The sequence below is a fragment of the Chitinophagales bacterium genome, from assembly GCA_040877935.1.
In the GTDB taxonomy this organism is placed as follows: domain Bacteria; phylum Bacteroidota; class Bacteroidia; order Chitinophagales; family CAIOSU01; genus JBBDNB01.
In genome coordinates this window covers 1-43348 of record JBBDNB010000004.1, presented here as the reverse complement: position 1 = coordinate 43348, position 43348 = coordinate 1, and the positions used below count along the sequence as shown (strand labels likewise).

At 38.9% G+C, this 43348-nt stretch carries 34 protein-coding genes and 1 tRNA gene; 13 read left to right on the top strand and 22 right to left on the bottom strand.

From position 1 onward, the window contains the following. The first annotated feature begins 91 nt into the window (after positions 1 to 91). Positions 92 to 217, top strand: a complete 126-nt coding sequence (locus WD048_01330) for a hypothetical protein (protein ID MEX0810825.1) — start codon at positions 92 to 94, stop codon at positions 215 to 217. A gap of 170 nt (positions 218 to 387) precedes the next feature. Here the strand turns inward: WD048_01330 and WD048_01325 are convergent, their stop codons facing one another. The 4 genes from WD048_01325 to WD048_01310 all read right to left on the bottom strand — a co-directional run bounded on the left by WD048_01325 (position 388) and on the right by WD048_01310 (position 8383). Then, entirely contained in the window at positions 388 to 1587 is a 1200-nt protein-coding gene (locus tag WD048_01325; GenBank protein ID MEX0810824.1) for an amino acid deaminase/aldolase, read from the bottom strand. Continuing rightward, entirely contained in the window at positions 1584 to 3320 is a 1737-nt protein-coding gene (locus tag WD048_01320) for a neutral/alkaline non-lysosomal ceramidase N-terminal domain-containing protein (protein ID MEX0810823.1), read from the bottom strand. The genes WD048_01325 and WD048_01320 overlap by 4 nt, the downstream gene beginning before the upstream one ends. 3 nt (positions 3321 to 3323) lie before the next feature. Next, positions 3324 to 5654 carry a TonB-dependent receptor gene (locus tag WD048_01315; protein ID MEX0810822.1) on the bottom strand — a complete coding sequence of 777 codons (2331 nt, stop codon included), beginning with the start codon at positions 5652 to 5654 and terminating at the stop codon, positions 3324 to 3326. A 170-nt stretch (positions 5655 to 5824) separates the two neighbouring features. Continuing rightward, positions 5825 to 8383 carry a TonB-dependent receptor gene (locus WD048_01310; protein MEX0810821.1) on the bottom strand — a complete coding sequence of 853 codons (2559 nt, stop codon included), beginning with the start codon at positions 8381 to 8383 and terminating at the stop codon, positions 5825 to 5827. Between the two features lie 499 nt (positions 8384 to 8882). Here WD048_01310 and WD048_01305 point away from each other — a divergent pair, with 499 nt between their 5' ends. Together WD048_01305 and WD048_01300 are read left to right on the top strand one after the other, a co-directional pair. Beyond that, positions 8883 to 10295: a hypothetical protein gene (locus WD048_01305; GenBank protein ID MEX0810820.1), complete on the top strand. Its 1413-nt coding sequence runs from the start codon at positions 8883 to 8885 to the stop codon at positions 10293 to 10295. A 166-nt stretch (positions 10296 to 10461) separates the two neighbouring features. Next, positions 10462 to 13272 (top strand): TonB-dependent receptor, encoded by a 2811-nt coding sequence (locus WD048_01300; protein ID MEX0810819.1) that lies wholly within the window; start codon positions 10462 to 10464, stop codon positions 13270 to 13272. 365 nt (positions 13273 to 13637) lie between these two features. On the opposite strand, the gene WD048_01295 is transcribed toward WD048_01300, so the two are convergent. Next, positions 13638 to 14297: a hypothetical protein gene (locus WD048_01295; GenBank protein MEX0810818.1), complete on the bottom strand. Its 660-nt coding sequence runs from the start codon at positions 14295 to 14297 to the stop codon at positions 13638 to 13640. 182 nt (positions 14298 to 14479) lie between these two features. Further along, positions 14480 to 14689 (bottom strand): hypothetical protein, encoded by a 210-nt coding sequence (locus WD048_01290; protein MEX0810817.1) that lies wholly within the window; start codon positions 14687 to 14689, stop codon positions 14480 to 14482. 148 nt (positions 14690 to 14837) lie between these two features. On the opposite strand from WD048_01290, the gene WD048_01285 reads away from it, so the two are divergent. Continuing rightward, complete coding sequence (locus WD048_01285) at positions 14838 to 15191, top strand: hypothetical protein (protein MEX0810816.1); 354 nt, start codon at positions 14838 to 14840, stop codon at positions 15189 to 15191. A gap of 182 nt (positions 15192 to 15373) precedes the next feature. On the opposite strand, the gene WD048_01280 is transcribed toward WD048_01285, so the two are convergent. The 6 genes from WD048_01280 to WD048_01255 all read right to left on the bottom strand — a co-directional run bounded on the left by WD048_01280 (position 15374) and on the right by WD048_01255 (position 22692). Beyond that, positions 15374 to 15595 carry a hypothetical protein gene (locus WD048_01280; GenBank protein ID MEX0810815.1) on the bottom strand — a complete coding sequence of 74 codons (222 nt, stop codon included), beginning with the start codon at positions 15593 to 15595 and terminating at the stop codon, positions 15374 to 15376. A gap of 203 nt (positions 15596 to 15798) precedes the next feature. Then, complete coding sequence (locus tag WD048_01275) at positions 15799 to 17226, bottom strand: alkaline phosphatase (GenBank protein MEX0810814.1); 1428 nt, start codon at positions 17224 to 17226, stop codon at positions 15799 to 15801. 79 nt (positions 17227 to 17305) lie between these two features. Continuing rightward, positions 17306 to 18376, bottom strand: a complete 1071-nt coding sequence (locus tag WD048_01270; protein MEX0810813.1) for a hypothetical protein — start codon at positions 18374 to 18376, stop codon at positions 17306 to 17308. A 6-nt stretch (positions 18377 to 18382) separates the two neighbouring features. Continuing rightward, positions 18383 to 19087, bottom strand: a complete 705-nt coding sequence (locus WD048_01265) for a DUF4412 domain-containing protein (GenBank protein MEX0810812.1) — start codon at positions 19085 to 19087, stop codon at positions 18383 to 18385. 20 nt (positions 19088 to 19107) lie between these two features. Beyond that, positions 19108 to 20640 (bottom strand): hypothetical protein, encoded by a 1533-nt coding sequence (locus WD048_01260; protein MEX0810811.1) that lies wholly within the window; start codon positions 20638 to 20640, stop codon positions 19108 to 19110. Positions 20641 to 20946: 306 nt separating this feature from the next. Further along, a complete protein-coding gene (locus WD048_01255) occupies positions 20947 to 22692 on the bottom strand; it encodes a long-chain fatty acid--CoA ligase (GenBank protein ID MEX0810810.1) in 1746 nt (581 codons plus the stop codon). Between the two features lie 106 nt (positions 22693 to 22798). Here WD048_01255 and WD048_01250 point away from each other — a divergent pair, with 106 nt between their 5' ends. Further along, positions 22799 to 23875 carry a ferredoxin--NADP reductase gene (locus tag WD048_01250; GenBank protein ID MEX0810809.1) on the top strand — a complete coding sequence of 359 codons (1077 nt, stop codon included), beginning with the start codon at positions 22799 to 22801 and terminating at the stop codon, positions 23873 to 23875. A gap of 123 nt (positions 23876 to 23998) precedes the next feature. Here WD048_01250 and WD048_01245 read toward each other — a convergent pair whose 3' ends face one another. Beyond that, a complete protein-coding gene (locus WD048_01245) occupies positions 23999 to 24427 on the bottom strand; it encodes a DoxX family protein (protein ID MEX0810808.1) in 429 nt (142 codons plus the stop codon). A 7-nt stretch (positions 24428 to 24434) separates the two neighbouring features. After that, positions 24435 to 25100: an alpha/beta hydrolase gene (locus tag WD048_01240; GenBank protein ID MEX0810807.1), complete on the bottom strand. Its 666-nt coding sequence runs from the start codon at positions 25098 to 25100 to the stop codon at positions 24435 to 24437. Positions 25101 to 25280: 180 nt separating this feature from the next. Between WD048_01240 and WD048_01235 the strand changes: the two genes are divergently transcribed. The 7 genes from WD048_01235 (at position 25281) to WD048_01205 (ending at position 34666) form a co-directional block, all read left to right on the top strand. Further along, positions 25281 to 26726, top strand: a complete 1446-nt coding sequence (locus WD048_01235; GenBank protein ID MEX0810806.1) for a serine hydrolase — start codon at positions 25281 to 25283, stop codon at positions 26724 to 26726. Further along, complete coding sequence (locus tag WD048_01230) at positions 26723 to 26947, top strand: hypothetical protein (GenBank protein ID MEX0810805.1); 225 nt, start codon at positions 26723 to 26725, stop codon at positions 26945 to 26947. Before WD048_01235 ends, WD048_01230 begins: the two co-directional genes overlap by 4 nt. Then, positions 26944 to 29019 (top strand): penicillin acylase family protein, encoded by a 2076-nt coding sequence (locus tag WD048_01225; GenBank protein ID MEX0810804.1) that lies wholly within the window; start codon positions 26944 to 26946, stop codon positions 29017 to 29019. Before WD048_01230 ends, WD048_01225 begins: the two co-directional genes overlap by 4 nt. Positions 29020 to 29355: 336 nt before the next feature. Beyond that, on the top strand, positions 29356 to 30840 hold the full coding sequence (locus WD048_01220; GenBank protein MEX0810803.1) for a T9SS type A sorting domain-containing protein: 1485 nt from the start codon (positions 29356 to 29358) through the stop codon (positions 30838 to 30840). A 142-nt stretch (positions 30841 to 30982) separates the two neighbouring features. Next, complete coding sequence (locus WD048_01215) at positions 30983 to 33355, top strand: tail fiber domain-containing protein (GenBank protein ID MEX0810802.1); 2373 nt, start codon at positions 30983 to 30985, stop codon at positions 33353 to 33355. Between the two features lie 145 nt (positions 33356 to 33500). Beyond that, positions 33501 to 34061: a chalcone isomerase family protein gene (locus WD048_01210; GenBank protein MEX0810801.1), complete on the top strand. Its 561-nt coding sequence runs from the start codon at positions 33501 to 33503 to the stop codon at positions 34059 to 34061. A gap of 14 nt (positions 34062 to 34075) precedes the next feature. Beyond that, positions 34076 to 34666 (top strand): protein tyrosine phosphatase-like domain-containing protein, encoded by a 591-nt coding sequence (locus tag WD048_01205; GenBank protein MEX0810800.1) that lies wholly within the window; start codon positions 34076 to 34078, stop codon positions 34664 to 34666. A gap of 4 nt (positions 34667 to 34670) precedes the next feature. On the opposite strand, the gene WD048_01200 is transcribed toward WD048_01205, so the two are convergent. The 4 genes from WD048_01200 to era form a co-directional block, all read right to left on the bottom strand. After that, complete coding sequence (locus WD048_01200; protein ID MEX0810799.1) at positions 34671 to 34997, bottom strand: nucleotidyltransferase domain-containing protein; 327 nt, start codon at positions 34995 to 34997, stop codon at positions 34671 to 34673. Beyond that, positions 34997 to 35476, bottom strand: coding sequence for a nucleotidyltransferase substrate binding protein (locus WD048_01195; protein ID MEX0810798.1), 480 nt, complete (start codon positions 35474 to 35476; stop codon positions 34997 to 34999). The genes WD048_01200 and WD048_01195 overlap by 1 nt, the downstream gene beginning before the upstream one ends. A gap of 72 nt (positions 35477 to 35548) precedes the next feature. Further along, a complete protein-coding gene (der, locus tag WD048_01190; protein MEX0810797.1) occupies positions 35549 to 36865 on the bottom strand; it encodes a ribosome biogenesis GTPase Der in 1317 nt (438 codons plus the stop codon). 74 nt (positions 36866 to 36939) lie between these two features. Further along, positions 36940 to 37815 (bottom strand): GTPase Era, encoded by an 876-nt coding sequence (gene era / locus WD048_01185; protein ID MEX0810796.1) that lies wholly within the window; start codon positions 37813 to 37815, stop codon positions 36940 to 36942. A 75-nt stretch (positions 37816 to 37890) separates the two neighbouring features. On the opposite strand from era, the gene WD048_01180 reads away from it, so the two are divergent. Further along, a tRNA-Met gene (locus WD048_01180) sits at positions 37891 to 37963 on the top strand. Between the two features lie 413 nt (positions 37964 to 38376). Here the strand turns inward: WD048_01180 and WD048_01175 are convergent. The 4 genes from WD048_01175 to WD048_01160 all read right to left on the bottom strand — a co-directional run bounded on the left by WD048_01175 (position 38377) and on the right by WD048_01160 (position 43131). Then, on the bottom strand, positions 38377 to 38787 hold the full coding sequence (locus WD048_01175; GenBank protein ID MEX0810795.1) for a hypothetical protein: 411 nt from the start codon (positions 38785 to 38787) through the stop codon (positions 38377 to 38379). A gap of 280 nt (positions 38788 to 39067) precedes the next feature. Beyond that, complete coding sequence (locus tag WD048_01170; protein MEX0810794.1) at positions 39068 to 39352, bottom strand: addiction module antidote protein; 285 nt, start codon at positions 39350 to 39352, stop codon at positions 39068 to 39070. Between the two features lie 261 nt (positions 39353 to 39613). Next, positions 39614 to 40717, bottom strand: coding sequence for a Fic family protein (locus tag WD048_01165; protein ID MEX0810793.1), 1104 nt, complete (start codon positions 40715 to 40717; stop codon positions 39614 to 39616). 197 nt (positions 40718 to 40914) lie between these two features. After that, positions 40915 to 43131 carry a hypothetical protein gene (locus tag WD048_01160; GenBank protein MEX0810792.1) on the bottom strand — a complete coding sequence of 739 codons (2217 nt, stop codon included), beginning with the start codon at positions 43129 to 43131 and terminating at the stop codon, positions 40915 to 40917. Positions 43132 to 43348: the final 217 nt, after the last annotated feature.

Sequence of the window (43348 nt, the reverse complement as noted above, 5' to 3'; positions counted from 1 at the left end):
ATTAGCAGCAGCTTTTGTTTCTCTCATTTTTTAACCCTTGATTCGCATTAATAATAAATTATGTAAATTAACAGTGCAAAATTACATTGATATGCTCATAAGGGAAACAATAAAAGAAAAGATAGACTTACTTTCAGAAGCTGAATTAAAAAAACTGGATAAGTTCTTGAGCTCACTGAAAAAGTTAAACAAAAAAAATCCAAAATCAGATCCTTGAACTTGAAAGGAAAATTAGATGATAAACACGTAAGAAACCAAGCATATGAATAAACTACTGAGAATTGAGATTCTTGAACACTGGGTTGAAAGTAATATAAATAAAGCTTAAAACTTCAAATTATTACCCATGCTGGTACAAGCTTTTAGCTCGTTCCATAGCGAATTCCACTAAACAAAACACTGCCCCTCACCTCTATAACTTAGTATTTTGCCAATAATTTTCCCATCCTTGATCAATGCGACTTCCTTAAATCGCTCGAACAATTCTCCGGCTTTGCTGTGGCGCATAAATACAGGCTGGCCTAATTTGAGCTGTAGGTTTCCCGAATATTTAAAAGGCGTTTGTACCTCTCCGGCTCCTTCCTGTGGAATAAGTGCCGCTTCTTTTGGTAAATAGATTTGCGCTTCCTTGTCCTTGCCAATGGCTCCCGAGGCGGTATATCCTCCACCATGTGCCGTAAAAATATCCTTGCCCGGTTTGCGCACTATTTCCATGGCATAAGCTGCTGCGGGATGGTGCTTGAAATTGCTATAATTGTCAAACAAGGTAGAATTGAAAAGTCCTGAACCAACCGTAATTTCCGTAACAGCATCTTCGGCTCTGGTCCATTCCATGCTGCCCGTTCCGCCTCCATTTACAAAATCCAGTTGGCAACCGAAATCTTTAAGGGCTTTCACACAATTGCCGCGCCTTTCGGCAATTTCTTTTGCAGAGCGGTTTTTTAAAAAGCGTACGATTAAATTTTGCGCCAATTTCCCTTTGAAATTATCGCCCATGCCAGCTATGGCAGCTTCATAACCCATCAGCCCCTTGATGGCTACATTGGGGTTTTTGTCCAACATGCTCAAAAGGTTTTCCACGCCCGATTGATCATTAACAGATGAGCGCCAAACCCCAAAGCGCAGTCCGGGATAAACCGAGCTCATGTCCACATCTATACAAAGCGGAATCTGAACGCCCTCTTCTTTGCCAATTTTATTGAAATATTCAATGTGCTCCGGCAAATCTATCATCAGGTAAATCTTCTTGCCTTTTTTCAATTCACCGCAAACTGCGCGAACATATTCCTCTTGCAAACCGGGATAGCCGACCAGTAAATCGTCCATGCCTTTTTGGCTCAGCCATACGGCCTCGGCATTGGAAAAGCACATAATGCCCTGGTATATGGGATCAAAATCCAGTGCTTTTTTAATGACCTCGAATATGCGTACAGATTTAGAAGCAATGCGAATTTGCTTATTGCCTGCTCTCTTTTTCAAATCTGAAAGATTGGCTTCCAGAAGATCTAAATCAACGAAAGCAAGGGGCAGGGTTTCGCTTTCAAGTATTTTTTGGTAATAATTGTAATCTCTGTTTAAGGAGCTCATGAAATCAGTTTCTTCTCGTAGCTGCGCAGTGCCAATTCTTCGGGAGTGAATTTCACCGGCTTTATTGTGTGTTTGGTTTTTCTAAGTTCAGGTTTTTTAATCATTTCTTTGGCAAGATCCTGGTATTTGCTTTGAAAAGCGGCCAAAGTATATTCTCCAAAAACGGTGTGCCCACCTTCATAGCATTGTTCCTGGTATTCTTCCTGTGTAGTAATATAGCCACAGTAGGAATTGGCGTAGGAATTTAAGATGATTTCCTCAACACCTCTTTGTTTCAGTACATCAAGAATGGTCTTTTCCAGTCGCTGTGCGGCAATGGTAGTAATTTCCCCGGGAATGGAGACCAAGGCAATATTTCCCAGAATAATAATTTGCAAGGGCAGTACCTGTGGAGTCCAGGGTTTTTCTTCCAATGCGCCTTTTCTGTGATGTTCTTTAAAGATTCTTATGCTCGGGTCTGCTATATCGGGAATTACCAGTCTTTTGATATTCCAGGTTCCCAGCATTTTTCTTTCCCCGGATTCTATCATTACTTTTTTAACACCCTGTACTTTGTATTTAAGCCGGATTCTTTCTCGCTCTTTTTCATCTACAAATGCTTGTCGCAGCATTTCATAAACTTTTATGACATCTACAATCCTGTTTGCGGCAAAAGCTAAAGGAACAGGCATTCCGGGACCTTCTGCTGTTCCTTTTAAAAATGCCACGCCATGGCAGGAGGGGCCTGTACGAACATCTGTTTTACCTCCTGTAAATTCGGGGTAGGGATAGACTTCAGCAAAATTGACATAGATCATTGCGCTGTCAATTTCACCCTTGATCAATTTTTCACTTTTTTCAGAACGAATGATTTCCAGCGCTTTGTCAGATTGGAGTTTTCCGCTGTATTGAGCGCTTTTATAATCATCTTCAAAAGAGCCGCGCGTCCAGCCTTTTTTTCTGTCCCAGATATAATTGGGACTTATGTCACCACAATAATTCTGTGCAAAAATGGCATTGTAATCGGGATTGTCTTTGGCAAATGCGTCTTCAGTGTATTGTGCAGCATAGCCTTTATTGTCGCTGCATATTTTTTTGTTATCATTTGAAATACTGGTGCAATGCAGTCCAAACCAGTTGATACTGCCAATGGCTTGGCCTTGCTCGTCTTTAAATTGCAATAAGGTCATTTCCCTGTTTACCGCTTTGTGTGTTTCATGCTTTCCAAGTGGTGTCTTTACTTCAGGATTGCGATTGTAGGCATTGATGGAGCGGTTGAAGGCAATATTTACATCTTCGGCAAAGCTTCCTTTTTTGAGTTTAATTCTAGCGGGTTTCATCTTTTCAGAGGCCTCAACTATGGCTTTTGCTATTCCCTCAACATAGCAATCGTAAACTTCAGGTACGAAACCGGGAATACTCATATTATAAAGTCCATAATGGGAAAATCCGCCCGGAGCACTGTGCGTGTGCTGTGCGGTGAGCAGCACATTTTCATTGGTAAAATTTAATCGCTCGTGCTTGGTATTAAGGATTTTCATCACTCCTCTTTTAATTGAGGTTGTAATAAAAGCAAATTCAGCACATACAAAGGCGAATTTTTTCTTGCTTGTGCTATCTTCTACTACATAAGCCCTTGCAAACAGGGGAGTAGCAGTATCTTCTACAATATTGAACCACATGCCATAGCCCATCATACCCACATCTTTGATATTGGGCGTGATGTTGACTTTAGCTGTGCCTACCTGATACATTTTTTAAAATTGATAAGATACCTGTAATGTATAATTTCTTGGTGCCTCGATATATCCGGGGCGAATGGAATATTGATTGGCAGTTACGTTTTTTGCAATTAATGCCACTTTAGCATCATCGGTAAAATTATAGCCTATGCGGACATCTACTCTGTAAGTAGGGCCTTCATTTTCCCTGCGGAATTTATTAATGTCCTGGGCCAATTGTATCAGCGGGTCTATGTTTTCCATAAAGCTGTTGACATAACCTGTAAAGCCAAGCGTTACTTTTTTGTAAGTGGATTCTATATCTGCTTTGGCAGTATGTCTGAATCTAAAGTTTAGGTCGGCTGAATTGTCTGAAAATACAGAGCCTTCTATCTGATCTCTTTTATCGAGGTTAATAGGTACCATGTAGGTGTAACCTACCAGGAAGTTTGTGGGAATACCAAATATTTTTCCCTGCCCCAATGCGGATAACTCAATACCAGAGATACGAGCATTAGTTACATTATCCGACCAGAAAGCAAAAGCTACTCCGGGATATTCGTCTCTTGGCCAATATTCATTCACTACATCTTGTGGTGCCTGCCTGAATTCCATCATGTTTTTGTACTGTGTTACAAATCCGGCAAAGTCTAAATAGCCAAACCAGTTTGAGATTTTAAAACCTTGTTTTAAGCCCATTTCAAATGACCAACTGCTTTCCGGTAAAAGGTTTTCGTTGGGCACAACATATTGCCCGGCCCGTTGAACTCTTACAAAGCGTTCGGCTATACTTGGGTAGCGGTAACCCATTCCATAGGAGCTTCTTAAATAGGTAGCTTCAGCAATTTGATAGTTCATTCCAAAGCGGCTAATTGGTTTAAACACAAGTTCAAGTGTATCGAGTTTAAAGAGTTCGGTTCTTACCCCGCCTGTAATGGTGAGCTTGTCGAACAGTTTTGTATCTATTTGTAGAAATGCAGCCCCGTTTTTCGATTTCCGTGCACCGAATATTTCACTTTCAATAGTGGAATACGAAGCATTGACTCCGGTAACGAAATCTACTTTGAGTTTGCCAAAAGCATTTAATGTACTGTGGAATGTGTATTCTCCAAAGAGCAGGTGGGCATTGGTTTTTTCTGTTGTGCCGTTTTGTGTATCCTGATAATAATGTCTGCCTTTTAGGCTGTGTTTATTGTCTTTTTTATCGAAATAAGTAATAAATGGATCTATATAGATTGGGATGATATTTTGCCTGGCGGCATTTTGTTCTGGTTGGGTATAGAGCAATGAATCTTTATGGGCAATTTTCACGCGATTTCCTGATGGACCTTTGATCGTATCATAACCGGCCCAAAGGAAAAAGAAATCGCCCCAGCTTCTGGAGATACCCGCATTTAAACCAACAGTTAATCTTTCGATTTTCTTTGGTCTGAATCTTGTTTTGAGGTTGAGACGCATGCGGTTTTTCTCATCTTTGTACAGGTAGCTTTGGTCTTTGTTCATCCCGCCACTCACTGTCAGGTCAAATCTCTTTTTTATTTTTCTTCTGTGCACAAAAGAAAAACCGCCAAAAAAGCGGCTTTTATCTGACCAGTAATATTGTTTATTATCGCCTTTGAATGGATTTTCATAAATTCCACCAAAAGTAGTGATCTCCGTTTCCGGTTCATTGCCCGGGTTTTTGGTAATCACATTTACAATTCCATTGAGGGCAGAAGAACCATAAAGTGCTGAAGATGCTCCTTTGATCACTTCTACTTGTTTGATGTTTTCTATGGGTAGTGAATTGAATTCTACAGAACCATCATGTGGGGTCAGGTAGGGCATCCCGTCAAGCAACATAAGTACGCGACTTCCCGCTCCTGAAGAATAGCCTGCTCCACCCCGGATATTGATGTTTTCGCCCACCATATTTACTCCGGGGACTTTGTCCAATGCTTCATCTAAGGTTACCGAGTTGGTATTTTCTATAAATTGCGGGGTCAATACTTCCATTGAAACAGACTCTTCGCCAAATTTTTTCTCGTATTTACTGCCTGTTACAGTTACAAGTCCCAGATCTTCTGCTTTTACGCTCAATTGAATGTTGATCGATTTGCTTTCACCGGCATCTAAGCTTACTTTTCTTTTTACTGATTCATAACCCAGAAATTTCCAGGTTAAGGTGTAATCTCCGGGTTCCAACTCGAGCTCATAGTTTCCATCCATATCGGTTGTGGTGCCAGTTCCTGTATTGCTAATGATATTTACCCCAAACAACATTTCACTGCTTTCGCGGTCTTTTACAGTGCCTTTTACAACTGCATTTTGGGCAAACAATATATTGCAGGAAAGGATTAAGATTAACAGGATACTCAATATTTTCATAAAAAGCTGTTTTAGATTGCTTATTAAGTATTGTGCTAAGGCAATCTTATTTTAAGGTCAAAATTACCTTATTTTACTGAATCACAAGTTCAAAAAAACTTATTTTTAATAACAAAGGGTGTTGATTACATGCTCAACACCCTTTTTAATCTGATTTTTATTTTCTTGTTTTATTGTAATGTCAATGTGTATTGCAATGCAAAACTTCTCGGTGCATTTATTGAGAGCGGTCTTAGTGCATATTCTCTGTTAAAAGCGTTGTTTACAATAAATGAAACTCTGCTAGCTTCCTTAATAGTATAAGCAACACGGAAATCAAATACATATTCAGGGCCGCGATTAGCTTCTCTGTATCCTCGTGCATCTAAGCCAACAAAATCCTTAAGAATAGGGCGGTAAAAGAATTCATCCACATTTTTCATATAGCTGTAAAACCTGAAACTTCCACCAATTGAAAAAGCATGAATATTGAATTCAATATCAGCTTTTATCAAATGCTCATAGCGATATTTCAAAAGATTGTAATCGCCTCCTCCCGGATTGGTGAAATCATCACTGAATTCATCTAAAGCTTTAAGACTGGTATTGTTGTAGCTAAGATCCTTTCCCTGTCCTTCTCTTTCCTGACCAAATACATAATTTGGTGTGAGGGAGATTGGTCTGGAATAAGTATAACCTGCAAGTATGTTCATACCAAAGTTTTCAGTAAACTCTCCTCCACCAAGTATAGAGAAATCGATACCGCTTACTCGGGCATCACCGGTATTTACGGATTTAAACCCTAATCCCGATGCTTCAATCAAATTGGATTTACTGGGGTCAAAACTTGTCCATTGAGCGGCAATAAACTCTACATAATTATTATACTGAGACAGGAAACCGGCTAAATCAACATACCCCATGAATTTCCCGATTTTTACGCCTTGTTTTACAGCCAGCTCAAAGTTCCAGCTTTTTTCTGCTTCCAGTTCAGGATTTGGAATAATTGGAATACCACCTACAGTTGTGTTGATGTATCGTTCAGCCATAGTTGGGAAACGGAATCCCTGTCCAAAAGAAGTTCTGAAAATAGTAGCTTTTCCAAGTTTGTAATTCATGCCGGCTCGAAATACGGGTTGATTGTCTTCTGTATCTCCAATTTTGAAGTATTCCCAACGAGCTCCTCCCAATAAATTCAATCGACCAAATAATTTCTTCTCAAGCTGTACATAAGCACCTACATTCAGTGAGGTTCTATTGGTGCTTGGATCATCAGTAATACCCCTAAACAGCTCAGATTCACTATAGACATAAGTAGAAACAAGACCAGTAGATATTCTAAAGTCAGGAATGTTTTTAAATCGTTTCATGTAGCGGTACTCACCATATAAAACCGTATTCTTATTCGCCTGATTATTGTCATTATTATTGTCCAGATAATATACACGGGTGTTTAATGTGTGTTTGTTGCCTTTGCTATCGTAATAGTGAATATAGGGGTCAAAGTTGAATTGAGTTTGCACTGTAGTGGTAAAAGCACCGGGAAATGCGCGGTATAAACCTTCTTCATTGTTTAACCACAGCAGTGTGCTGGTAGATTTTGAATATTGTAAGCTACCGTTCATGCCATAGGACAATCCTTTTATTTTCTGATTTTTATAGGTTGTATTGAAATTTACCCTAAATCTTTTTTCATAATTACTAGGGTTCACCTCATTTTTGTCAATACTATCTGTATTCACGACTTCAGTCCCACGGGGCATAAAACCTACCGTATCTCCACTTTCAGTAAAATACATATCTTTTTGTGTAGTAAAGGCAAGGCTGTCTTCATAAAGTTCTGTTGGAGTAGGGCCAATAAAACCATTCTCTCTATAAAGATTACCACTCACAACAAAACTAAAAGCTTTATTTACTTTTCTACTGTGTAAAAAACTAAGGCCTGTATAAAAAGGGGTATTCCCTTCCCACCATTTGGCTTCTTTTTTCTGAGGAGAATCATACATTCCACTGATGAAATTGATACGTGTTTTGGGCTCGTTTTCAGGATAAGCCGTCCGGATGTTGATGGCGCCATTTAATGCCGCAGAACCGTAAAGTACAGAAGAAGCACCTTTAGTCACCTCAATTTGTTCTATGTTTTCAATGGGGATATAACTCCAACTCGGTCTTCCTGCATCTCCTGAAAGCAAAGGCATATCATCCACCAGGATCATTACACGACTACCGGCACCAAAGCTATAGCCACTTCCGCCTCTCAACTGGGCTTCGCCATCTACAATGGTGAGTCCGGGCGCTTGCTCCAGGGCAGAAGTAACATCAGTTGAACCTTTGTTCTCCAATACATTGGGCTTAATTACTTCCAGTGAGGTGATGATGTCTTCAATAGGTTTTTCAAACTTGTCTGTTTTTACGGTAATGGTTTGTACTTCAACATCTTTCTTTCCTATATTGACATTTTCGACAGTGGTTTCACCTGCTTCTACACTTACTGTTCTTTTAATTTTTCCGTATTCCAAAGAAGAATAAACAACCTCATGTGTACCGGCAGGAACGGACAGGGAATATTCTCCGCTGAAATCCGTAGTGGCACCCAAAGTGTTGTCAGATTCTAAATAAACATTTAAAAATGGAATGGGCTCATCTGATGCTGCATCAGTTACAGTTCCCTTAATTGTACCATTTTGTGCGTAGGCACTTAAGATGGAAATGTATAAAACAATTCCAATAAAACTCATCAAGCTTTTCATCTGTCTTGTTTGTGGTGATTAATTTTGATTCAAGAACCTGTTTTCAGGATTCGGCAAAGTTAATTTTTTTTAAAAAACTAACAAGGATATAAAATCGCCTTTAACTTTTGCTCGATAAAATACCTCATAGCTTAGATGATTAAAGGTATTCTGTAGAGCGAAAATGTAGGTGCGCAAGGCCGTGCGCACCTACATTTTCGCTTTAAAATCTGAATTTGCCCCAAGAAACAAAGGTTGCTTTTTGGAAAATCCTCACAATACAAATTCTATGCAATCTAATAGGCGGCATTTTGTAGTTATTTAGTGTCTGTCCGTCTGTTTTTCCATTCTTGACTCTTTAACTTTAGGCACTTTAGCTCACTCCAAACTTAAGGCACTCCAAATTTCAGGCACTTCCAATCCATTTGGTAATACTTTCTTAAAGTGAAATTCACAAGCACTTAATAGCACTTCCGTTGCTTTGCACCATCATTTTAATTCAAAACCAAAATTACACAACATGAAATCATTGTCAATTCAATTTATTTTGGTCTTTTTTGCCATTGCAGCTTTTTTCTCTGCTTGTAAAAAAGACGAAGGTCCGGACTTAACCGAATGCGAAGAAGTTCAAGAGCGTTTGGATCCCGTACTTGCTGAAGGCGAAGCGGATTTTGCCGATTACTTTACTTCTGCTGGAAACAAAGTGGAAGACCCCGGTTTTACCCCTACTTCCATTACACCTAGCCTCTCGGGAGGCAATTTTTCTTCGGGCACGGGCTCTATTGTTAGTACAAACTATTACGGAGCTATTGATCCCAACGGAAGCAAATGGTACGAAGGCTGGTCATTTTTCGAGCAAATTCTTGCCGGAGGTACTACAGATAAAAATCGTTCTGCAATGGTAGATGGAAAACCAGAAATGACTATTTCTAGCAATATTACCAGCAATGATACTTTCACAAATGACAACGTATATATACTGGATGGTAGAATTTACGTAACCAATAATGCTACTTTAACTATTGAGGCAGGTACAGTTGTAAAAGCGAAAAAAGGTCAGGGTTCTAGTGCTACTGCTTTGATTGTATCAAGGAATGGAAAAATCATGGCTGAGGGAACAGCTACTGAGCCTATTATTTTCACTTCAGTAGACGATAATTTAAAAGGATCAGCTACTGCTGATACAAGAGGACTTTGGGGCGGTGTGCTTTTGCTAGGAAAAGCAAGATTGAACTCCGGTGCAGGTGAAACAGCCATTGAAGGTATCCCCACCAATGAAACAGATGCTATTTATGGTGGAAATGACGATGGACACAGCTCTGGAACCATGCGCTATGTCTCTATTCGCCACACGGGTACTGATATTGGTGCAGGAAACGAAATCCAAGGTTTGACCATGGGTGGAGTTGGAAGCGGAACCACCATAGAATATATTGAAAGCTTAGGTAGTAATGATGATGGCTACGAATGGTTTGGTGGTACTGTAAATGCCAAATATTTGATCTCTCTCTACAATGGCGATGATGCCTTGGATTATGACGAAGGTTTTAGAGGTGAAACTCAATTTGTAATCAATTACCAAGATCCATCTGCTGAAAATGCAGATAGAGGTGGTGAACATGATGGTGGTACCGATCCTGAAACAGGAGAACCATATTCTACGCCTAAATTCTACAACGTAACTTCTGTAGGAAACTCTGGATCAAGAACCATTACCTTTAGGGACAATGCAGGGGGTGAATACCACAATTCCATTTTTGTAAACTATGGCAGGGGAATTGATATTGAGTTGAAAGACAGCGATCAAGATTCTTACAAGCAATTTGTAGACGGAAGCTTGAAATTGGAAAACAATGTATTCCACAATATCGGAGCTGGAGATCAACCCGCTGATTTGTTTACCATATCAGTAGATAATGAGTGTTATCAATAAGTAAGTATTAAGTTCAACATGTTTTGGAGGAGCAGTCTGTAAAAGGACTGCTTTTCTTTTTTTTTGTTAATAAAATGTGCACACATCACCCCTTAACACAAGCTTAATATTGGCTTTAAAATACCTTAAGAACTAGAGCGGACTTTTGCAGTAAAATTAATCACTCATGAAAATTCTTCTGTTCGCTTTCGCCATTTTGTACACGCAGTTCGTATTTGCCCAAGGTACTATACGGGGGCGGGTTACCGATGCCGAAACAGGCGAGGAAATGATTGGCACCAATGTGCTGATAAAAGGAACTTCAACGGGTACCACTACCGATTTAGATGGGAATTTTACTATCTCAAATGTAGAGACTGGCACTTATGATTTGGAAGCTTCCTTCATTTCCTATGAGAAAAAAACCATAACAGGAGTAGAGGTAAAAGATGGGGAAGTAACGGTCATTGATTTCAATTTAGGCGAAGCCTCCCTTGAAGTTTCAGAAGTAGTAGTAGAGGCCAAAAAAGTACGCAATACAGAATCTGCCGTAATTACCTTGCAAAGAAAATCCTCTTCTATTTTAGATGGAATATCATCTGCTCAAATTGCCAAAAACGGAGACAGCGATGCAGCAGCAGCCGTAAGTAGAGTTACGGGCGTAAGTGTTGAACAAGGAAAATATGTTTACATACGCGGCTTGGGAGATCGCTATTCAAAAACCCTGCTCAATGGTGCCGAACTGCCCGGCTTGGATCCCAATAGAAATTCGGTACAAATGGATTTGTTTCCATCCAATACGCTGGATAATTTATTGGTGTACAAAACCTTTTCACCCGATTTGCCCGCAAGTTTTACAGGCGGACTCTTGAATGTGGTTACCAAGGATTTTCCCGAAAAATTCAATTTACAATTCAGCACTTCGCTTGGCTACAATACCAATTCCTCTTTTAATAAAAACTTTATGACTTACGAAGGCGGCAGTTTAGATGCCTTGGGAATTGATGATGGCAGCAGGGATGTACCCGAAGCCGCGCTAAACGATTTGCAAGCATATGGTATAGGTATGAGTGAAGAGGAAGCCAACCGATTGAGGGCAGCTACAGAATCCTTTGACAATAATATGGATTTCAGCCGTCAGCGTTCTTTTATGGACCACAGCCATTCCTTAGCCCTGGGAAATCAATCCAGATTGTTCAACCGCCCAATTGGATACAATATTTCCCTTTCCTATAAAAGAAGCTTTGATTACTACGACAATGGCGAATCCGGCAGATATGTATTGATAGATGATTACGACAGAACCCGCAGGTTGAATGCCGATTTAAGTCTTTCGGATGAAGCCTCTACCGAATCCGTTCTGTGGGGCGGAATGTTCAATACCAACTATAAAATCAACTCCAACAATAAAATTGGCGCCACTGTATTATACAATCAAAGTGCCGATAAAACCGCTCGTTTTCAGCAAGGCCGTAAGCTGATTGACGACCCTAGGTTGCGCTACCAAACCCGTTCTTTGACCTTCTTGGAGCGATCCATTTTTGCCGCACAGTTAAAAGGCGAGCATTTGCTCAAAAACCTAAACAATACTACGGTAGATTGGGTATCCTCTTACACCGTTTCCTCACAGGATGAGCCCGATATGCGCTTTTTTACCAGCGGATTTAGGGTAAACAATGGCGATACGCTCCACAGTATAGAGCCTTCCGTTAGTCAATTGCCCACGCGCTATTACAGGGAAATGCAGGAAATGAATGTGGACAATAAGCTCAATATCACAGTGCCTTTCAATCAATGGGGCGGACAAAAATCCAAATTTAAGTTTGGCGGATCATATGTTTATAAAAACAGGGATTTTAGGGAAGACCAATACAGATTTGCTCGTCAAACCAATGCGTATTCAGGAGATCCCGATACCCATTTGGCAGCAGATTCATTGTTTGGCCCAGAAAACGACAAGGGTGTTTATGCACAAACTGCTTTTGAGGCAAAAAACAATTACGATGCCTATGAAAAAACAGCAGGGGCTTATGTAATGGTGGACATGCCCTTGGTTTCTACCCTGAAATTCAGCGGGGGCGTTCGCATGGAACATACCGATATTCTTCTCGAAAGCTTTGATGAGGATGTAGAAAATGGCGAATTGAACAATACCGATTTCTTGCCATCGGCCAATTTCAATTATGGATTGAGCGAGAAAATGAACCTGCGCGCATCCTACAACAGAACTTTGGCCCGACCTACTTTTAGGGAGTTGGCACCATTTGCCTCTTTCTCCTTTATTGGCGATTTCATCTTGCTGGGGAATGCAGATTTGCAGCGTACCTTGATCGACAATGTGGATTTGCGCTGGGAGATGTATCCCAATCCCGGAGAAATATTTTCGGCCTCCGTATTTTACAAGGATTTCAAAAACCCCATTGAGCGCGCCTTTAATCCATTGGCACCCAATTCAGATGAGTTGAACTACAGAAATGTAGATCGTGCGCAGTTGATTGGTGTTGAACTTGAATTTCGCAAAAACCTAAACTTCATTTCCGAGGCACTTCAAGATTTGTCGCTAGGTGGAAACTTCACCTATGTCTATTCCCGTGTTGATATTGCAGAGGACGAGTTGGCCAATATTAGAAACCTAAATCCCGAAGCTGAATCCACTCGCCCCATGTTTGGCCAATCGCCTTATATCATCAATGCATTTATCAATTACGACAATGACAAAACAGGCACCAATGTGAATATGGCATTCAATATTTTCGGTCCGCGCCTGGCAGTTGTTATCCCTAGCGCAACGCCCAATGTGTACGAAAAACCAAGGCCATCGCTTAATTTCAGCATCAGTCAAAATATCGGAAAGCATTTTGCGCTCAGCTTAAATGCCAATAATTTGATCGATCCGGACTATGCACTGGTTTACACTTTCAAAGACACTGAATACGCCTACCAATCCTACAATATTGGCCGTACATTCAGTCTGGGCTTTACTTATTTTATCAAGTAATCATAGCCCTGAAAAGAGCGAATTCCCTCTAAGGAAGAGAGCTGTCATCTTTTTTTTCAAAGATGACAGCTCTTAATTTAAAATCCAATGGGTCATGACCCATTGGAAAAACAGAGTAAAAGTCTGAACTCATGGCCACCGCTCGCGTTCCCGACTTGAAGTGCCTGCCTGTGCCGGTAGGCAGGCGGGACAGGCTCCACGAGTGGGGTATTGGTCAGCCTCTGGATGGTCAGTATATTGGAATATTTTGCGGATTTTACCACAACTATAAAAGGGCGTAATAAGCTTATTTGGTATGGTGCCGAAAAAAGTTGATAAAGCAAATAGATGGCTTTTTTGCGTTTTTGCTTTATATCGGTTGTAATTTAATTTTTCTCTTTCTCCCTAAGGGCAGCTTTCACTTTTTCCCTGCGGGTGTTTAGGTAATCACTGGATTTGCCTTCAAATGAATTGAGGTGATCTCTGATAGCCTTTACTACTTCCAGGTTTTCGCTTCTTACTTTTCCCTGAAATAATTTTGCCAGGAAAGGTGTCATGGGTTCCACAAAGCTATTGTACACCATAAGTGTTTTGCCTTTAAATGGGTGGAATGATATATAGCCATAGGTATCGTTAAAGTGTTCGGCCTCAACAAAATACCAGATCAGGCGGTAGTGGTTTTCATTGGGGTGTTCCAAAATATTCCCAGTGGTGTAATTGCTTTCATTCACCGGCCAGGGTACTTCTGCTTTTATGGAGGCGTAGATTTCCCAGGGCTTTTTGTACTCTTTTACGCCCGATTCCATAACGCGGGGAATATAGTTCTGCTGCGCCTTAAAATCAGAGAAAATGGCCAGACCATCTAGTGGCGAAATTTCCACAAAAGTATAAGAAGTGGTTTTCGGCCAGGGCATGCCCTCTATTTTTTCTTCACGAACTACCACTTCACCATTATGCAATTGTTCTTTTTCAGCAGACGTGAAGTTATACTGCTGATCTTGAGGAGTGGAAAAGAGAAGAAGGATAGAAAGAATAAGAATGCCCATGCCTGTAAAGTTGCTGATTTTTTAGAGGGTTTTCAAAGTGCGTTGGAGCGTTTTGCCTTAATAACTTGAGTTCGATAATTATTTAAAAGCTGAGCACTAAAGAATTCCCGAACTCAGGTTAATATATTAGAAAGGCAAGTATTCAGGCAATTAAATTTATGGGGATGAGAAAATCATTTTCTCTATTTGAAGGATGTGGTTTGATTATTCATTCTTTTTGTCTTTTGTTCTGAATCTATCAAATCTTTAGGGAGTTTCCTGTTTACTTGAAGGTTTTTATATGTGACACTTGTTCGATCTATTTCGCTCCTTAGTCTTTCAAGCTGATCTGGGGGGAGTGCGGTTACAATTCTTAGCAATTGTCCAAAGCCGATATTTGCTTTCACCTTCATGCTACCTAATTTACAAATTATTTTGATAAAACAACTAAATACTTAAAAAATAATGATCAGTTGGTTTTTCAGGATTAAGATTTTAAAAACGCAAAATATATTTCTATATTTAAAAGCATTATTTCATAAAGTATTAAAATCAAAAATCATGAACAAAAGAATTTTTACAGTAAGCGTATTGGTTTCCGTTATTGCAATTGCAAGCTTGTTTTCGGCCTATGTGGCTGCTCCTCAAAGTCAAGAGAAAGATGTTGTAACTATTAGAATAAACGATCACATTATAAAAAAGTCATCAGCTATTTATGTTGTTGAAGGCGGTGAGTCCAGAATTGTCGATTTAGAGAGGTATGATATTAGAGATTCTGAAAATTTCAGGACATTATCGAAAGTTATTGAGGAATACATTAAAAAGGGTTATAGTATAGAAAGCGCAACTTCTGTTAGTTTTAATGGCGGTGGAACTTCCCAAGCTATAGTCCATGATTATGTATTGGTGAAATAGTTTTTTGTGTATTGGCTTTTCCAAAGTTTATTCCGATAGCCATCGGAATTGGAAAAAGTTTATCCTATAATTTAGGCAATTAACGGTCTGACGGCTATTATATGGCTGCATAATGCCGTCTGACCGTTTGTGTTAATCTGTAGAAAGGTTTTTTTTAAGATCGGTTACGACATTTGTATCGATTAAGAATTTCTTTCCCATTCTTTGCGCATTTGATCCAATTCTTGATGCATTAGGTCTGATTCTTCAGTAGTAATACTGCCTTCTAAATCTTTTGAAAGCTTTGTTTTATTTTTTTTGGGGGAATGCTTTATCACCTTAATTAAATTTAGTGCTTCTAATTGCTCTATCAACTTTAAGGCTTTTTCACTATTTACTTGAATGGTTAGTGTTTGATGGCCCATGATTATTAGCGTTTTCTAAAGAGATTAAACATTGTCTAATTTACGGATAAATCAAAGCGTAACAATAAAATAACGGATTTGAATAGGGATAATTCACTGAGCGCTTATATATTTTGAACAAAATTTACGTTTGCCAAGACTTCCAAAGTCTCAAAGACTTGGGAAGTCTGATAGCATAGGAAACCAAAAGCAACTTTAGGCACTTAAGAAACCTTCACCTTCTCCCCAACGCCACAAGCTTCCAACATCAAATTGTGCAGTTCGGTGTTCAATACAAAAGGATTGAGCAATTCGCTGCCCGGGCCCAATGCGGAAACTTCCACAAAATCCGAAGTGTGGTGATCTCCTCCAAAATGTACTGAAGTGTGCTCTCTTTGAACCATTGCCAGTTTTTCAAAAGGCAGTTTGTAAGGGTCTTTTTGATCTTTTTTGCTAAGGCTTTGAATGTGTTTTACCAGTTCACCAGCAGCATCTTTTCCGATGGCATAACCATGAGCAAATTCAATCCGCTCGATTAACTGAGCTGCATTTGCAGGTGCATCGTTCTGAACCAAAATCCATTCATTGCTGTGCTTGAATTTCTGGATATTGTCAAAATTATCATTGGCTTTGCTGCCATAATACAATCCTGGGTTGGCATTGCCGTGATCTGTTGTGATAATTACCAAGGTTTCTTTGTCTTTTTCCGCAAAATCCAAAGCTACTTTCACCGCATCGTCAAAAGCAATTTGATCGAATATCAATCCACCTACATCATTTCCGTGGGCAGCCCAATCCACTTTGCCGCCCTCTACTTGCATTACAAAGCCATTGGGATTCCGCTTCATTTTGTCAATGGCAAATTGGGTCATTTCGGCCAGCGTTGGCACGGTATTTAGTTTTTCCTTGTCGGAATTGTGATCTACGGTATAGGGCAGGGCATTGTCATCAAAACCCCCCAGTAGCGGAGCATCGGATTGCAGCTCGGCTGTCATGCTTTTTTTATTCAAAGCTACTTTAAAACCATTGTCCCTGAATTTTTGATACAGGTCTAAACCATCCTCTCTTTTTTCAGCATTGAAATATTTATCTCCACCGCCCATCAATACATCAAATTTTAGGGGCAGGTATTTTTCGGCAATCACGTCTTGCTCTTTCCTTGTATGGTGATTTATACAAAACGAAGCGGGCGTGGCATGGGTAATGGGGACTGTTGTCACGCATCCTACCGCTTTGCCTTTTTCCTTGAATTTTTGCAAAATAGGTTTGTATTTTTCGCCATCGGCACTCATGTTTAACATTCCATTCGGAATACGAACACCACCGCCCCAGGCAGCTCCAGCGGCTGCAGAATCAGTTACCAAGGAATCGGAAGAAGCAGTATCCATCAGGCTGCGCTTTACACGACCTTGCTTAATCAAATCAACCCAAACGCTGCCCTTTCCTTTCATTCGCTGAAGCATGTGGTCGGCCATAGTGAGTGTGCCGGTGCTCATTCCATCGCTCACCAGAAAGATGATGTTTTTGGCTTTTTTGCCCGCATCAACGGATTGTTTCTCTTTTGATTCCTCTAAATTGACACATCCTGGCAGAATTAAACCTGCGCCAACGGTGGCCACTGCACCTTGCCTAAAAAAACTTCTTCTTTTCATAATATTGATTTAAATGGGGAATTGGTTAACGCTACTGCGATTTTAAGTAATTCTCAGCGCATTTTTTAATAATTGCGTGTTAATCCTTGGTTAAGCCGTTTACCACATAAGCAGATCCCGGCATGGGCAGCACAAATTCAGGATGTTCTGGGAATTTTTCCTTGATGTAAATCCAGTGCTTCGAAATATTGGATTTGGCTACTGCCCGAACGGGAGCGGTTTTTTCCTGCATGAAATTTTCCCAATGACCAAGAAAAACCAATTGCGGCTCAATATAATTGACCATTTCTTCCAATTCCCTGATCTTTTTACCCTTTAGGGCTATTGACAAAAATGCAATGTCCACGGGATGATTTATCAGCATTTCTTTGGGGAAATATCCAGCAGGTTTTTCACCATTGGAAGTTTGTATAAATATGCGGTACTGTATTTTTCCTTCATCCAAAAAATCTACCAAATAACTCAAAGGCTGTCCCATTTTCCAGCGTTTGGCTTTTACGGGAGCTTCCTCCAATGCCTCGTGATAATGTCCGCTGTAGAGCGTAATGCCCATAAAATGACTGGGGTGTTCTGCCTCAAAAGCCATCAGGCGCATACTGCTATCAATGCTGTAAATCCACTGCCCGGGTTGCTCGATATTGCCCATCAAATCATTCACCTTTTGCACTTTTGCCAATTTCTGATTGTAAGCCGCTACGGTATTTACGGCCGTTTCGCTTCCAGCAAAAACCACTTTATCGGGCTCCACAAAGTTGCTCATGTAGGGCCAATCCATCAGGTGATCGTAATGCGCATGTCCAATGCTGACCATTCTCGTTTTTTTCAAATCAACAGCCGCTATAAACGAATCGACAATACTCGTGTCCGTAGCTATTTTTCCAAAAACAACTTTTTTGCTCACGGGATTGGAAATAAATGGATCGGTCAATAAAGCCTTGCCTTCCAGCTCTATAAAGAAATTGGTTACGCCAAAAAAATGGATGTTTAGAGGAGGTTTGTTTTCCTTTTTTGAAATCCGCAATTCCCCACCTTGGTGTATGATGCTTTTGTCCTGGATTTTTCTGCTGCACTGCGCAAAAATCAATAGTATTGGCAATAAAAAAAGGGCTATTCTAATTTGAGTAGCCCTTTGAACTGAATGTTTTTTCATACTAATTTAGTTGCCTTTTGGATTGCTGTTTTGCATTTGATTGGGATCAGCAGGCTGTACCTGCATATTTTTATTCAAAGGTTGGTACTCAGCAGGTACTTTAAATTTATCATCACTAACGGATTGTTTTTTAATGGAAGTGATTTTTTGCGAGTAAAGCAAGTTACCGCCCGTGTTTGCAGAGTTGATTTCCAGGGGAATTGCATTGATGCCTTTTTCTTTTAAATTTTTCAAAACACTGCTGGAAAGTAAAATAGCTGGCATATCATGCATATTAATAGGTGTTTTATCACTTACCCATACAGTAGAAATTTTATCGGGGGATTCCACTTTCATTTTTATGGCAGAATAACCGGATACCAGTTTGGTATCGTCTGTCTTCTGGATTTCAGAACCATAGCCGGGCTTAATGCTATTTGTTATGGCATCTTGTGGAATTTCATAAACCACTTTCTTTCCATCGGCATCAGATAACATCTGCATCAGGTTGTTGCCCGCAGCTATCAAAAAGATATAGCTGTAGCTTTCTCCGGCTTTAGTTCCTGAGTATTCCAGGCGGTGATTGCCATTTTTGATATACCATTTGATATCGGCTTTTTCCTGAATTTCGTTATTCACAGTAGTCATGTCAATAATGCCCTCAAAAGGTTTTTGAGCAATCGAAATGCCAGCAAAAAACAAGGCGCATAAAATTAATATTGATCGTGTCATTGTGTATTTGTTTTAAATGGTTAATTGCCCACTCTACCCTTCAGGAAAGTAGTATTATACACCTGATCGGTTAGATTAAGCGGGTTTCCGTTTCTTTTAACAGCATATCCACCATCACCTGCAGCGGGAATTGGAAGAGGTATTGGTATGTTAAGATTGGTAACTATCGGAATGGTAATAGGGCCTATAAACGGAATGTTTACAACAATAGATGCTGAAAGTGAAACCTGGAATAGTCCTGCAGTTCCGGGAAATCCATAAGCACCACCATTTCCACCTCTTACATTGGGGTTGATAGTAATGGAAACAGGCCCCTGTTGAATATTAATGGGCAATTGCAAAATACCACCTTGTCCAGGCGTACCAAATATACCATCAGAACCATCCAATCCCTGAGAGTAAAACTGGATACCGACAAGCGTGGGGATATTTCCGCCATCACCGCCACCGGCACCACCACCGCCACCGGAGCCGATCAAAAATCCGAAAAAGATAGGGCCGAGCGGAATGCCAATTTGAAATGCTACGGCACCACCGCCACCGCCACCGCCAAAAATATAGCCATTGTTCAGCACGGATGTATTGGCAGAAATTCGAATGGCATCGCCACCATCAAAGCCTTCTCCTGTATAGCCGAAATTGGGATCAGTAGCTGTTCCTCCATCTCCACCTGCGCCTATAATTTGACCATTGTTTACAATAGCTACACGTGAGCCTGTAGGAATTGGGCCCATAGAATAAGCGGGTATTGGAGGAACAGGAGGGACAAATGGTATGGCAGGAATGCTGGTTCCTTCTAAGGAAACGCCTGCAAGCACTTCATTGACCACACATACCGGGTCATTTGGTGACAAAAGCAATTGCGGATAGGTGGTATACAAGTCCACACTCATTATATAATTTGACTGGTTGTTATTCACATCTAAGTAATAGCAGGGTTCCAAGTATAGCGAGTAAACAATATTATAGATGCTGGAGCCGCAAAGCGCCTGGATAATAATGGCGTGGGAACCATCGGGAGTAAATGGAGTTACTTTAATGGTCAGGTCGCTGGATCCGGTAGAAAAAACCGGGTTTTGGCTAAAATTTGCTGACATGCCCTGCGGCAATACATTTACAATGTTAAGTGCAATATTTTGAGCTGCTCCTGTATTTTGCACAATATCGAGGGTAATAGTAATCGAATCGGTTTGCGTTCGGTCAATGGTATCGGCAATGCTGCTGGGCGTAATAGTGAAAAAACAATCGTCACAGTTTCTTTGGAAGACATTGATCCAGCAAGTGCCATTGTAGTATTGGTGTGTGCTGTCGTCCACATTGAAAATTGCCAGGCCTGTTGCCGGATCATTGATTAAATCTCGCTCAGCCGTACTCATGCGTGGCTGTAAAAAACCTTTTTCGGTCGATTCTAAATCTAAAATTGCTGAAGAATCTGGTGTTAAAGTTCCTATACCTACATTACCTCTGTTAATTTGACTGAATAATTCAGGGGATAAAAGCAGTGTAAATAAAAAGAGCAATCCAACCTTGAGATTGAGGAAGCAATACTTCATTTGACGATGTTTTTTTACGAGCAATATCCTACAAATATAGGTAAAAATGTGTATTGAGTTCAAGCTTTGGTATTGTTAAACCCTGACATTTAAAAATCACCAAAGAGGTTTCCTTTATAACATGATAAGTTGTTGATTTTCAAATCGTCTGACTTGTACTGACCTAAAGTGTCAGTATTATACAATAGGAAAACTATTGCATAATTCTGGTTAAATAGCATTTGAGATTACAAACCTGAGCTCTTAAATAATTATCTGTCAAGACACTTGTCGTCTTGATTGAACTCAGGTTACAAGGTACATCACTTAATTGTACATGCTCTCCAGGAGGCTTTTGTATTTATTGACCACTTTTTTGCTCTTGATTTTCAAAGTTGGGGTAAGCAGGCCGTTCTCCGGTGTGAAATTTTCATCCAATATTTTATAGTACTTGATTTGCATGTATATTGCCAATTGTTCATTGGCTTTATTTACTGCATTATTCACTTCTTTTTCCACTCTGGTTTTGTCCCAGCCTCTGTTTTCTGCCATTAATTTATCTATACAGAGCAGTGCAACGATGTATTTTTTTTGATCTCCGTAAATAAAGGCAGATTCAACAATTCCACCATTCATCAGGAGTTTTTGAATGATTGCCGGAGGAATATTTTTTCCGCCCGAAGTAATAATCAATTGTTTTTTTCGGTCTGTGATTTTCACAAACCCTTCATCATCTATTTCGCCAATATCCCCTGTTTTGAAATAGCCATCATCCGTAAAACTGGCTTTTGTCGCTTCGGGATTATTGTAGTATTCTTTGAATATATTAGGGCCTTTCACCAGAATTTCCCCATCATCGGCTATTTTGATATCCACTTTTGGAATGGCCTGTCCTACAGTGCCAAATTTAAAAGCTTCAGGTTTGTTTACAGTATAGGGAGCAGTTCCTTCTGTTGCTCCATAACCTTCGTAAATACTCAAATTTATAGCGTAAAAAAAATTTGCAATTTCAGGGTTGAGTGGAGCACCTCCGGAAATAAAAAATTTGATGTTCCCGCCAAACATCTCTTTCACTTTGGAATAAATCAATTTATTGGCCAGCGCATGTTGCAGGCTTAATGGAAAAGGGATATTCTGTTTTTTCATGCGATATGGAGCTGTTTTGTGCCCCACCTCAACTGCCCAGTTAAAGAGTTTCTTTTTCAATCCTCCAGCGGTCTCCAGCCCAATTTGAATTTTGGAATAAATCTTTTCGAAAACACGTGGCACGGCAGCAATAAACTCCGGTTTCAGTGCTTTGAAATCTTCCAGCAAGGTCTCGATACCTCCGGCATAGGCAATGGTTTTTCCATTGTATAGCGGTAAATAATAACCGCCAATTCTTTCCAGTGCATGTGCCAATGGCAAAAAGCTGAGGTTGCGCTCCATATTTTCAAAAGCTTCGGGACTGTGTGCTTTCATCTGTTCCAAAGTGGTGAGGTAATTAAAATGGCTCAAAACCACTCCCTTTGGATTTCCGGTAGTTCCGCTGGTATAAATAATAGTGAGTGTGTCATCTCCCTTGGTTGTCTTCACCCTTCTTTTTATTTCTTCTTTATGGTTTTCTATGCCCTGCATTTTATTAAAGGCCTCAAAAAAATCAGGATCTGGATTTTCAAAATCTTCAAATACCCAGGCTTTTTTTACAAAAGGCAAATCAGATTTTCTTGAATGTACTTTATCCACCTGCTCCTGATTCTCCAAAAAAAGAAACTTTGCTTGTAAATCTTTGAGAATGAATACCATTTCATCTGCTACGGTAGTTGGGTAAACGGCCGAAACAATGCCTCCGCTGAGCAAAATGGATAAATCTGAAAAAATCCATTCCTTTCGGGTTTGGCTCATTATTACGGCTCTATCGCCTTTATGAATACCTACCTCTATTAAAGCGCCTGCAAGTTGGAAGGTTTTGTCCTTAAGCTGCTTGTAGGACATTTCTTTAAAACCCGCTTCGTTTTTGTAAACAACTGCCGGATGATTTTTTAATGTTTCAAGATTATTAAGGAGTATTTCACTTAGGTTTTGGTATTGCATTGTTTTTTTGTCAGGAAATTATGAATAAAAATCATGAATTTGAAAACCACATACTTGTTAAGTGGTTTAAGGATAATGTATATTTGCATGCTTAAAAAAAGAATAGATGTCGAGATTACACGAGTTAAAAATCAAGAAAATAAAGTCTGAAACACCTTATGCAAAGGTTGTTACATTTGATATACCAGAGGATTTAAAATCTGATTTCAAGTACATACCTGGTCAATATATTACTGTAGAAGTAGAGGTGGATGGCAAAAAAGAGCGCAGGGCATATTCTCTGTGCAGTAGCCCTGTAATGGATGATGATCTTTCTGTGGGGGTGAAGAAAGTGGAAATGGGTAAGGTTTCGGGCTATATAAATGATGAGGCCAAAGAAGGAGAAAGCATTCGTGTGATGCCACCCATGGGTAATTTCACAGTAAATACTGACTCTACAAGAAAAAAACATTATGTGCTTTTAGGCGGTGGAAGCGGAATTACACCCTTGATGTCTATTATCAGAACAGTTTTAGTGCAAGAGCCCAATAGCAGGGTGACACTTTTTTACGCCAATCGCGATGAGGAATCCATTATGTTCAAAAGTGTATTGGATGAACTGGAAAATAAATATCCCGAGCGGCTGGAAATTTTCCATTCCCTTGACCGAACCACTGTCGACTGGGTAATCAACAAGGGCTACCTGACCCGTGATATTTTGCAGACATTGCTTAAAAACAAATTACCTGCTGCGCCTCAGGATTTTGATTATTATATCTGTGGGCCAACTCCTTTGATGTCAATTATTGATGAAGCGCTAGAAGCTTTACAAATTCCTGAAAAGCAAATACACAAAGAGTTTTTCACCGCTAAATTGAAAACCGAAGAAAAGAAAGAAGAGCGGGAAGTTTCTGACAGCCCTTTGGACAGTGCAGAAATTCACCTTACAGTTGATGGCGAAGATTATGACTTTGAATACAAAGGGGAAGATTCATTGTTAGAAGCAGCATTAGACAATGACATTGACGCGCCCTATGCCTGCCAGGTTGGTGCTTGCTGTACTTGTCGTGCCAAGGTATTTGAGGGGAAAGTGGTAATGGCCGATCGCGAATCGCTGTCAGATGAGGAAATTGATGAGGGCTATGTTTTGACCTGCCAATCAAAGCCGCTTACACCAAAAGTGATTTATACTTATGATGAGTAAGGAGATATTGCCCGAAATATTGAAGGCTTAATTTTTTATGTACAGTCCACCCAGTTCTTTATCAAATTAAAGTTTACAATGCCTAAAACTATTGAGCTAAAACTTTGATCTTCATAACTTGATTCACTGTTTACTTATTTTGTCATAAATAAATTTGTCAAGCGCATACTTGCCCGAACCACTTATGGCAATTACCAGGTAAACAGTGAGATACAATAATGCCATTTCTTTATCTTGAAGTGCATCCTCTGCATGAACTATAAAAGCTGCTACAGCCAAAGTGATTATTAGCGGTATTGAGGCCAACCGTGTAGCTGCCCCAAAGATTAAAAGCATTGAACAAAACACCTCTGCAAAAACTGCTAAAGCCAATGAAGCAAATACGCCTACTCCCAATGGATCGGAAAACTTAATAGGATCATCACCGATTAATTTTAACCATTTTCCCCAGCCGTGAGTGATCATCAAGGCTCCAAAAACCAGGCGAAGAATAAGCAGTGAAAGATCAATATTATTATTGTATGTTCCGGGATTGAATAATTTTTTTAGCATAATTAATTTATTTTTTTTCTGTCAACAATTTGTTAATCAGGTTACTGATTTCTTTACCTCTTGTAAGTGTCATCATATGTGAACCACCCTCAATCAGATAATGGTAATTTACATTTTTCACGGGGATAACATTGTCTTTATTGCCGTGAATATGAATGATTGTGTTTGAATACTCCCTTCTGTCCCAATTGATAATCATATCTAAAGTTCGCTTTAGAAATTTAGGATCTTTTTCACCGAGCATTTTTTCGAATTTTTCTTTTTCTTTTTTTTGATCGGGCTCAACTATCGGGATTATCAGTTTTGAAATAGCTTTAAGAAAGCTTCCTGATAATAATCTATAAAAAGGCAATGCCTTAAACAGCTTATATTTTCCGGGCAATTCTCTATTGCTTTTTGCGCTGGAAATAACAATAAGCATTTCTGGTTTTAGAATTTCCTGAAGCTCAACAGCAATCATTCCTCCAATGGAAGTTCCTATGATCACTTTTCGCGGATGATTGTCAAACTGTTTGCTAAGCTGCATTGCATATTGCTTCATCGAGCAATTTTTTTCAGGAAGTTCAAATTCAATGTGCTTGTGCTCAAATTCAGGATTTAGCTCAAAATTGTCAAACAGCCTTGAGTCGGCACCCTGCCCGGGGATCAAATAAATTTTAAAGTCATTATTCATTGAGTAAATTAAAGAAAAGGAGCATTGAAATAAAATCCTGAAACTCATTTTAACATTAGAGTAAATATAAAGATTTGGATGAAAACATTTTTTCAATAAAATTGACTTTACCTGCAACGATTTGTAGCTTAGATTTGTCTTAGTAGTAGTGTTTCTAATCTCCAAAGTTTCTCTTTACAAATGAAGTATTTTCTTAGTGCGTTTTTCCTGATGTTTTTATTTTCGGGATGCACTACATTAATTAATTTATGGCGCTATAAACTTCCTGATATCGCTGATGTTTATCGCATGCCAAGGCATGAACTCAAAAAATCTACTAATCCCTATGTATTTCCACGAAAAGAAGTAGGAAATATTCCTGACCCTGCCTTGTGGGCAGTTGAAAATATCGGGTATTTTCCAAGAAAACAACCTGTTGTAAAAAGGTGGGATTCTCCTGAAGATTTTCTTGAGCGCTCCAATACAACTGCATTGATTGTCATTCAAAATGATACCATTCGTTATGAGAATTATTTTAATGACTTTGATCAGGACATGCAATCCATTGTTTTTTCAGTGAGTAAAAGTTTTGCTTCGGCACTTGCGGGTATTGCTCTTGAAGAAGGAAAATTTAGCAGCCTGGACCAGCCAATCAGTGATTTTATTCCTGAATTTAAACAGGGCAAAAAAAATGAAATCACGATCAATCATTTGCTGCAAATGACATCAGGGCTTGATTTTTACGATTACAGCACGCTCTACAAATTGATGGAGTTGTATTATTCCAATGACCAGACAACAATGATTGAAAAAGTGCCCATGCGCTATGAGCCGGGTACTGTATTTAAATACAAATCTTATTCTACTTTTTTACTGGGAATATGCATTGAAAAAGCTACGGGAAAACCTTATTACGAATACCTTCAAGAAAAATTGTGGGAACCTCTCGGAATGGAATACGATGGCTATTTTACGGTGGATAAAGAACGCAATCAAAAAGCCTATGGTGGAATAGCTGCCTGTGCCAGGGATTTGGCAAAATTTGGCACTTTGTATGCCAATAAAGGAAAATGGAGAGGAGAACAAATTCTTCCCGAATGGTGGGTGGAGCGTTCTAGTATGCGCGACACTTCAGAGGGCTCTGCATGGCGTTATTCCAATTGCTTCTGGCTGGACACTTATCCACAGGAGAAAGCAATGACCACTAAAAAAGATTTTTTTGCCGGAGGTTACAGAGGACAGGCCATTTATGTCAATCCTGAATTGAATATAGTTATTGTAAGGCAGGGGAAAAGCGAACGGGGTTTCCGCTGGGGCAAAAGCTTATCGAAATTAGCAATGGTTTGGGATGCGCATCAGGAAATAGTAAGCGAAAGTCAATTGCAATTTGTGGAAGGGAATTACCAGGGTAAAAATGGTAAATCACTTTCTGTTAAATTTGAAAACAACAAGCTTAGTATTATTGGCTTTAATGATTGTGATGATGAACAGCTTAAGCTCACCCGAATCTCAGGAGCCAGTTTTTCAGCCAGCTCGGGAAAAGTAAAGGCAACGCTTGATTATCGAAACCAAAATATTTTGGGAATGGCCATAGAAATACCGGGCCAGGAATATTTCTTCGCTAAAAATGACTCGGTAGTCCAATGAAGCAAAGATTTCTCTTTTTTATTGCTGTTGTATCCTTGTACTATATTTTCTTTTTGCCAATGTTGTATGCCGGGGGAAGTTTTTTCCATTCTGAATTCAGACAGTTAATTCCCGGTCTTTTTTTGCCCAAAGCAATTAATATACTGAACGCCAAAACCTGGACTTCAAGCCAAATAGAAAAAATATTTATTTACTCAACTAAACTTACTTTTTATCCATGAAAAAACTGCTTTCATTACTATTCTCATTCCTATTTATTTTTCAATTATCAGCACAGCGCAATTATGCAGAACATGTAACAATCGTAAGAGATAAGTTTGGCGTGCCGCATATTTTTGGTGAAAAAGATGTGGATGTTGCCTATGGTCTGGCCTGGGCCAATGCAGAAGACGACTTTAATACCATGCAGGAAACTATAGCAGCTGCCAAAGGCCTTCAGGCACGTATCCTGGGCAAGGATGGGGCCAATATGGACTACCTGGTGCATGCCTTTAGATCCAGGGAGGTTGTGGAGGAGCAGTATGACAAGCAGTTGACGCCTGAATACAGGGCTTATATAGAAGCTTATGCAAAAGGAGCAAATGACTATGCCGATGCCAATCCAAAAGAGATTTTACACAAAAAAATATTCCCCATTACAGCCCAGGATATTCTTGTTGGTTCTCACCTAATTACCGGGCTCATTTCCTATGCGCATGTGCCTATTCAAAAAATTATGAAAGGGAAATATGACGATGAAAAAATTAAATTCGGCTCCAATGCATTTGCTTTTGCGCCTGATAAAACCGAATCAGGAAATCCCATTCTTTGTGCCAATCCGCATTTGCCATTTGAGGGTTTTATAAGTTGGTATGAAGCACATTTGCAGAGCGAAGAAGGGCTTGATGTATATGGCGCTACATTTCCGGGGGCTTCTTCCATTTTTGTGGGTACCAATCAGTATTTGGGCTGGACACATACTTTCAATAAATTGGATTTGGTGGATGTCTATAAATTGAAAATGCATCCCGATGAAAAGCTCAAATACGAATACGATGGAGAATGGCTTGAGCTGGAAGAACGCAAAGTGAAATTGAAAGTGAAAGTTTCATTTTTACGTATTCCCGTTGGGAAGAAAACCTACTGGAGCAAACTTGGTTTTGTAATCCAGTCCAAACAAGGCGATTTTTATGCCATTCGCTGGGCCAGTAATATGGACATCAATGCATCGCAACAGTGGTACTACATGAATAAAGCCACAAATTTTGATGAGTTTTATGAGACATTTGATATGTTGGCTATTCCCCGTTTCAATACCGTTTATGCCGACAGGGAAGGGAATATTTTATATATCAATTACGGAAAACTGCCCAAAAGAGACAGCGCACGCGACTGGACAAAAGTTCAGCCCGGCCATACCTCAGACTTGGTTTGGGATGAATTCTATACCATAGAGGAATTGCCGCAGATCAAAAATCCCGACTGTGGCTATGTGTTCAATACAAACAATACACCCTACAATGCCACTTGCGAGGAGAAAGATATGCCGTTTAAATGCTTTCCCAGCCATATGGGCTTTAAATCCACCAATAACAATCGCAGTTTGCGTTTTATGGAATTGATTGATTTGTATGATAAAGTCAGTTATGAAGATGTAAAGGATATAAAGTTTGACAACAAATACCCTGAAAGCGGGGTTTTTCTCGATTCGTTAAATATTATTTCCGAAATAGATGCTGCAAAATATCCTGAACTTGAAAAATATATCAAGAAGATGCAAGCCTGGAATAAAGAAGCAAAACCTTACTCCATTGCAGCGACTTATTTTCTCCTTACTTTAGATTATGTATTTCAAAAGAAAAACTATACCGATAAGATTTTTTACCAGGGGTTGGAAATGAACGAGGCTTTGTTTATAGAAGCACTTGGAGCAAGTATAGATCATTTGGAAAAACACTTTAAATCCGATGAAGTGCCTTTGCGCGATATTCATGTTTTAAGAAGGGGCGACAAGGAAGTTTTCCTGCCTGGTTTTCCCGATGTATTGGCGGCCAATTATACCAAAAAAGCCAAAGATGGAAAGTACGTTGCTTATGTTGGTGATTCTTATACGCTTATTGTGGAATATGGCCCCAAAGGGCCGGTTAGAATGGAGTCTCAGGTGGCCTATGGTGCTTCTGCAAAACCCGAAAGTCCGCACTATACAGACCAGATGGATTTGTTCAGCAAACAGATCACCAAGAAAGTGACTATGAACAAAAAACAGATTTTTGAAAATGCCAGGGCTGTTTATAAGCCGGGGGAAGTTCAATAATAATTTTGTGCATTGAGCTTAATTTTCTATGCAATAAAATATTGGAAGAACTGAACCATATTCCATTTTTGTTATAATAAAAAAACACGGAAAGAATAGCAGTTGACGAAAATGGTGATATCGGTTTCGGCACCGATGCTCCGTCCTATACCTTAGATGTAACCGGCACTGTTGCCGCCTCGCAATATCTTGTAAACACCGCCACAGATACCCACGACCTGCTTGCACTCATCCTTCAACTGAAACAAGAAATTGAAATGCTCAAAAAAGAGCTGAACCTGATAGCAGAGAAGTAAGATTTATTCGATATATTTAGAAAACAAAACCCTCTGAATTATGAAATCTTTTCTCTCCATACTGTTGATTTCTTTTTGTTATAGTGTGTTTGCACAATTACCCACATTAGATAAAAAAAGAGCTAATATCTGGTATTTCGGAACTGCCTATACAGGGTATGGCGCACCGGGGCTTGACTTTAGCAGCGGGCAGCCCGTTGTGCTTACCAATGGTGTAAATGTGGGCAGCACTGCCTGCACTATTAGCAATGCTGACGGTAACTTACAGATGTATCCTACTCAGTTTCCGTTTATTGCCAATGCATTGCACGACTCTATGGCAAATAGTAAGGTAATAATGAGCGGCTCATCGCAATATACCAGCCAACCTCAACATTATTTATTTGTCCCTAACCCTTCAAACAATGGTTTGATATATATATTCACTTATGAAAGAGGAGGAAATTATCCTCCCTATTTATATCATATTGTAGATATGAATATGGAAGGGGGCTTAGGCGCGATAATATCTATTAACAATCCATTGTATGCCGACCCGACTGTGAAACAAACTGCCGTGCACCACAGCAATTGCAGAGATGTATGGGTGGTTTCTCACCAGCGAAATTCCAATAATTTTTATGCCTATTTGGTTACAGATACGGGTGTAGTTACCAATCCTGTTATTTCAAGTGCAGGGTATGTAATAAATAATACCAATGGATATTTTGGAGGCATGAAGCTTTCTCCTAACGGTAAGAAAATTGCATATGTGGCAAAATTATTAGGGGTCGTTCAACTATTTGATTTTGATAATTCTAATGGTATAATATCTAATGCTATCACACTTCCAACTGACAGTAGTTTAAACGAAAATAACCTTACTTTTTCACCCGATGGAACTAAATTGTATATATGCTCTGTATCGGGAGGCGGATTGCCTGCCATGATTCACCAGTTTGATGTATCCTCAGGTGATTCAGCAACAATAGTAAACAGCAGAGCATTGATAGGGCAAACTCCATTAATAAATCCCGGGTTTAGTTTACAAGGAATACATTTAGCCCCCAATGGAAAAATATACATAGGAAAACATGCTAACTCCAACCTGATTGATTCATTAGCTGTTATCCATAATCCCAACGCATTGGGATTATCCTGCAATTTTGAACTTCATGCAATCAGGTTATACGGAAGAAGCGGAACCGGACTGAATAATTTAATTCAAAGCTATTTTAATGAAGACCCTGCTGCATACCCCTGCTTTGTCGGTATGGAAAATCAGCATTTAACATTGTTAAATAATGATTCGGTAGCGATATATCCCAATCCTTTTTACGACAAGCTAACAATTGAATTAAATAAGCCGGTAAAAAACTGCCGGATAACTATTCATGATTTACAGGGAAGGGCATATTATATTGATAACAGAAATATACTAATCACTATGGAAATTATGAGAAAGAATATTCCACAGGGAGTATATATTCTGAAAATTCAGGGAGAAAATTTTCTGCACACCGCAAAAATCATAACCATTAATTAAACCTTAAAAACCACTCATTATGAAAACACAAAATCTTATCGGAATCATTGTAATGCTGGTAGCTTGCAATATTCAAACAGCTAAAGCCCAATCTTGGGACTTAGGTGGAAATTCATCTACTGGAGGAAATTTTATTGGAACTGTGGACAATGAAGATTTTCCAATTCACACATCTGGTTTTGAAAGAATAATGATAAAAGCCGGTGGCGATGTAGGCATTGGCACTTCTTCGCCCGCAGAAAAATTTGATGTATTTGGCAATATCAATGTGAGTGGGGATTATAGGATAGGCGGGGTGAGTATATTGAAAAATACCGGCACGGGAAATATGTTTGTGGGCGAGGGAGCGGGGGAGAATAATACAGGTGTGGAGGGAACCTTTTTTGGAGCTGGTGCTGGAACCAATAACAACTCAGGAGATTATAACTCTTTTTTTGGCTACAGCTCTGGAAGCGTTAATACTAGTGGCTCAGCCAACTCCTTTTTCGGAAATATATCAGGAGCAAATAATACAACCGGAGCATGGAACACCTTTATAGGGGCAGCTGCCGGATTGAGCAACACAACAGGTTCAGATAATGTTTTTATGGGAATTTCATCAGGTACGACAAATCAAACAGGTTATCAAAATACATTTGTTGGTGGTTATGCAGGCAACTTAAATTTCGATGGTGATTGTAATTCATTTTTTGGATATCATTCAGGTCTTAAAAACAGTAGTGGTAGAGTAAATGCGTTTTTTGGATATCTTTCTGGGTTAGAAAATACAACTGGTAGTTTTAATGCTTTCCTAGGATCAGGAGCTGGCTCATTTAATACAACAGGTTATGAAAACACCTTTGTTGGACAACAAGCAGGAGAAAGTAATACTACAGGTCATAATAATACATTTTTGGGTGCATATGCAACTCCCGGCTCAAGTAATTTGATAAATGCCACAGCTATAGGAGCATATGCTACTGCTACCGAAAATAACACCTTGATTTTAGGCAGCATTAACGGGCTTAATGGTGCTACGGCATCTGTCAATGTAGGCATAGGAACTACCACACCCGCCAATAAGCTTGAAATAGATCAGGGCACAGCGGACAATAGCGGGCTGAGGTTTACGCAACTAACATCGAGTTCTTCAACACAAGCTGCTAATGGAAAAGTACTTAGTGTAAACCCAGATGGTGATGTCATTTTGGTTGATAATCCGGGCGGAGGAGATGTATTAGCCTGTACCACTTCAACAGCTAATTTTTTGACAAAATGGATCAGTGGAACAAATACCATCTGTGAAAGTATTATCTATGATGATGGCCAAAGAGCTGGTGTAAATGTAATTCCTTCAATAGCAACACTAGAATCAAAAAATGAATTAGACTTGGCTGCAGTATATGGGATTAGCGAAGCAAATAATAATCAAAGTGCAATATACGGTGTTGTAGGTGAAAGTAGGGGTGCTCTAGACGTCAATTTAAGTATTGCAGGCTTTGCTGAAGAATCTACCTCAGCAACAAATTTAGCAGTTGCAGGTCAAGCATCAGGTTCTGAATCTGAAAATAAAGGAGTAAGTGGTATAGCAGAGCATTCAAGTACTACAGCAGTTAATGTAGGAGTACAAGGAAGGGCAGCGGAGTCTAGTCATGAAAATATGGGTGGTCGGTTTAGCGCATATGGCACAACAGGAGTTAACTATGGTATTTTTGCAGAAGCTGCTTATGGACCATTTGGAGCACCTAACCATTATGCTGGTTATTTTGATGGAGATGTACATGTAACCGGGGGGTTAACTTGGGTATCTGATCGCAAGTTTAAGGATAACATAACTAATATTGACCCTAATACTGCATTGCAGAGATTACTCCAATTAGAGCCTAAAAGCTATCATTATATGACTTCAGCTTTTCCTTCTATTAATCTTCCTGTAGGTAATAACCATTTCGGTTTGATTGCACAAGATGTGGAGAATGTTTTCCCAGAGCTTGTGAAAGATATTATCCACCCGGAGCAAAGAGACAATGATGGGAATACGCTGGTGCCTCAAGTGCACTATAAAGGTGTTGACTATAGTGGTTTTATACCACTGCTTATAAGTAGTGTAATTAGGCAACAAAGAGTTATTGATTCATTATCTTCTTCTGTTAATCAGAGACTTACTTCTTTAGAGCAGGGGATGATGGATTGTTGCGGGGCCAATCAACGGAAAACCAATTCAACTTCAGAAAATGAAACTTTTATTAATCAAATTGCAGTAGATTTAAATCCATTGCAGGTGGTATTGGAACAAAATGTCCCCAATCCTTTTGCAGAGCAGACAACAATATCTTATTATATTCCAAATGAAGTGAATTCATCTAGAATAATATTCTATGATGCAATTGGAAGAATTGTAAAGGAAGTAGATGTAGAGAATGGTTACGGGATAGTCACAGTTTTTGCTTCAAATCTTTCAGCGGGGACTTATAGTTATACTTTATTAATAGATGGAGAAGCAATAGAAACCAAGAAGATGCTTAAGTCAAATTAATATATAAAACATATAATAATATAGTAAATAATTTTCGTTTTGAGTTTTTTTACACGATAATTGAGTGTTCGTTTAAATTTAATGGATATGTATTAAATATAAACCATAAATCACTTTCATTTCTTTATATTTGAAACAAAAAAGCATGAACAAATTAATTTTACTACTCCTAATTTTCCCTGTGTTTACTTTAAGCGCACAAACTGAAATCAATAACATCACCTTGCCTGCGGTGTTGGACAAGGAAGGTTCAAAGCTGGTGCTAAACGGTGGCGGCATTCGTAAAAAACTGTTCTTCAAGATTTATGTAGGTGGTTTGTACTTGCCTGAAAAAAGCAAAAATGCAAAGGAAATCATCAATGCAGATAAGCCTATGGCCATTCGCCTGCACATCACATCAAGTATGGTGAGCAGCGACAATATGTCGGAAGCTACCCGCGAAGGATTTATAGCTTCTACCGATGGAAACACCGCGCCAATTCAAGATAAGATCGATGCCTTTATCGCTAATTTTTCAGGTGAAGAAATTACTGAGAATGATATTTTCGACCTCTATTATGTACCCGGAGAAGGAGTGAAGTCCTATAAAAATGGTAAATATATCAGCACTGTAAGTGGTATGGATTTCAAAAAAGCACTCATTGGCATCTGGCTTTCTGATAATCCAGTAGATTCAGGCTTGAAAGAGGCTATGCTAAATCTATAAGTTGCGCTTAAACAATGCTTAAGATTTATCTCCAGTTTTATAATTTTTCCCTATCCCTGCTTTGGGCGATTGTGCTAGTGCTTTTTGTAGCAGATTCCGGCAAGCTCGATTTTGTGAGTCTCACGCTTTTGAATATTGCACAAGGTGCAGCATTGCTCGAAATTCTGCATGCAGCTTTAAAATGGGTAAAATCCCCGGTCTTTACTACAGCCATTCAGGTCAGCTCACGTATTTTTATTCTGATATTGATCAATATATTTCATGGAGGGCCCTGGCCTGAATTTATGGGCATCAGCGGTTTGCAATTGGCTGTATTTGCCTGGTCGCTAACTGAAATTATCCGTTATGCATACTATCTCACACTTTTAAGAAATACTTCTATTGCTGTTTTGACCTGGTGCCGCTATACTTTTTTCATCTTTCTTTATCCCATTGGTGTTACGGGCGAATTGATGATTCTTTATGCCTGGGCCACTCAGCATGGAATAGCAGTTGATCAGTGGCAGGTATGGTTTATGGCTGTTGTTGCGGTATTGTACATCTTGTTCTTTCCGAAAATGTACCTTTATATGTGGAAGCAGCGGAAAGAAAAAATTTTGAATTAAGTTATCAACTACCTGTTCTGGTGCTCAAACTCTTTTCATAAAAGACTTTACCTATCCGGTCAATATGATCCAGCAAATCTTTGTTTTCAATTTTATGTAATAGTGCTATGTCTATTTTATAGGGCAACAGCAGGTCATCCAATTCATTTTCTAATTCTAATTGGATGCTAAGGTTCAGGAATTCACCCAGCAACACCAAGTCAATATCTGAACCAGGTCTGTAATTGCCTTTTGCACGTGACCCGTATATTATGACTTTTTCAATTTGAGGATATCGGGAAAACACGCTATGTATCTTATTTATATCATCACTTTCTAATCCAAAGAGCATTATTCAAAGATTTTACCTTGTTCACCACTTCTTTTATCTTCCATTAATTTTTGAAAATCAAGGAAAGCCTTGTGGTATTTATCAAGTATATTAATAAAAATTTCATTGGCAATTTCTTCATTGTATGTGTGAGAGGTTTTATTTCTGCTTTTGATCATTTCCATCCACACTTTTCCGTTGCTGATCAAGCCCAAAGAAAAAGCTTCTCTTGTGGCATCTTTAGAACCAAAAATCTCTGCATTACCATGATCTTTTATGAAATCTTTCATAACATTCCAGGCTAATTCATGGGTGTACTCAAAGCGCTTAATCAGGCCTTCGCGAATAATATCATCCCCTTCTTCAAAAAGGTCTTCATTAAAAGAACCTTCAGAATAATATTCGGATTTTATATGTGTTACAGCTCTGTCAAGTTTGGACATTGCCTTGTTAAAATTTGAAAATCGTTGCTCCCAACGAATGTCTTTGTGCTTATCCATAAAGATTCAATTTAGAAAACATATTGCTAAACTAAACAATTATCACAGGAAGAATTAAGCTATAATCAGTTTCTACTTATCCCTAAAAACCATCCTTATTGGCACTCCGGTCAATGAGAAGGATTTTCTCAACTGGTTTTCCAGGTAGTTTTTATAGGGCAGGCGAATGTATTTCGGATGATTGCAGAAAAAGGCAAAAGTTGGCGTGTGGGTGGGCAATTGTGTCACGTACTTTATTTTCACATATTTTCCTTTCACAGCAGGCGGACTGAATTTTTCCATACTTTTTTCCAGAAATTTATTTAATGCAGAAGTAGTAATTCGCAACCTTCTATTTTTAGCTACTTCCAGGGCAATATCCAGTACTTTTGAAATGCGTTTTTTCTCCAGGGCAGAAATAAAGACAATAGGTAAATCCCTGAAAGGAGCGAATTTTTCAATCAAAGTTTCCTGAAAAGCTTTTACACTTTCCTGGGATTTGTCTTCAATCAAATCCCATTTGTTCACTGCTATTACAATGCCTTTCTTTTTCTTTTCCGCTTGTCTGAAAATGGCCAGATCCTGCGATTCGATGCCCAATGTAGCGTCAAGTATAAGTACACAAACATCTGCCTGATCGATGGAATTGATGGCGCGGATTACAGAGTAAAACTCCAGGTCTTCCATTACGCTGGATTTCTTACGGATTCCGGCAGTATCAATTAATAGCAGATCTTTATTATAGAGTTTGTAATGGGTATTGATGGCATCGCGTGTAGTACCAGCAATATCAGTCACGATATTCTGCTCTTTGCCTACCCATGCATTCAGTAAAGAGGATTTTCCCACATTGGGTTGACCTACAATAGCAATTTTGGGCAGTTCATCGTCCTGATCTTCCTGAACCACTTCCTCGGGTTTTATATCCTCGCACAGCGCATCGAGCAATTCCCCGGTGCCACTTCCGCTGATGGAGGCAATGGTAAAAAGTTTTTCAAAGCCCAGGCTGTAGAATTCGCTGGCCTGATAAAGGCGGTTGGTGTTATCTACCTTGTTGACTACGAGATATACTTTTTTGGATTCCCTACGCAGCAAGTCGGCCAGTTGCATGTCCAGATCGGTGATACCGGTGCTCACATCCACGACAAACAGAATGGCCGAGGCCTCGGTAATGGCAATTTTCACTTGCTTTTTGATTTCTTTCTCAAAAAGATCGCTGGAATGATCTACAAACCCCCCGGTGTCAATCACATTGAAAGCCTTGCCGTTCCAATTTGAAACACCGTATTGGCGGTCACGGGTCACACCACTTTGGTTGTCGATAATAGCCTGCCGCCCCCCGATCAATCTGTTGAAAAGGGTGGACTTGCCCACATTTGGCCTTCCTACTATGGCTACTGTATATCCCATTCTTATTTGGTTATTTAGCTATTTGGTTATTTACTTATTGACTGTGGCATTATATTTAATGATAACAGCACCTCTTAATATCCGAACTGGCGGAGTTGGTTTGGATTGTCCCGCCATTTCTCTTTGACTTTCACAAATAATTCCAAATAAATCTTCTTTTCAAAAAAGCGTTCCATATCCTTTCGCGCTTCTGTACCAATGCGCTTTATTCCGCTTCCTTTCTTGCCTATTATAATATTTTTTTGCGATTCCCGCTCCGTGTAAATGATGGAGTGGATACGGATGATTTTTTCTTCTTCCTCGAAAGCCTCAGTTACGATTTCACAGGAATAGGGGATTTCCTGTTTGTAATGGATAAATATCTTTTCGCGGATGATTTCAGAAACGAAAAAGCGCTCTGGCCTATCAGTAAGCTGGTCTTTCGGATACCATGCCGGATTTTCGGGCAGGTCTTTCAGAATTTGCCGCAGCAGCTCATCTGTATTTCTTTTTTTCAGTGCGGAAACGGGAAATACATGATCGAAAATCTTCTGATCGTCCCAGTGTTTCAGCAAAGGCAGCAGTTCTTCCTTTTTTAATTTGTCAATTTTATTGAGCACCAAATATTTAGGGATTTCGAGCGATTTGATCTTATTCAGCGCTTCTTCCAGTTGTTGTATCGGTTCGCCCGGCTCGGTGATCAGCATGATGATGTCCCCGTCCTTGAAGGAACTTTCCACAGTTTTCATCATGGCCTCGTGCAATCCTGAAACTGGCTTAATGATAATGCCCGGACTGTCGCTAAACACGATTTGAAAATCTTCCCCATTCAGTATGCCGAAAATACGATGTCTTGTGGTCTGTGCCTTGGGGGTGATGATAGACAGTTTTTCACCCACCAATGCATTCATCAGTGTTGATTTCCCGACATTGGGACGGCCTATGATATTTACAAATCCGGATTGGTGCATGGCTTTTTAAAAGAAGGGCAAAATTACGGTAAATTTTTGCCTTTTGATAAACTAAGCGTATATTTGCACCCACATCGCAGGGTGGAGCAGTTGGTAGCTCGTTGGGCTCATAACCCAAAGGTCACAGGTTCGAGTCCTGTCCCTGCTACTACGACAAGCCTCGGCAGTTTTGCCGGGGCTTTTTTTGTGTTTGGATTGTCCTATTTTTTATAGCCGCTGTTGTGAGCTTGGCTTTTTTCGTTTTGTCGTTGATTTCCTGCTTTTTTTCCTCTTCAACTCTTCAATGAACTCACTTATTTCCCGTCTTTCTTTATCTGAAAGGGGAGGGCTTCTATAATGAAGTCAACGTTTTTTGGTTCTGATATATGTCCTATATTATTTGATTTTAAAATATTTAATTACAAGTTTTTTGGCGGCTTCTGTCTCGATAATCATGCGTTGGTTTTTAAAGTGATATGCTCCTAATGTGTAGCAACAATTTGACCGTCAGCCGTCTCGATTGGGGGCAGGTTACTCCCTCGTGTTTTTCACATTTTTCCACCTTGCTGCTATACAATCCAATTATTTTGTTCCCTGAATTGTAAATGAACACCAACCAGTATAGTTTACTAAAAAACTAATGCTGTTCCCTGTAAAAGTCCCGCTTCCTGTTGCAGGTTCAGCTATACAACCATCATATTCACCGATAGTAAATGTAGTAGATGAATTCATCGTCAAACTGTCCAAACAATAAGTATCACTCCCAAAAGTTCCCTGCATTGTAAGCTGTTTATCACCTGTTCGCGTAAAGGTAAGACTGCCAGATTCAGGCTCCCCTGGACCGCATTCCACTTGGCTTGTTCCGGTATAAGTCCCAGCTACCGCAGCCGCCCAATTGTCGCTATTATTGTTATCGTCATCTTTACTGCATTGAGAAAAGATGATTAAACTAAAAACTGCTGCTCCAATTGAAATTAAAAATCTGTTTTTCATTGTGTTTGTTTTTTATGGTGAATGAAAAATTTTACTTGCCTAACGTATCGGCTATGGTTAGTACGGGAATTAAAAGTAGTGAACTTTCGATTAAGCACTTAGCCAAAACTTTTTATTTTATCTTTTCATTTATAAAGCTAAATCAAAAAGATTTGGCAGTCTTGGTTTAAAGCTCTAAAACTTTTAGTTAAATACCAAAACTCGTATTAACTATAGCCATTGTGCGCCCCACTCGCGCTCGTTTGCCGCATAGCGAACGAGTGCGGAATTTGTCTTTTTTTCACGCAGATCTTGGATTCACTTGTATTTGTCCTCCAATGGCTTTTAATACTTTCATTATTGTTGCAAATTGAGGTTTTGCTCCGTCAGATAGAGCTTTGTATAAACTCGGTCTGCTCAAACCTGTTTCCTCCGCGATTTTTGTCATTCCGATAGCCTTTGCAATATGACCAATTGCATTAATAACATCAGCATTGTCCCCTTCTTCCAACACAGCGTTTAGATACTCTGCAATCATTTCTTTGCTGTCCAAATAATCTGCTATTTCAAATTTTGAAGTTCCCATTGTTGAACATAATTAGTGTATCTATTCGGATACAAAATTAAATAACTTTTGGATGAATTTAGTTCATGTAAGTTTATTAAAGTGAACGCCCCAAAGGGTGGTGCTGACGATAAATGCCAGCTTCTTGGATGTGAGGGCTGTCCGAATGCTTCATGCCCTCCGAATACCTATTTGACCATGTTCCAACTATGTGGGCGGACAGGTGGGGGCGCACTGGCGTCATTTGACCGTTAGCTGTCTCGGATTACCTGCCGGTACTTTTCATTTCTTTAATTCATAATTTGTACTTCGCCCTCCTGCTGGTTCTTTTTGTAATATATTTTTGCCAATCAAATCGTTAATGTCTCTAATCGCTGTATCCTTTGAACATTTAGCAATTTTTGCCCATTTCGAAGATGTCAATTTACCGTCAAATCCATCTAAAAGTTTATCTAAAAGCTTTTTCTGTCTTTCATTTATAATTGTCTTTGAATGTCTTTTCCAAAAATCAGCCTTGAACAGAACCCCTGTTAGAGTTGAATCAGTTGATTTTAAGGCATTTATCAAACATTGTAAGAACCATTTTATCCATTCAGTAATATCAAGATTACCCTTTTGTGTTTTTTCAAGTATCTCATAATATCCTTTACGTTCTTGTCTGATTTGAGCCGACATACTATAAAAGCGTTGATTTGTTTTATCAGCCTGAGCTAATAACATATCGGTCAATGCCCTTGTTATTCTGCCATTGCCATCTTCAAATGGATGAATGGTTACAAACCATAGATGGGCTATTGCTGCTTTTATTACTAAATCGATTTTATTGTAATTATTGAACCAGTCCAGGAATATAAGCATCTCATGCTTTACTAATTGGGAATCAGGTGCTTGAAAATGTATTTTTTCTTTTCCCAAAGCTCCTGATACAACCTGCATTGGTCCTGTTGTATCTTTTCTCCAATCTGCAACAGTTATTTTATACATCCCGCTTCTACCAGTTGGGAAAAGAGCCGCATGCCAATCAAAAAGTCTATCCGAAGTTATTGGTTCAAAGCAATTTTGTGTGGCATCAAGCATCATTTCAACAACACCGTCAACATTTCTGTCAGAATCTACAGAACCGGCAATCTCCATTCCCAATCTCCTTGCAATTGATGAGCGAACCTGGTCTGGGTTTAAATATTCCCCTTCGATTTCTGATGATTTTAAAACATCCAATGTCAATGTATCCAGCAATGCCTCACTTCTCAAATCAAATCCCAATGATTCCATTTTACCTATCAATCGGCCTTGAAGATTTCTTGCTTCACTGAGCAAATTGACAATATTCTCCGCATTCCAGGCAAAGTTTGGCCAATTATCCTGTTGATGTATGAACACCTTCATTCGTTGCATTATTTGCAATGAAAATACACTGTAATCGTTGCATTTCAAAATTTATCGTTGCATTTATTGCAATAATTAACCCGTTTGTTTGTTGTACGGCAGTTCTTAATGCTTGCTGGAAAAGGTTTATGGTATGGTGTCGTACGGGATTAGGAGGTGATTACCTGTCCTCCCATGTTTTCTTAGGTTGATAGGGCTTAGTTATTTTCTTTCAATATTTTATTAAGTTCTTCATCGAAATACGATGTCAGTTTTTTAGAATTCTTTGTATCCGTAGTCATTAATTTTTCGGTATAATTTCGAATTGCACGCTTAATTCTAGTGGGAGAACTTTCTTTATGCTGAACAATAGATTTGTTTATATGAGTACAAATTTCTTTAGGCATGTGAAAGCTTAGATTGATCCCCATCATACTTGGGAATACTTCTTTGAACATATTGTCAATCTCATTTTTCTTTGGAGCAAGTGCTATGTAGTTATAGAGAAAATCTGCTCTCATATAACAATTCACATTGTACCTATTCTCAAAAACAGTTTGTATTGCTTTGTAGGTATTTATATCTTGCGATAACCACCATGTTTTGTAACCAAAAACTGTCTTGCTTTCTGACTCATCATTAATTTCTCTCATCTTGTAAATCATCAACATTAATTTAGCATCTGTATGTGCTCTTTCTTTCGAGCCTTTGAATTCAGCTAATTCATTTGTAAGTAGTTGGATGTCTTCCGTATTTAGTTTTTTCTCAATTTCTGAAGTGTCTTCAAATTGAATATTGAATTCTTCCTCTAGAAAATTCCTCAAATCTCTGTGAGCATCATTTAAGCTAGGATGTGCAAACTCTTGAATAAAATCATTAAATCTATCTACTTTGCCTCTACGTTTAGAATATAAATAAGCTCTTATCATTATCTCATCAACATAGTAAGTGCTCATTTCGTCTGTTAGATATACTTGTTCAACAGGCTTGAATTGAGTTTTATATTTATGTCGAATCATACCAAAATGATTGACAAGTTCATCTAGAATTGTTTGATTAATAAATATTTTAACGCCCGACTGATGGGCTCCAAGTAGTAAATTCCAATACCTACGTTTCTTAGATTCCAGGAAAATTTCAGACAATGCAGGAATTAAAATTGAGGTGCCTACATAAATCTTAAGTTGTGAAGCAATCTTTTGAAATGAAGCAGCTAAATGAGGATCCCACCTTAATAAGAACATCATACTGTATGTCTGAGATAGTCGTCTTAAATACTCTCTTTGATGAATAGTACCATTATATGACATGTTTCTAATTGTCATTAATAACGCTTTTTTGACTTTTGTTTTATTTTTAACTGCAATGTGACTGTTGTCTACAACATCTCCTACAATGTCTGGTAAAGCTACCTCGATAATATCTTTGCTTTTCCCTTCAATCACAAATGATGAAAATTCAATGCCTTGTTTGTAATATATTTTATGTATAGTTTGTTCGATTAACTCAAGAACTTTAGTTGCTTTGACATCTACATCTTTTAAGTAATTCTTTAGTTGTGCTGCCGTCCGCTTTTGAAAATTTGAGAATATTTCACGTTCTTCAATATCCCTTTCTCTTAAGATTAATCTAGTCGAATAAGGCAAACAATAAGCATTTTGAGGTGAATGATAATTAATTTGTCTTGGTTTCTCAGAAAGCACTAATAATCTTTCATCAATTGTATTCCCAATCTGTTTTGGATTAAATTTTACTAATTGACTAATACGATTTTTAATATCGTTAGAACTTCTAAGGGTTCTGGTTTCAGAAGCAGTTCCTTCTAAACCATATAGAATTAAAGTGTCCGCTAACTTATTTTCAATAGCTATATTACTACTAGATGAGTTAAATTGTTGGCGCATAAATACATATAGCCTTGGGTCTTTTATGAAATTTCCAACGACATATTCTTTGTCAGGTTTCTGGAATTCATGAATATTACTTTCAATATATGTTTCGTACAAAAGAACAAGCCTTTCATCGTTTACAACATTACTTGCAAACCATTCAACATCGAAAATTTTCAATGGTATTTTGCTTTGCTCTAAAAACTCATCCTCTATGGCGTTCTTATTATTGACTTTTCTACTTGTTACATAAACAAATTGTGAAACTGTAATTCTATTATTTATAAGTTTTTCGATTGAATCTTTAACCTTTCCCCGTACATCTAATTCTGTAGATATTTGATAAATAAAAGTTGGTTTAGTGGTTCTTTCGAATAATCTAAGACTACCGTCAATACCCATATCCTTTGTTCCTCCAACTGGAATAAACTTATCACCAACAATCCTTGAAAGAAAGGATTGGGCGAATTCTTCGAATACGGTTCCTTCTCCGAAATTGGAAAGGGCATATTTAAATGCATCTCTGTTTATCTTGATTTCTGACATTTCATTTCTTTAATTAAGCACAACTTATTTACACCCCTCAAAAAACTACATGCATGTCGGCAAAACCTAAATAGTCTTAGAGTTTAATTTTTTGTGAATTTAATAAATTAAAATAAATCACTTAAGTTAAACTTTAGGCATGCCCAAGCTTCAAATGCATTCTAAATAGTGTCTGGTCGAAAAGCACCATAAATCTAAGATTCCATTAATTTTTCAA

What these genes read in the sequence shown, in the direction of transcription:
- WD048_01205 (MEX0810800.1), top strand. Translation starts at nt 34,076, where the DNA reads ATGCTTAAGATTTATCTCCAGTTTTATAATTTTTCCCTATCCCTGCTT.
- WD048_01315 (MEX0810822.1), bottom strand. Translation starts at nt 5,654, where the DNA reads ATGAAAATATTGAGTATCCTGTTAATCTTAATCCTTTCCTGCAATATA.
- WD048_01200 (MEX0810799.1), bottom strand. Translation starts at nt 34,997, where the DNA reads ATGCTCTTTGGATTAGAAAGTGATGATATAAATAAGATACATAGCGTG.
- WD048_01325 (MEX0810824.1), bottom strand. Translation starts at nt 1,587, where the DNA reads ATGAGCTCCTTAAACAGAGATTACAATTATTACCAAAAAATACTTGAA.
- WD048_01210 (MEX0810801.1), top strand. Translation starts at nt 33,501, where the DNA reads ATGAACAAATTAATTTTACTACTCCTAATTTTCCCTGTGTTTACTTTA.
- era (MEX0810796.1), bottom strand. Translation starts at nt 37,815, where the DNA reads ATGCACCAATCCGGATTTGTAAATATCATAGGCCGTCCCAATGTCGGG.
- WD048_01270 (MEX0810813.1), bottom strand. Translation starts at nt 18,376, where the DNA reads ATGAAAAAACATTCAGTTCAAAGGGCTACTCAAATTAGAATAGCCCTT.
- WD048_01245 (MEX0810808.1), bottom strand. Translation starts at nt 24,427, where the DNA reads ATGCTAAAAAAATTATTCAATCCCGGAACATACAATAATAATATTGAT.
- WD048_01330 (MEX0810825.1), top strand. Translation starts at nt 92, where the DNA reads ATGCTCATAAGGGAAACAATAAAAGAAAAGATAGACTTACTTTCAGAA.
- WD048_01175 (MEX0810795.1), bottom strand. Translation starts at nt 38,787, where the DNA reads ATGAAAAACAGATTTTTAATTTCAATTGGAGCAGCAGTTTTTAGTTTA.
- WD048_01300 (MEX0810819.1), top strand. Translation starts at nt 10,462, where the DNA reads ATGAAAATTCTTCTGTTCGCTTTCGCCATTTTGTACACGCAGTTCGTA.
- WD048_01195 (MEX0810798.1), bottom strand. Translation starts at nt 35,476, where the DNA reads ATGGATAAGCACAAAGACATTCGTTGGGAGCAACGATTTTCAAATTTT.
- WD048_01275 (MEX0810814.1), bottom strand. Translation starts at nt 17,226, where the DNA reads ATGAAAAGAAGAAGTTTTTTTAGGCAAGGTGCAGTGGCCACCGTTGGC.
- WD048_01280 (MEX0810815.1), bottom strand. Translation starts at nt 15,595, where the DNA reads ATGGGCCATCAAACACTAACCATTCAAGTAAATAGTGAAAAAGCCTTA.
- WD048_01250 (MEX0810809.1), top strand. Translation starts at nt 22,799, where the DNA reads ATGTCGAGATTACACGAGTTAAAAATCAAGAAAATAAAGTCTGAAACA.
- WD048_01305 (MEX0810820.1), top strand. Translation starts at nt 8,883, where the DNA reads ATGAAATCATTGTCAATTCAATTTATTTTGGTCTTTTTTGCCATTGCA.
- WD048_01285 (MEX0810816.1), top strand. Translation starts at nt 14,838, where the DNA reads ATGAACAAAAGAATTTTTACAGTAAGCGTATTGGTTTCCGTTATTGCA.
- WD048_01240 (MEX0810807.1), bottom strand. Translation starts at nt 25,100, where the DNA reads ATGAATAATGACTTTAAAATTTATTTGATCCCCGGGCAGGGTGCCGAC.
- WD048_01295 (MEX0810818.1), bottom strand. Translation starts at nt 14,297, where the DNA reads ATGGGCATTCTTATTCTTTCTATCCTTCTTCTCTTTTCCACTCCTCAA.
- WD048_01320 (MEX0810823.1), bottom strand. Translation starts at nt 3,320, where the DNA reads ATGTATCAGGTAGGCACAGCTAAAGTCAACATCACGCCCAATATCAAA.
- WD048_01160 (MEX0810792.1), bottom strand. Translation starts at nt 43,131, where the DNA reads ATGTCAGAAATCAAGATAAACAGAGATGCATTTAAATATGCCCTTTCC.
- WD048_01235 (MEX0810806.1), top strand. Translation starts at nt 25,281, where the DNA reads ATGAAGTATTTTCTTAGTGCGTTTTTCCTGATGTTTTTATTTTCGGGA.
- WD048_01225 (MEX0810804.1), top strand. Translation starts at nt 26,944, where the DNA reads ATGAAAAAACTGCTTTCATTACTATTCTCATTCCTATTTATTTTTCAA.
- WD048_01310 (MEX0810821.1), bottom strand. Translation starts at nt 8,383, where the DNA reads ATGAAAAGCTTGATGAGTTTTATTGGAATTGTTTTATACATTTCCATC.
- WD048_01165 (MEX0810793.1), bottom strand. Translation starts at nt 40,717, where the DNA reads ATGAAGGTGTTCATACATCAACAGGATAATTGGCCAAACTTTGCCTGG.
- der (MEX0810797.1), bottom strand. Translation starts at nt 36,865, where the DNA reads ATGGGATATACAGTAGCCATAGTAGGAAGGCCAAATGTGGGCAAGTCC.
- WD048_01260 (MEX0810811.1), bottom strand. Translation starts at nt 20,640, where the DNA reads ATGAAGTATTGCTTCCTCAATCTCAAGGTTGGATTGCTCTTTTTATTT.
- WD048_01265 (MEX0810812.1), bottom strand. Translation starts at nt 19,087, where the DNA reads ATGACACGATCAATATTAATTTTATGCGCCTTGTTTTTTGCTGGCATT.
- WD048_01170 (MEX0810794.1), bottom strand. Translation starts at nt 39,352, where the DNA reads ATGGGAACTTCAAAATTTGAAATAGCAGATTATTTGGACAGCAAAGAA.
- WD048_01230 (MEX0810805.1), top strand. Translation starts at nt 26,723, where the DNA reads ATGAAGCAAAGATTTCTCTTTTTTATTGCTGTTGTATCCTTGTACTAT.
- WD048_01220 (MEX0810803.1), top strand. Translation starts at nt 29,356, where the DNA reads ATGAAATCTTTTCTCTCCATACTGTTGATTTCTTTTTGTTATAGTGTG.
- WD048_01290 (MEX0810817.1), bottom strand. Translation starts at nt 14,689, where the DNA reads ATGAAGGTGAAAGCAAATATCGGCTTTGGACAATTGCTAAGAATTGTA.
- WD048_01255 (MEX0810810.1), bottom strand. Translation starts at nt 22,692, where the DNA reads ATGCAATACCAAAACCTAAGTGAAATACTCCTTAATAATCTTGAAACA.